Source organism: Haloprofundus marisrubri (assembly GCF_001469955.1).
Lineage (GTDB): Archaea > Halobacteriota > Halobacteria > Halobacteriales > Haloferacaceae > Haloprofundus > Haloprofundus marisrubri.
In genome coordinates, this window is record NZ_LOPU01000013.1 from 55,495 (window position 1) to 99,417 (window position 43,923).

General features: G+C 63.9%; 40 protein-coding genes (1 of these 40 only partly in view). 22 read left to right on the forward strand and 18 right to left on the reverse strand.

Annotated elements, in window-relative coordinates:
• On the forward strand, positions 1-877 hold the 3' portion of the coding sequence (locus AUR64_RS02755; protein WP_058580427.1) for an NAD-dependent epimerase/dehydratase family protein. The gene continues 41 nt to the left of window position 1, outside the view; the window shows 877 of its 918 coding nt (coding positions 42-918); its start codon lies off the left edge, out of view; it ends in the stop codon at positions 875-877.
• Between the two features lie 46 nt (positions 878-923).
• Here the strand turns inward: AUR64_RS02755 and AUR64_RS02760 are convergent, their stop codons facing one another.
• Entirely contained in the window at positions 924-2,285 is a 1,362-nt protein-coding gene (locus AUR64_RS02760) for a DUF389 domain-containing protein (RefSeq protein ID WP_058580428.1), read from the reverse strand.
• A gap of 132 nt (positions 2,286-2,417) precedes the next feature.
• Between AUR64_RS02760 and rocF the strand changes: the two genes are divergently transcribed.
• Positions 2,418-3,326, forward strand: a complete 909-nt coding sequence (gene rocF / locus AUR64_RS02765; RefSeq protein WP_058580465.1) for an arginase — start codon at positions 2,418-2,420, stop codon at positions 3,324-3,326.
• Positions 3,327-3,411: 85 nt separating this feature from the next.
• Positions 3,412-4,806, forward strand: coding sequence for a DUF389 domain-containing protein (locus AUR64_RS19915; RefSeq protein WP_082230560.1), 1,395 nt, complete (start codon positions 3,412-3,414; stop codon positions 4,804-4,806).
• On the opposite strand, the gene gyrA is transcribed toward AUR64_RS19915, so the two are convergent.
• Positions 4,692-7,211: a DNA gyrase subunit A gene (gene gyrA / locus AUR64_RS02770; RefSeq protein ID WP_058580429.1), complete on the reverse strand. Its 2,520-nt coding sequence runs from the start codon at positions 7,209-7,211 to the stop codon at positions 4,692-4,694. The two genes, AUR64_RS19915 and gyrA, sit on opposite strands and share 115 nt — an antisense overlap.
• 8 nt (positions 7,212-7,219) lie before the next feature.
• Positions 7,220-9,136, reverse strand: coding sequence for a DNA topoisomerase (ATP-hydrolyzing) subunit B (gene gyrB, locus AUR64_RS02775; RefSeq protein WP_058580430.1), 1,917 nt, complete (start codon positions 9,134-9,136; stop codon positions 7,220-7,222).
• Between the two features lie 456 nt (positions 9,137-9,592).
• On the opposite strand from gyrB, the gene AUR64_RS02780 reads away from it, so the two are divergent.
• Both AUR64_RS02780 and AUR64_RS02785 read left to right on the forward strand, forming a co-directional pair.
• A complete protein-coding gene (locus tag AUR64_RS02780) occupies positions 9,593-12,013 on the forward strand; it encodes a DNA topoisomerase VI subunit B (RefSeq protein WP_058580431.1) in 2,421 nt (806 codons plus the stop codon).
• Position 12,014: 1 nt separating this feature from the next.
• The gene (locus tag AUR64_RS02785) at positions 12,015-13,115 is read left to right on the forward strand and encodes a DNA topoisomerase IV subunit A (RefSeq protein WP_058580432.1); all 1,101 of its coding nucleotides are present in this window, start codon (positions 12,015-12,017) and stop codon (positions 13,113-13,115) included.
• A gap of 5 nt (positions 13,116-13,120) precedes the next feature.
• On the opposite strand, the gene AUR64_RS02790 is transcribed toward AUR64_RS02785, so the two are convergent.
• The 4 genes from AUR64_RS02790 to ligA all read right to left on the reverse strand — a co-directional run bounded on the left by AUR64_RS02790 (position 13,121) and on the right by ligA (position 17,354).
• The gene (locus AUR64_RS02790) at positions 13,121-13,954 is read right to left on the reverse strand and encodes a zinc ribbon domain-containing protein (protein ID WP_058580433.1); all 834 of its coding nucleotides are present in this window, start codon (positions 13,952-13,954) and stop codon (positions 13,121-13,123) included.
• A 50-nt stretch (positions 13,955-14,004) separates the two neighbouring features.
• Complete coding sequence (locus AUR64_RS02795; protein WP_058580434.1) at positions 14,005-14,844, reverse strand: alpha/beta fold hydrolase; 840 nt, start codon at positions 14,842-14,844, stop codon at positions 14,005-14,007.
• Positions 14,845-14,850: 6 nt separating this feature from the next.
• On the reverse strand, positions 14,851-15,552 hold the full coding sequence (locus AUR64_RS02800; RefSeq protein WP_058580435.1) for an MBL fold metallo-hydrolase: 702 nt from the start codon (positions 15,550-15,552) through the stop codon (positions 14,851-14,853).
• 113 nt (positions 15,553-15,665) lie between these two features.
• Complete coding sequence (gene ligA, locus AUR64_RS02805; RefSeq protein WP_058580466.1) at positions 15,666-17,354, reverse strand: ATP-dependent DNA ligase LigA; 1,689 nt, start codon at positions 17,352-17,354, stop codon at positions 15,666-15,668.
• 259 nt (positions 17,355-17,613) lie between these two features.
• Between ligA and AUR64_RS02810 the strand changes: the two genes are divergently transcribed.
• The 4 genes from AUR64_RS02810 to AUR64_RS02825 all read left to right on the forward strand — a co-directional run bounded on the left by AUR64_RS02810 (position 17,614) and on the right by AUR64_RS02825 (position 21,147).
• Positions 17,614-18,024 carry a DUF7344 domain-containing protein gene (locus tag AUR64_RS02810; protein ID WP_058580436.1) on the forward strand — a complete coding sequence of 137 codons (411 nt, stop codon included), beginning with the start codon at positions 17,614-17,616 and terminating at the stop codon, positions 18,022-18,024.
• A gap of 191 nt (positions 18,025-18,215) precedes the next feature.
• Entirely contained in the window at positions 18,216-18,968 is a 753-nt protein-coding gene (locus AUR64_RS02815; RefSeq protein ID WP_058580437.1) for an FxLYD domain-containing protein, read from the forward strand.
• A gap of 73 nt (positions 18,969-19,041) precedes the next feature.
• On the forward strand, positions 19,042-20,574 hold the full coding sequence (locus AUR64_RS02820) for a hypothetical protein (protein ID WP_058580438.1): 1,533 nt from the start codon (positions 19,042-19,044) through the stop codon (positions 20,572-20,574).
• Positions 20,575-20,652: 78 nt separating this feature from the next.
• The gene (locus AUR64_RS02825) at positions 20,653-21,147 is read left to right on the forward strand and encodes a redoxin domain-containing protein (protein WP_058580439.1); all 495 of its coding nucleotides are present in this window, start codon (positions 20,653-20,655) and stop codon (positions 21,145-21,147) included.
• A 95-nt stretch (positions 21,148-21,242) separates the two neighbouring features.
• Here AUR64_RS02825 and psmB read toward each other — a convergent pair whose 3' ends face one another.
• Together psmB and AUR64_RS20860 are read right to left on the reverse strand one after the other, a co-directional pair.
• A complete protein-coding gene (psmB, locus tag AUR64_RS02830; protein ID WP_058580440.1) occupies positions 21,243-21,968 on the reverse strand; it encodes an archaeal proteasome endopeptidase complex subunit beta in 726 nt (241 codons plus the stop codon).
• 133 nt (positions 21,969-22,101) lie between these two features.
• Positions 22,102-22,275: a hypothetical protein gene (locus AUR64_RS20860; protein ID WP_169794653.1), complete on the reverse strand. Its 174-nt coding sequence runs from the start codon at positions 22,273-22,275 to the stop codon at positions 22,102-22,104.
• A gap of 283 nt (positions 22,276-22,558) precedes the next feature.
• Here AUR64_RS20860 and AUR64_RS02835 point away from each other — a divergent pair, with 283 nt between their 5' ends.
• Positions 22,559-22,918, forward strand: coding sequence for a DUF555 domain-containing protein (locus AUR64_RS02835; protein ID WP_058580441.1), 360 nt, complete (start codon positions 22,559-22,561; stop codon positions 22,916-22,918).
• A 94-nt stretch (positions 22,919-23,012) separates the two neighbouring features.
• Complete coding sequence (locus AUR64_RS02840) at positions 23,013-23,552, forward strand: CBS domain-containing protein (protein ID WP_058580442.1); 540 nt, start codon at positions 23,013-23,015, stop codon at positions 23,550-23,552.
• A 186-nt stretch (positions 23,553-23,738) separates the two neighbouring features.
• Here the strand turns inward: AUR64_RS02840 and purM are convergent, their stop codons facing one another.
• Positions 23,739-24,707, reverse strand: a complete 969-nt coding sequence (gene purM / locus AUR64_RS02845; RefSeq protein WP_058580443.1) for a phosphoribosylformylglycinamidine cyclo-ligase — start codon at positions 24,705-24,707, stop codon at positions 23,739-23,741.
• A gap of 345 nt (positions 24,708-25,052) precedes the next feature.
• Between purM and AUR64_RS02850 the strand changes: the two genes are divergently transcribed.
• Entirely contained in the window at positions 25,053-25,301 is a 249-nt protein-coding gene (locus AUR64_RS02850; RefSeq protein WP_058580444.1) for a hypothetical protein, read from the forward strand.
• Between the two features lie 11 nt (positions 25,302-25,312).
• On the opposite strand, the gene AUR64_RS02855 is transcribed toward AUR64_RS02850, so the two are convergent.
• The 4 genes from AUR64_RS02855 to AUR64_RS02870 form a co-directional block, all read right to left on the reverse strand.
• Positions 25,313-26,890, reverse strand: coding sequence for an acetolactate synthase large subunit (locus tag AUR64_RS02855; protein ID WP_058580445.1), 1,578 nt, complete (start codon positions 26,888-26,890; stop codon positions 25,313-25,315).
• On the reverse strand, positions 26,887-28,287 hold the full coding sequence (locus AUR64_RS02860) for an NAD-dependent succinate-semialdehyde dehydrogenase (protein WP_058580446.1): 1,401 nt from the start codon (positions 28,285-28,287) through the stop codon (positions 26,887-26,889). Before AUR64_RS02860 ends, AUR64_RS02855 begins: the two co-directional genes overlap by 4 nt.
• Before the next feature lie 100 nt (positions 28,288-28,387).
• Positions 28,388-28,987 carry a Zn-dependent protease gene (locus AUR64_RS02865; RefSeq protein ID WP_058580447.1) on the reverse strand — a complete coding sequence of 200 codons (600 nt, stop codon included), beginning with the start codon at positions 28,985-28,987 and terminating at the stop codon, positions 28,388-28,390.
• Entirely contained in the window at positions 28,984-30,660 is a 1,677-nt protein-coding gene (locus AUR64_RS02870) for a TraB/GumN family protein (protein WP_058580448.1), read from the reverse strand. Before AUR64_RS02870 ends, AUR64_RS02865 begins: the two co-directional genes overlap by 4 nt.
• 222 nt (positions 30,661-30,882) lie before the next feature.
• Between AUR64_RS02870 and AUR64_RS02875 the strand changes: the two genes are divergently transcribed.
• The 3 genes from AUR64_RS02875 to AUR64_RS02885 all read left to right on the forward strand — a co-directional run bounded on the left by AUR64_RS02875 (position 30,883) and on the right by AUR64_RS02885 (position 33,483).
• The gene (locus AUR64_RS02875) at positions 30,883-32,235 is read left to right on the forward strand and encodes a glycerate kinase type-2 family protein (RefSeq protein WP_058580467.1); all 1,353 of its coding nucleotides are present in this window, start codon (positions 30,883-30,885) and stop codon (positions 32,233-32,235) included.
• Positions 32,236-32,288: 53 nt separating this feature from the next.
• Entirely contained in the window at positions 32,289-32,903 is a 615-nt protein-coding gene (locus AUR64_RS02880) for an ArsR/SmtB family transcription factor (protein WP_058580449.1), read from the forward strand.
• Positions 32,904-33,030: 127 nt separating this feature from the next.
• Positions 33,031-33,483 (forward strand): bifunctional nuclease family protein, encoded by a 453-nt coding sequence (locus AUR64_RS02885; protein WP_058580450.1) that lies wholly within the window; start codon positions 33,031-33,033, stop codon positions 33,481-33,483.
• Between the two features lie 316 nt (positions 33,484-33,799).
• On the opposite strand, the gene AUR64_RS02890 is transcribed toward AUR64_RS02885, so the two are convergent.
• Positions 33,800-34,255, reverse strand: a complete 456-nt coding sequence (locus AUR64_RS02890) for an acyl-CoA thioesterase (RefSeq protein WP_058580451.1) — start codon at positions 34,253-34,255, stop codon at positions 33,800-33,802.
• Between the two features lie 82 nt (positions 34,256-34,337).
• Positions 34,338-34,892, reverse strand: coding sequence for a sugar O-acetyltransferase (locus AUR64_RS02895; protein WP_058580452.1), 555 nt, complete (start codon positions 34,890-34,892; stop codon positions 34,338-34,340).
• A gap of 98 nt (positions 34,893-34,990) precedes the next feature.
• On the opposite strand from AUR64_RS02895, the gene AUR64_RS02900 reads away from it, so the two are divergent.
• From AUR64_RS02900 to AUR64_RS02930, 7 genes are all read left to right on the forward strand, one after another.
• Complete coding sequence (locus tag AUR64_RS02900; protein WP_155120488.1) at positions 34,991-35,461, forward strand: SHOCT domain-containing protein; 471 nt, start codon at positions 34,991-34,993, stop codon at positions 35,459-35,461.
• 48 nt (positions 35,462-35,509) lie between these two features.
• The gene (locus AUR64_RS02905; RefSeq protein ID WP_058580454.1) at positions 35,510-35,968 is read left to right on the forward strand and encodes a hypothetical protein; all 459 of its coding nucleotides are present in this window, start codon (positions 35,510-35,512) and stop codon (positions 35,966-35,968) included.
• 125 nt (positions 35,969-36,093) lie between these two features.
• On the forward strand, positions 36,094-36,495 hold the full coding sequence (locus tag AUR64_RS02910) for a hypothetical protein (RefSeq protein WP_058580455.1): 402 nt from the start codon (positions 36,094-36,096) through the stop codon (positions 36,493-36,495).
• 43 nt (positions 36,496-36,538) lie between these two features.
• Complete coding sequence (locus tag AUR64_RS02915; protein WP_058580456.1) at positions 36,539-36,817, forward strand: winged helix-turn-helix domain-containing protein; 279 nt, start codon at positions 36,539-36,541, stop codon at positions 36,815-36,817.
• Between the two features lie 175 nt (positions 36,818-36,992).
• On the forward strand, positions 36,993-40,160 hold the full coding sequence (gene ileS, locus AUR64_RS02920) for an isoleucine--tRNA ligase (protein WP_058580457.1): 3,168 nt from the start codon (positions 36,993-36,995) through the stop codon (positions 40,158-40,160).
• Between the two features lie 61 nt (positions 40,161-40,221).
• Entirely contained in the window at positions 40,222-40,890 is a 669-nt protein-coding gene (locus AUR64_RS02925) for a hypothetical protein (protein WP_058580458.1), read from the forward strand.
• Positions 40,891-40,952: 62 nt separating this feature from the next.
• Positions 40,953-41,477: an SHOCT domain-containing protein gene (locus AUR64_RS02930; protein WP_058580459.1), complete on the forward strand. Its 525-nt coding sequence runs from the start codon at positions 40,953-40,955 to the stop codon at positions 41,475-41,477.
• 12 nt (positions 41,478-41,489) lie between these two features.
• Here AUR64_RS02930 and AUR64_RS02935 read toward each other — a convergent pair whose 3' ends face one another.
• Positions 41,490-42,737, reverse strand: coding sequence for an FAD-dependent oxidoreductase (locus tag AUR64_RS02935; protein WP_058580460.1), 1,248 nt, complete (start codon positions 42,735-42,737; stop codon positions 41,490-41,492).
• A 109-nt stretch (positions 42,738-42,846) separates the two neighbouring features.
• The coding region (locus AUR64_RS02940; protein WP_058580461.1) for an anaerobic glycerol-3-phosphate dehydrogenase subunit C at positions 42,847-43,923 on the reverse strand (1,077 nt) is incomplete at its 5' end.

Sequence of the window (43,923 nt, forward strand, 5' to 3'; positions counted from 1 at the left end):
TATCGGGTCGAACCTCGCAAACCACCTCGCCGTCGACAACGAGGTGGTGGCGGTCGACGACCTGTATCTCGGAACGCCCGAAAACCTCTCCGAAGACGTGGAGTTCGTCGAGGGGAGCGTTCTCGACGACGACCTTCCGACGGACGTCGACGTGCTGTTTCACCTCGCGGCGCTCTCGTCGTACACGATGCACGAGGAGAACCCCCGACGCGGCGCGCGCGTCAACGTCGAGGGGTTCGTCAACACCGTCGACCAGGCGAGACAGAACGGCTGTGACACCGTCGTCTACGCTTCGACATCGTCCATCTACGGGAATCGAACCGACCCCTCACCCGAGAGTATGAGCGTCGAAGCACGAACGGGGTACGAGGCGTCGAAACTCGCCCGCGAGCGCTACGCGGAGTACTTCCACAACCACTACGAGATGTCCTTGGCGGGGATGCGCTTCTTCTCGGTGTATCAAGGCTTCGGCGGTGCGGAGGAACACAAAGGCCAGTACGCCAACACCGTCGCGCAGTTCGCGCACAAAATCGCCAACGGCGAGCGACCCGAACTGTTCGGCGACGGCTCACAGACCCGCGACTTCACCCACGTCGACGACATCGTTCGGGGACTGGAGTTGGCCGCCGACCACCAACTGCAAGGAATCTACAACCTCGGCACCGGCGAGAGCTACGACTTCAACGAGATGGTGGCGATGATAAACCAAGTGCTGGGAACCGACGTCGAACCGAAGTACATCGAGAACCCACTCGACATCTACGTCCACGACACGAAAGCCGACGTCTCGAAGATGCACGAAGAGACCGGGTGGGAACCGTCAGTCGATTTCGAAGACGGCGTTCGTCGCGTCTGCGCGCCGTATCTCGACGACTGAGCCGTCTTTCGCTACTGACGTGTGTGCGTCTCCGCGCAGAAAATAGCTATGCGACCGCGACTCTCGGTGCGAGAAGCGACTGACCCGCCTGACCGGAGTGCTGGCCTTCGAGGAACTCGACGGAGACGGAGACCTCGCGGCCGGTCTCCTGTTGGACCTGTTCACGAATCGTCTCCGCGAGGTCCGGATACGACGCGTCGGCCGGCCGCATCACTACGACACTCACCTCCGGTGTCTGTCCGAGATAGCGAGACATCCCCACCTCAGTCCGCATCGAGGTGAGTTCGAGGTCACTGTACTGGTCGTCTTCCATCACCTGTTCGACGGCGGTGTTCGCGTCGTTGTCGAACGCGATTTGGTCGACGAGGAGTCCACCCGCACCGACGAAGATGCCGCCGAGAAGCACCAACGCAACCGCGGCCCCGAAGTACTGTGAGCGGTCGCTCGTCTCCGAGGTGGTCTCACCGTTGTTGACCTGACGGGTGTTCTCGGTCCAGGAGTCGGGGCGGTAGCCCAGATACCAGAGCACGAGAAACGCCGAGACGTTGACCGCCACCGCGTTGGTGATGAGAAGCACGCCCGCGCCGAGGTAGACGCTCGGCAGTCCCCACGCGAGGCCGATGCCGATGGCTGCCGCCGCGGGAATGAGCGCGGCGGCAATCATCACGCCGACCAACGAGACAGGCAGCGCCGTTGCGAGGCCGAACGCACCGGCGGCCCCCGCACAGAACCCGACGAGAAGCGAGAGCAACCCCGGCGAGATTCGCTTGCTAATCTGGCTCACTGTCGACACGTCGAGTACGGAGGTGACGATTTGCCCCGACTGCAGCAGCAACCCGAGGACGAACGCGCCGAGAATCGCCGCGCCGAAGCCGAAGAACTGCTGGGCGAACCCGATACGAATCATGCGTCGGTCGTTCAGCGAGATGCCGACACCCGAGATGAGCGCCGACCCCACTTGCGGGGCGATGACCATCGCGCCGACGACGACGGCCGGCGAGTCCATGAGCAGGCCCGCCGCCGCGACGAAGGCGCTGAACATCGTCATCGAGTAGTACGTCAGGTTGCTGCGGTGCATGTCGAGCGCCTTCGCGCGAATCTCCTCGCGCGCCACCGCGTCGTCCTCCTCGACGCCGGCGACGAACCGTTCTTCGAGTTGGTGGTAGTTTCGGGTTTTCGCCGTCTCTGCGCTGGCGATGACGGTGTACTCCCTGTCGTCGACGCCGGCCTCGCGGAGTTCGTCGATGACGTAGCCGACCGCCTGTGTCGGCAGCGGGAACTCGACGAGGACGGTGTCTCTGCGCTCGGTGGCGTCTTTCGTGACCACGAAGTCGATGTTCTCAGTCTCCAGAACGTCGACGACGTTCTCCTTGTTTGACTCGTCGACGAGGAGCTTGATAAGCCGCATCTACCCCACAAACACGCCTCGTAGTCTTGAGCGTGGCGGACAGTTGCATCCGACGAAATCTCAATTTCGACTCACCGTCACATCCGCGAAGTGAACCGCAACCACTACCCGTTCAGTCACGAACGTTCAGGTATGACTCGCACGGTCCGAATCATCGGAGCACCGACCGACTACGGCGCGAACCGACGCGGCGTCGACATGGGGCCGTCGGCGATTCGCTACGCCGGACTCGCCGAGCAACTGGAGAACGCGGGCGTCGTTCCCGAAGACGCCGGCGACCTGCCGGTTCCGCGGGCCGAAGAACGCGACCCCGAGGCCAACCAACCGACAGAAGGCCACGCGAAGTTCCTCCGCGAGACCGAGGAAGTCTCGACGCGACTCGCCGACGACGTGGCTGACGCGCTCGCAGACGACGTGACGCCGCTGGTGCTCGGCGGCGACCACTCCGTCGCCATCGGTTCGCTCGTCGGCTCCGCGCGCGACGCCGACATCGGCGCTATCTGGTTCGACGCTCACGGTGATTTGAACACGCCGACGACGACGCCCAGCGGCAACGTCCACGGGATGCCGCTGGCGGCGGGTCTCGGCATCGCCGACTTCGGCGGCGTCGAGTGGGCCAACGCCCCCGGACTGCGCCCCGAGAACGTCGCTCTCGTCGGCCTCCGCAGCCTCGACGACGCCGAACGCGAACTCATCCGCTCGACGGACCTCACTGCGTTCACCATGTCCGACATCGACGAACGCGGTATCACGGACGTCGTCGACGACGCCCTCGCCGTGGCCACCGACGGCACCGACGGCGTCCACGTCAGCCTCGATTTGGACTGGCTCGACCCCAAGGAGGCACCCGGTGTCGGGACGCCCGTCCGCGGCGGCGTCAGCTACCGCGAGGCGCACTCGGCGCTGGAGACGGTCGCGCACTCGGAGTCGCTGCGCTCGCTCGAGGTGGTCGAAGTCAATCCCATCCTCGACGAACACAACGAGACCGCCGAGTTGGCGACGGAACTGGCGGCGAGTGCGCTCGGCAAGACGATTCTGTAGGCCGCATTTCGTCCTCGGCGCGGCCGTGTCGCGCCCTGTGCGAACAAGCTTGCTGCTTTTTCGCTCGCTCGCGGTTGCATCGTCTGTGCGTATCGTTCACCTGTTCGTCTCCGCGGACGAACGAACCCGAGTCGGTGAGACGCTCTCTGACCTTGACGTCGACTACGCGGTGACGAGCGACGACGCCGACGGCCACCGCGCGCTGTTTCAGTTTCCGATACCCTCCGACGGCGTCGGCGACGTACTCGGCCGCCTCCACGAATCGGGCGTCCCCGAGGAGACGTACACGGTCGTCGGCGACGCGGAAGCGGCGTTGACCCCGAACGTCGACGAACTGCAGAACCGCTACGCGCAAGATTTCACGCCGCTTTCGTTCTTCTCGCTCCGCGCGAAGGCGCGGTCGCTCAGCCGCGACCAGTACTCGTTCGTCTGGATGATTTTCCTCAGCGCCGTTATCGCCACGGCGGGGTTGCTCATCGACTCGCCCGCCGTCGTCGTCGGGTCGATGGTCATCGCGCCGTTCGTCGGCCCCATCCTCACGACCGGCGTCGGGGCGGTGACCGACGACTGGCGGATGGCCGTCGACGGCCTCCGACTCCAACTGTTGGGACTCGCTGTCAGCGTCGGCGGGTCGGCGGTTACGGCTTTCTTTCTCAAGTCGCTCTCGCTCGTTCCCGCGACGCTCGCGCCGGCGAGTATCGAACTCGTGACACTCCGACTCGCGCCGAGCGCCATCGCCGTTCTCGTCGGACTAGCCGCCGGTGCCGCTGCGACGTTCGGTATCACGACCGAGGGACCGCTGTCGCTCATCGGCGTGATGATTGCTGCCGCGCTCATCCCCGCGGCGGGTGTCGTGGGTATCGGTATCGCTTGGTTTACCCCAGTTCTCGCTCTCGGGACGTTTCTGCTCCTCGTCGTGACGGTACTGGCTATCAACGTTGCCATGTTCGTCATGTTGTGGGTGCTCGACTACTGGCCGAACCCCGGCGGACTAAGACGGTATCTCTCCGGCGACCGGCGGCGGACGCTCGTGGTCACGCTGGCGGCGATTGCGCTCGTCGTCTCCGTCGGTGTCGTCACCGTCGCTACCGGCCAGCAGGTGGCGTACCAACGGACGGTGAACCAGCAGGTCGAAGAGGTGCTGGGTCAGGAGCAGTACAGTGACCTACAGGCGACGAGCGTCACCGTCCAGTACGGCTATCCGGCCGGACTGTTCACCGACCGGGAGACGGTGACCGTCACCATCTCGCGCACTGCAGACCGGTCGTACCCGTTGCTCCCGAGCGAGATACAGCGAGAAATTCGGGCGACGACGGGACAGAACCCGGTCGTCCGCGTGCGGTTCGTCGACTACGACCAGACGGGTTACTCGTCGGCTTCGACGGCGTCCGTTTCGTCCGTCTCCTCCGCTTCCTCCGCTTCCTCTACTTCGACGTCGCCGACGCTCGCGGCAGGAATCACGTCGACGGCGGCGACGTAGTCGCCGTCGTCGAGGTCCATCACGATGACGCCCATCGTGTTACGGCCGTACTTCGAGATGTCGTCGACGCGGGTGCGCATAATCTGGCCGTCCTCGCTCATCACGAGCAGGTGGTCGCCGGAGGCGACGGCGTCGATGGCACAGACGGTCCCGTTTCGGTCGTTGGTCTTGATGTCGATGAGACCTTTCCCGTTTCTCGACTGTTTGCGGTAGTCGTCGAGGTCACTGCGCTTGCCGTAGCCGTTCTGTGTCACCGTCAGCAACCAGTCGTGCTGGTCCAAGTCGACGGCGGCGACGCCGGCGACGACGTCGTCGTCGGTGAGGTTGATACCGCGGACGCCGCGGGCGCTGCGACCCATCGCGCGGACTTCGTCCTCGTCGAAGCGGATGCTCATCCCGCCCTCGGTGGCGATGACCAAATCCCGCTGGCCGTCGGTCACTTCCACGTCGGTGAGTTCGTCGCCGTCTTCGAGTCGGATGGCTCGAATGCCCGTCGAGAGGATGTTCGCAAAGTCGTCGACGGCGGTCCGCTTTGCGTACCCCTGTTTGGTGACCATCGTGAGGAACTCGTCGTCGTCCATCTCGTCGGTGTTGACGACGGCGGTTATCTCCTCTTGGTCGTCTAAGTCCAACAGGTTGACCGCGGATTTCCCGCGGGCAGTCCGGCCCATCTCCGGTATCTGGTAGGTTTTCAGTTGGTACACCTGCCCGTGGGTGGTGAAGACCAACAGATAGTCGTGGGTGTTGGCGAAGAACACCGAGGAGACGCGGTCGTCTTCCTTGAGGTCGGTGCCGATGATACCCTTGCCGCCGCGGCCCTGCGCGCGGAAGTCGGCGGCGGGCATCCGCTTGATGTAGTCGTCCTCGGTGACGACGACGACCATATCCTCCTGCGGGATGAGGTCTTCGCGGGTGACCGTCCCGGTGTCCTCTATGAAACTCGTCCGGCGCTCGTCGCCGTACTCGTCTTTTACCTCCCTGAGTTCGTCTTTGATGACGCCGAGCAGTTCGGACTCGTTGTCGAGAATCTCGTTGAGACGCTCGATGGTCGCCTGCACGTCCTCGTACTCGTCTTCGATGGCTTCGGCCTCCATCGAGGTCAACGAACCGAGTTGCATCGAGACGATGTGGTCGACCTGTGCCGACGAGAAGTCGTACGCTTCCATCAGCGCCTCCTTCGCGTCGTCTCGGCTCTCGGAGTCACGGATGAGGTCGACTACGTCGTCGACGTTTTCGAGTGCGGTGAGTCGACCTTCGAGGATGTGCGCGCGGTCCTCGGCTTCTTCGAGGTCGTACTCGCTGCGACGACGCACGACTTCGCGGCGGTGGCTGACGTACTCCGCCAGCGTCTCCTTGAGGCTGAGAACGCGCGGTTCGCCGTCGACGAGTGCGAGGTTGATGACGCCGAACGTCGATTCGAGGTGGTGTTCGAGCAGTTGGTTCTTGACGACTTCGGGAATGGCGTCGCGCTTGAGTTCGACGACGACACGGATGCCGTCGCGGTCAGACTCGTCGCGCAGGTCGCGGACGCCCTCGATTTTGCCTTCGTTGACGTTGTCGGCGATACGCTCGACGAGTCGCGCCTTGTTCTCCTGAAACGGTAGTTCCGTGATGACGATGCGCTCGTCGTCTTCGACTTCGTACTCCGCGCGGACGCGGATGCGACCGCGACCCGTCTTGTACGCTTGGTGGACGGCGTTGCGCCCGACGATGTTCGCACCTGTCGGGAAGTCCGGCCCCTTGACGAACTGCATGAGGTCTTCGACCGTACAGTCGGGGTTGTCGATGAGGTGAATCGTCGCGTCGATGACTTCGCCGAGGTTGTGCGGCGGGATGTTCGTCGACATCCCGACGGCAATCCCGGAGGAACCGTTGACGAGCAGGTTGGGGAACGACGCGGGGAGCACGTCGGGTTCCTCAAGCCGGTCGTCGTAGTTCGCGCGGTAGTCGACGGTGTCTTTCTCGATGTCCGAGAGCAGTTCCTCGGCGATAGACGACATGCGCGCCTCCGTGTACCGCATCGCCGCCGGCGGGTCGCCGTCGACGGAACCGAAGTTCCCCTGACCGTCGACCAGCGGATAGCGCATGGAGAAATCCTGCGCCATGCGGGCGAGGGTGTCGTAGATGGCGGAGTCGCCGTGCGGGTGGTAGTCACCCATCGTCTCGCCGACGATGGAGGAACTCTTTCGGTGCGAGGAGCGCGCGGTGACGCCCGCCTCGTGCATCGCGTAGAGGATGCGTCGGTGGACGGGTTTGAGGCCGTCGCGGACGTCCGGGAGGGCGCGGCCCGCGATGACCGACATCGCGTAGTCGATGTACGACTGCTCCATCTCGTCTTCGATACGTGCGGTTTGGATGCGCGCGGCCTCTGCGTTCGCGTCCGGGTCCGGAAGTTCTGAACTCATATATTAGATTAGATGTCCACCCACTCGGCGTCGGTGGCGTGTTCTTTGATGAACTGTTTTCGCGGTTCGACGGCGTCGCCCATCAGCACGCTGAACATGCGGTCGGCTTGGGCGGCGTCCTCGATGGTTATCTGCTTGAGGATGCGGTTGTCGGGGTCCATCGTGGTCTCCCACAACTGCTCGGGGTTCATCTCGCCGAGACCCTTGAACCGCTGGATGCGCGTCGGGTTGCCGTTGCATTTCTCCTCGATGATGCGTTCTCGCTCCGCTTCCGTCATCGCGTCGTACGTCTCGCCGCGGTAGCGGACGCGGTACAGCGGCGGTTGCGCCGCGTAGACGTAGCCCGCTTCCAGAAGCGGCTTCATGTGGCGATACAGCAGGGTCAACAACAGGGTCCGGATGTGTGCGCCGTCGACGTCGGCGTCGGTCATCAGGATGATTTTGTGATAGCGAGCGTTCTCGATGTCGAACTCCTCGCCGATACCCGCGCCGATGGCCGTGATGAGCGCGCGGACCTCGTTGTTCTCCAGAATCCGGTCGAGACGGTGTTTCTCGACGTTGAGAATCTTCCCGCGCAGCGGGAGAATCGCCTGATTGTGCCGGTCGCGGCCCTGTTTGGCGCTGCCGCCTGCGGAGTCACCCTCGACGATGAACAGTTCCGACTCCGCTGGCTCGCGGGTCTGACAGTCGGCGAGTTTGCCGGGCAGTGCCGTCGACTCCAGTGCGCTCTTCCGGCGCGTCAGTTCTTCGGCCTTTTTCGCGGCTTTCCGGGCTTTGGCGGCCTCGGCAGCCTTCCGAATAATCGTCTGTGCGGTCGTCGGGTTCTCCTCGAAATACGTCGAGAGGTGTTTGTGCGTCGCACTCTCGACGATACCGCGGACTTCGGAGTTGCCGAGTTTGGTCTTCGTCTGTCCCTCGAACTGCGGGTCGGGGTGTTTGACCGAGATAACGGCGGTGAGTCCTTCGCGGACGTCCTCGCCGCGGAGGTTGTCGTCGAGGTCGTCGATGAGTCCCTCCTGATTCGCGTAGTCGTTGACGACGCGCGTCAGCGCCGTCTTGAACCCGGTGAGGTGGGTACCACCTTCGCGGGTGTTGATGTTGTTGGCGAAGGCGTGGACCGACCCTTGGAGTTCGTCGGTCGCCTGCATGGCGATTTCGACTTGGATGTTCTGGTCCTCGTCGGCGAAGTAGACGACGTCGTCGTGGAGGGCGGTTTTCGTCTCGTTGAGGTACTCGACGAACTCGCGGATGCCGCCGTCGTAGTAGAACGTCTCCGAATCCTCCGAGCGCTCGTCGGTGAGCGTGATTTCGACACCGGAGTTGAGGAAGGCGAGTTCACGAAGACGGGTGGCGAGCGTCGAGAAGTTAAACTCGGTCGTCTCGAAGATGTCCGAGTCCGGCCAGAACTGAATCGTCGTCCCGGTCTTCTCGTCGGATTCGAGGTCGCGGACGCGTTCGAACTTCTCGGGTTCGGGTTCGCCGTGGTCGAAGCGGTGGCGGAAGACGCCGCCGTCGCGCTTGATTTCGACTTCCAGCCAGTGCGAGAGCGCGTTGACGACGGAGACGCCGACGCCGTGCAGTCCACCGGAAACTTGGTAGGACTTGTTGTCGAACTTCCCGCCGGCGTGGAGGACGGTCATGATGACTTCGACTGCCGGCCGTTCGTACTGTTCGTGCGTGTCGACGGGGATTCCCCGACCGTTGTCGGAGACAGACACCGAGCCATCGTCGTGAATCGTCACCTCGATAGCATCACAGTAGCCCGCGAGGGCTTCGTCGATGGAGTTGTCGACGACTTCGTAGACGAGATGATGCAGTCCACGAACGTCTGTAGAACCGATGTACATCGCCGGACGTTTCCGGACGGCTTGCAGGCCCTCGAGGACCTGAATCTGCCCGGCGCCGTACTCGCTGTCTTGGGACATAGAATCTACCTCAGCTAAGATACCGCCCTCCTTAAAGCCCTCGCACGCGCGGGCGCGCGGACACAGAATAAACCACAGAGGCCGCGCCTCGCGACGGTCCGGTCCAGCGTTCGGGGCCGACAGGCGACCGCTCGACGTCGCCCGAAACCAACGGCGTTGGGTCGATTCTGGTGAGAGACGACGAATAGCTTCCGGCCGTCCAGCGTCCCGTTCCGACTGACGTGTCGGACTCGGGTTTGCCTCCTCTCTACAGGACTCCGAAAGGGTGTTTGACCATCGAACCCCTGGGGGAGGACCGCGGAGGACGGGACTCTTCGATTATCGGAGTACTCAGGAAAAAGAGATAGTTTAGGAAAGCAATCGTTCGGTATGTGAACGTGCCTCGTATGGCGGTTTTCACTTTCACCCTGGTCCCGAACAGGTTTTAACCGTCCCGTTGATAACTGGATTCACAGAATGACCTCGTTTCAGTCGACACTCGGCGAGGAGGAGGGAATCGCCGACGAGCTGGCGCAGAACCAGCGGTCGATTTCCATCGCCGAGTTCTTCGAGAAGAACAAACATATGCTCGGCTTCGACAGCGGGGCCAGAGGGCTGGTCACCGCCGTCAAGGAGGCCGTCGACAACGCCCTCGACGCCACCGAAGAAGCCGAAATCGCCCCCGACATCTACGTCGAAATCGCCGAGGCCGGCGACTACTATCGCCTCGTCGTCGAAGACAACGGACCGGGTATCACCAAAGAGCAGGTCCCGAAGGTGTTCGGGAAACTCCTCTACGGTTCTCGCTTTCACGCCCGCGAGCAGTCGCGCGGTCAGCAGGGTATCGGTATCTCCGCCGCCGTTCTCTACTCGCAACTGACCAGCGGTAAGCCCGCGAAAATCACCTCCAGAACGCAGGGCAGCGCCGAGGCACAGTACTTCGAACTCGTCGTCGACACCGACAAGAACGACCCCGAGATTCGCAAGTCGAAGGAGACGTCGTGGGACCGCCCGCACGGCACGCGCATCGAACTGGAGATGGAGGCGAACATGCGCGCCCGACAGCAACTTCACGACTACATCAAGCACACGGCGGTCGTCAACCCCCACGCCCGCTTCGAGTTGCGCGAACCGGGACTCGACGAACCCCTCAAGTTCGAGCGCGCAACCGACCAGTTGCCCGCCAAAACCGAGGAGATTCGCCCGCACCCCCACGGCGTCGAACTCGGGACGTTGCTCAAGATGCTCGGCGCGACGGACTCGTACTCTATCTCGGGGTTCCTCCAAGAGGAGTTCACCCGCGTCGGCCAGAAGACGGCGACGAAGGTGTTGAACAACTTCCGCGACAACCACTTCGGCCGTGAGATGTCGTGGCCCGCCGTCGCCGACGCCGACGAACTCGAAGCGACCATCGCCGACGCCGTCTCCGGGAAAGGCCCGGAGGCGACGACCCAGTTCGCGTCCGGCGTCGCCGACGTGCTGACTTCCCGCGAGCGAACCAGCCACTACGAACTCGTCGACATCGTTGCGAACGTCGCCGAAGGAGTACAGGAAGAGACGGGGAAAACGTTCGGCAAGACGGTTCGAGAGAACGCCGTCGAAGCCGCGTGGGCCGAACTGACCCACCACGAGGAGACCGACGAGGGAACCGAGTCGGCGCTGGTGTCGACGATACACGCCGCCGTCGACGAGGCGACGAGTACCCAGAAAGACGACGCGACGGTCCACGGCCTCGCCGAACGCCTCGCCCGCAAGTTCGCCGCACTCGAAGACGACAGACACCGCCTCTCGCGGAAAGCCCTCCGAGCGCTCGTCGACGACGCCGCCGACGCCACCGTCGAGTACGACGACGCGGCGTTCGGTGAGACGGCCCGCGAGAACGTCACCGACGTGCTCTGGGGGGCGATGCGGACGGTCCCCGACGACGCGCCGCCGGTGCGCGAAGTCGCCGACGACCGAGACGCCGCGAGCGACCTGCTCGAAGCGATGCGCGTCACCGACATCCTCGCGCCACCGACGGAGTGTCTCTCACCCATCACCGCCGAACTCGTCGAAGCGGGTCTCCGAAAGGAGTACGACGCCGACTTCTACGCGGCGGCGACCCGCGACGCCGAAGTCCACGGCGGCGACCCGTTCATCGTCGAAGCCGGCATCGCTTACGGCGGCGAACTCGCCGCCGAAGGGAGCGTCGACTTGCTTCGCTTCGCCAACCGCGTTCCACTGGTGTACCAGCGCGGCGCGTGTGCGACGACGGACGTGGTCAAAGGTATCGGCTGGCGTAACTACGGACTGGACCAACCCGGCGGCAGCGGGATGCCGAACGGCCCCGCGGTCATCATGGTCCACGTCGCCTCGACGAACGTTCCGTTCACGAGCGAGTCGAAGGACGCGCTGGCGAACATCCCGGCCATCGAAGACGAGATAGAACTCGCCATCCGCGAGGCGGCCCGCGAACTGAAATCGTATCTGAAAAAGCGCCGTTCGATGCAGCAGCGCCGCGAGAAACAGAACGTCCTCGGACAGATTCTCCCCGAGATGGCCGACAAAGTGTCGGAAGTCACCGGGAGAGACCGGCCGAACATCGACGGCGCGATGGCCCGCATCATGAACAACGTGAGCGTCGAACGCCGCGTCGAAGACGGCGAGGTGACGCTCAGCATCCGCAACTACTCGGACCGAAGCGAGCAGTTGGACATCACCGACATCGTCTCGGTCGAACCGGAGGGCCTCAACGGTGAGGCCAACGTTGTCGACTTGGACGGCGAGTGGTTCGTCCAGTGGAAACCTTCGGTTCCTTCGGGCGAGTCGGCGACGCTCTCGTATACGGTCGGCGCGGACGCAACGTTCGACATCGACGTCGACGGTGTCGAAAAAGAGCGACTGACGGTGAACGCGTAATATGAGTTCAGACACGGAACTACAAGACGAGAAAGCCCGCGAGCGTCTCATCGACCTCGCGGCGGAGTTTTACGACCAGTTCGCCGGCGGGCAGATTCCGGAGATGGAACTGCCTACCCGGACGAAAAGCAACATCGAGTACGACGAGGACAGCCACGTCTGGGTGTACGGCGACCGAACCAGCACCCGCAGTGCAAACAGCGTCCGCGGCGCGCGGAAACTGCTCAAGGCCATCTACACCATCGATTTCCTCGCCCAGCAGTTAGACGAGGGCCGCTCGTCGACGCTGCGTGAGTTGTACTACCTCTCGGAGTCGTGGGACTCGAAGGAAGCGGGGTTCAACGACCAAGACGAGTCAAACCAGTTGGTCGAAGACCTCGAAATCGTCTCGGAAGTCACCCGCGAGGACTTCCACATGCGCCCCGAAGAGTCGGGAGCGACGCTGATGGGACCGCTTCGCATCCGCGAGCAGACGCGACGAGGCGAACGCGAGATTCACTGTCAGGAGGACGTCGGCGAAGGTGGCTACCAGATTCCGAACAACCCCGACACCATCGAGTTCTTGGACCACGACATCGAGTTCGTCCTCTGCGTGGAGACCGGTGGGATGCGTGACCGACTCGTCGAGAACGGCTTCGACGAGGACCACGGCGCGATGGTCGTCCACCTGAAAGGCCAACCCGCCCGCGCGACCCGCCGTATCACCAAGCGTCTCCACGACGAACTCGATTTGCCGGTCGTCGTCTTCACTGACGGCGACCCGTGGTCGTACCGCATCTACGGCTCCGTGGCGTACGGCTCCATCAAATCCGCACACCTCTCGGAGTATCTGGCGACACCCGAAGCGAAGTTCGTAGGCATTCAACCGCAGGACATCGTCGACTACGACCTGCCGACGGACCCGCTGTCGGATTCGGACATCAACGCGCTCGAAAGCGAGTTGGAGGACCCGCGGTTCCAGACGGAGTACTGGACCGAGCAGATAAATCTCCAACTCGACATCGGCAAGAAGGCAGAGCAGCAGGCGCTCGCGTCTCGCGGTCTGGACTTCGTCACCGACACGTACCTCCCCGAGCGACTCGGCGAGATGGGCATTCTGTAGACGGGTTAGGCGAGTTCGCGGACGACTTGTCTGTCTTTGGCCGCCGACGTGTCGATATCTTCCTCGACGACACAGTGGTGACAGTAGCTGTTCGACCCCTGTTCGTGGGTTCTCAGCGGGACCCCAGCGAGGTACGTTTTATCGGCGAACGAGCGGGTCACACCGCCGCGGGCGCGTTTGCCGCAGACGACGCAGCGCTCGTCGTCGGCGGCGGATTCGGTGTCGACGTGGCGTTCGCGGCCGAACGTCGTCAGCGACTGCTCCCTGTTCAGTCGGTCCTGTATCGGTGGGAACACGAACACACCGGCGGCGAGAAGCAACAGCCCAAAGAAGAGGCTGCTGACGGTGCCACTGGACATCGCCATGACGCCCATCAGTACGAGGAGGATACCGACGGCGACGCCGCCCGCGGTTGCGAGGTCGACGCCGAACGTCGAGCGACTGCTCGACCGGCCGTCGACCCACCGTTCGGTGCCGTCGGCGCGGAGTTCCGCACGCGATGCGCCCGGTGAGTAGCGATACCACGCGTACGCGAGGTTGGCGAGGCCGGCGGTAAAGCCGGTGACGATGAATATCAGAACGTGCGCCGGTATCGACCCGAAGCCGCGCTTGATGACGACGACTCGGTCGCCGTAGTCTTGCTCTATCTCCCAGCCGTGGACGGTGTACTCGCGGACGCGCTGTCGGAACGGTGACAGCGTCGCGCCCGCGCTTGCGCCCGAAGCCGACTCGCTGGAGGACGAGACGGACGTGCCGCACTGCGAACAGAACGACGCCCCTGAGGTGAGACTCGCGCCGCAGTCCGCACAGAAGTTCGGCGTCGACGATTCGAGGACCATACTCGAAATCGACGCTCGTCCGACAAGTAACTTACGTGAGATGACCCGGCTCAGTCGAGTCGCGCCATCGCCTCGGTCTGTCCGCGGAGAAATCGTCTGACCGTCGCGTCGACGGTCGCTTGCCGCTCTTCGAACGCGCCGTGACCGACACCGCCGAGCAACGCGAGTCGACCCTCCGGGATTCCCGCAACCGTCTCACGGAGTATCTCCTCGGTGAAGAAGTGGTCGTGTGCGCCGCCGACGACGAGCGTCGGCGCGTCGATGTTGCCGAGTCGCCGCCGCGAATCGTGGTCCAGACAGGCGCGACAGGAGACTCCCACGTCCGACCCGACGAGCGGGTCCGGCACGAACCGGCCACCGACCAGTTGAAGCAGCGGCGGGTACAGCGTCGAGCGGTAGCCGCTGTACGTCACCGCGACGCTGTCGAGGAGGATTTCGCGCCACTCGTCGCGTTCGGCCCACGACGACCATCGGCCGAGTGTTTCGGCCCCCTCCTGTCCGACGTAGCACCCGCTGACACCGAGAACGAGACGGCGAGTCAACTGGGGGTAGTCCGCGGCGAACTGCTGGGCGACGAGGCCGCCCATCGAGAGACCGAGCACGGACGCGGAGCCGATATCGGCGACCACCTCGGCGTAGTCGGCGGCCATGTCGCGTGTCGTGTGGCCGGCGGGCATCCCACGGGGACGACTGACGACCCAGACGGTGTACTCGTCGGTGTAGCGCCGGTAGTAGTAGTTTGCGAGCAACTCGGCGACCACGCGGGACGGCTCTCGACCCGACAGTGGGTCACTCAGTCCCGGAAAGACGACCAGTCGCCGCGGACCGGTTCCGACCCGATGGTAGGGGTGCCGGCCGTCGAGGTACCCGTAGTCGATGCGGTTGCCCACGGGTGTTCACCGTTCGTCCAGTACGACCGGAACGCCGCGTGAGGCGACGTCGGCGGCGAACGCCCGGGAGTCCGTCTCCAACTCCTCGAACGTGTCGTAGTGGATGGGCAAGACGAGGTCGGGGTCGAGCGTCTCCGCGAGGTCCGCGGCCTCCTGTCGGTCCATCGTGAACGCGCCGCCGATAGGTGGCAGAAACAGCGACACCTCCAGCTGTTCGTGGCCCTCCAGCACGTCGGAGTCACCCGGCCAGAACACCGTCTTGCCACCGACCGCGAGCAAGTAGCCCACGCCGAACCCCTCCGGGTGATAGGGTTCGCCGTCGTCTCGAGTGTGGGGACCACCGGGTTCGTTGTACGCCGGCAGCGTCCATACGTCCGCGCCGTCGACCGAGAAGCGGTCCTCTTGGGCGAGCGTCACGACGTCGTACTCCAGTTGGTCCAGCGGCGTCACGTCGCGGTCGGTGTCGCCGGCCTCGATGCCGCCGTAGGCGACGACCGTCGCGTCGTCTTTGGCGACGCGTTCGATTGCCTCGGAGTCGTAGTGGTGGATGTGTGTGACGCAGACCAAATCGCCGTCTTTCGCGTCGTAGTCGTCCAAGACCCCATAACGACCGGGGTCGAGGTAGACGACGAACCCGTCGGGCGTCTCGATTCTGACCGTCGCGTAGCCGAACCAATCCACGGTGAGACCGTCGTGTCGAACCGTCATACCGTGTGAGTCGAAGCGCGCCGGGATAAATCACGCACGTCTTCGCAGTCGCTGTGAGTCCGTGATACACTCTTGCCGCCCGTCAGCACGCCGCAGTAGCGGCTTCGTTCGCGTTACTGGCGCTCGGCGAGTCGTTCGACTCGTGAGAGCGTGTCGGCGCTCTCGGGCGCTTTGTCCTCGCGGACCGAGAGAAACCGCGGGAACCGGAGCGCGTACCCCGACGAGTACGTCGGCGAGCGCTGAATCTCCTCGTAGCCGACCTCGAACACCGTCGACGGCCGAATTTCTACCTCACGACCCTCTTGGGCGACGATTTCGGGTTCGAGCCGCTCGGTCAGTGTAGCGAGTTCTTCGTCTGTGATACCCGTCGCCACCTTCCCGAGCGTCTCGAACGTCCCGTTCTCGTCGCGCGCCGAGAGCAGAAACGTCCCCAAGAACTGCGCGCGCCGGCCCTCGCCCCACTCCGCACCCGTGACGACGAGGTCCAACGTCTCCACGTCGGGTTTCCGTTTCAGCCAGTGCTTGCCGCGGTTGCCCGGCGAGTACGTCGAGTCGGGGTCTTTCAGCATGATGCCTTCGTGACCCGCCTCCAGCGCGTCGGCCTCGAAGACGGCTATCTCGTCGGGGTCGGCCGAACGAAGCAGCGTCGAGACGGCCGCCTCGTCGTCGACGACGGCGGAGAGTCGGTCGTGTCGTGTCGCCAGTGGCTCTTCGAGCAGGTCGTCACCGTCGGCGTGCAGACAGTCGAAGGCGTGCAGACGGAGCGTCACCTCCTCGCGCATCCGTGCCACGTCGTGTTTTCGCCGGAACCTACGCAGCACTTCCTGAAACGGAAGCGGGTCGCCCGCGTCGTCGACGGCGACGACTTCGCCGTCGAGAATCGCGGGTACGTCGACCGACTCCGCCACGAAATCGACGATTTCGGGCAGTGCGTCGGTCACGTCCTCCATGTTGCGCGAGTAGACGGAGATGTCCGTCGACTGCGAGGCCGGCTCGGCGTCGCCGTCGACTTTTCGGTGAATCTGGACCCGTGCGCCGTCGTACTTCGTCTCGACGGCCGCGTCGTCCCACTCGTCAAGGGCGTCGGTCACGGTGCCCGCTTGTGCGAGCATCGCCTGCACAGGTCGGCCGACTTCGAGACCGGTTGCATCGAGGCCTCCAACCCCTTCGTCGCGGGCGATTCCGGCCACCCGTCCGTAGTCGTTCGACACCTGCAACGCGCGTTCGACGTTCTCGGTGGGAACCTCGAACGCCTCCGCAATGGCGTCACGGACTGCGCCCTCACCGACGCCGATGCGCATCTCCGAGAGGACGATTCGGGCGAGATAACGCGCTTCTTCGGGCGAACACCGATTGAACAGACCGAACAGCGTGTCGACTTTGCGGTCTTGGCTTCCCGACCCCGCCGCCGCCGCGAGCGACCGGAGCGTCTCGTCGACCTCGGCGACGGTCAACTCGGTCGTCTCTCCGGACCCGAACGCGGCCAGTCCCTGCTGGCCGCCGAACTCGTAACTGGCGGCGACGGTTCCGATTTCCCCCGTTTCGGCCAGTTTTCTCTCCACGTCGTCGGCGGTCACGTTCGGGCCAGCAGCGCGAGAAATCGCGTCGTAGCAGAGACGCGGGCCGACATCGAGCGTCGCCGACTGCCACGCCGGAAACACGCGTCCCTGCACGAATCGCGCGACGACCGGTAGGTCGGGTCCGGCCATCTGAAACATCTCCGCCAACAGCGCGACGATTTCGAGGTCTGCCGCTTCCGCCTCGATGCTCGCTGCTCGGTCGGTGAACGCCGCGAACTCCATCGCACGGCCGTACTCACGTTCTCGGTTTAACTGTCCCGTCTCGGTGTCAAGACCCTCGGTTCGGTGCCGCTGGAGGACGTAGCCGACGTAACGACTCCGTCGAAACTTTCGGGTGGCACAGCGAAAGTGCGCACTGAACGCACCGCACCAACTCGTCGTGGCTTCGGTCCCGTTCGTACACGAACGGAGCATCTCCTACTTAAAAGCCATTGAGCCGCAGGTTGTAGCTATATCACTAAGCTTCTGGTCCTACTATGAAATGTCAGACGACGGCTTTAGAGATTCTGGTGACGGGAACACCAGCGAAAGTCCGGTCCCCGACTCGATAACACGCAATCAAACCGTCACCGAAGGACTCGATATCGTCTGTAGTCTGTTGGCCAGTCCCCGTCGTCGGTATCTGCTGTATTACCTGTTATCGCTCGACGACGCTGTCGGCGAACTCGACGCGGCCGTCAACGCGGTTCAGGCGTACGAAGCCGCTGGAAACCGTACGGACAACCCGCCACCGCGCGAGAGTCTCAAAATCGATTTACATCACAACCATCTCCCACGACTGGCCGAGACGAGAAACTGCGCATACGACCGCCGACGAGGCACGATTCGATTTACGCCTCACCCCACACTCGAAGAACTAGTCGAACACACCCGCTACAAGGAACTGAACTGAGACCACGTCTCTCTTCTGTGCGACCTGACCGAGTTGTCGTTGGGAGATCGTTTCGACCAAGCGGACGTAACCGACCCGATTACCGCATTCGACGCCCCCGAGGCCGCTGACTCGCTCTTACCAGCGAGACAAACATTCCTTCCGCGGAGAGAGTGGGAGTGTTCTTATGATGAAATCACTTTATCTAACGTATGCATCGGAGGCGGTTCCTGACGCTCGCGAGCGGTGCTCTCGCCGGGGTCGGGGGCTGTACGTCTCAGGATACGCGACCCGTCGACACGACGTCCGAACCGACGGAGGCGGACAACGGCGTCATCGACGAACTCGCGGGTAACGACAGCGGGTCCGAGAGTGACGACGAGAGTCCGGACATCGTCGTCAACTCTCACGAACTCGTCACTACAGACGACACGTACCGCCAGTCGGCGGCCGTGTTGGCACTGATGAAGAACGTGGGTCCCGTCGCCTCGGGCGGTATCCGGGTGACTGCACGCTTTTTCGACGAGGACGACAACCCCCTCGACGTCGCCACCGAGTATCTCATCGGCCTCAACCCCGGTGAGACGTGGAAAGCGTACATCCCGTACTACGACGACGGGGTAAACGTGGCCTCCCACGAACTCGAAGCGGCGTTTCAGGTCGAACCGTTGCCGCGCGTCCCCGAGGGAATCGAACTCCTCGACACCCAACTCGACGCCCAAGGCGTCGAAGCCGAACTCGACGGCAGCGTCCGCAACGTCGGCGAGGAGTCGTTCGACTATCTCAAAGCCGAAGCGAAGTTCTACGCCGACGAGACGACAGTGCTCACCTCCAACTACGCGAGTACGACCAACCTCGAAAGCGAGTCCGAGTGGCCTTTCACCGTCACCTACCTCCCCTACGCCGACGAGTGGGCCAGTCCAATCACCGACTACGAGTTACACGTCGTCGACAGTCCGTACTGACGCCGGAGCGACCCAGCGCCGACTTTCTAGCCGAGGCCGTCGCACTTTAGACGCTCCTCGCGCATGAGGCGGTATGGAGAAGACGTTCGCGGAACGCGTGTCGGAGGTACTCGACGTCGACGCCGAGGAGTTCCGCGCACAGGCCGCCGCCGACGGAGAAGTCGTCAAAGAGGAGTTGGAGGCAGGCACGTTCGACAACCACCAGTCTATCGTCGGCTTCGAGTACGAGTTCTACGCCGTCGCCGACGGCCGGTGGACGGATTCGACCGACGACACCAACGCGTTGATGCGCGTGCCGCGTCGCCTACTCGAACTCATCGGGTTCGAGAAGGAACTCGGCCTCCACAACGCCGAGATGTCGACGAGTCCCCAGCCGTTCGGTCCCTACGGCATCCGCGCCCAAGAGTCGGAGGTACAGGCTCGACTGGCGGCGGCGCTCGACTGTACGTCCGCCGAGGGGATGCGTCTGGTCAGCGACGCCATGTGGACGATTCCGCCTGCGGGCGAGACGGCCCGAAGCTATCTCTCTGACAGTGTCGTCGACGACGACGTACGCATCGCCACCAACATGAGCGACTCCGTCCGCTATCACGCGATGGCGAACACGGGCGCGGCCGCCGACACCTTCGCCGTCGACGCACCGAACGTCGACCTACAGGCGGATACGGTGATGCCCGAGAGCCTCATCACCTCCATCCAACCACATTACCAAGTCGCCCACGCCGACGACCTCCCAATCTACCACAACTACGCGCTCCGCATCGCCGGACCCCTGTTGGCGCTCGGTGTCAACTCGCCGTTTTTCCCGCCGGACCTCTACGAGGCGGGCGTCGACGCCGAGACGATTCTGCAAGACGCGTGGGACGAACACCGCATCGCCGTCTTCGAGTCGGTGCTCAACGAGGGCGAGGACCCGAAAGTCGCGTTCCCCGAAGACCTCGACTCGGTCGAACAGGCCGTCGACAGGGTCGTCGCCGACTCGACTATCGTCCCGATGCCCGTCGAACGTGGCGACCGGTTCGACGACTCCTTTGCGACGCTCAGAACCAAACACGGCACCTACTGGCGGTGGGTTCGACCGGTGTTCGACGGGCCGACCCGGTCGGCGGCGAACGCCCGAATCGAGTTCCGTCCGATTCCCGCCCAACCCACTGTCCGAGACTCTATCGCGTTCCAAGCGGCGTTCGCCGGTCTGATGGAGGCGCTGCCGCGCCGCGAACATCCCGTACTTTCGCTGGACTGGGAGCGGGCGCGCGAGAACTTCACGGCCGCGACGCGGATGGGCCTCGACAGCGGTCAGCGCTGGATTACCAACGACGGCCACGAGACGACGAACCCCGTCGAACTGTACGAGGACCTGCTGGCCCACGCCCGCCACGGCCTCGAAGTGTCCGGGTTCTCCGAGACGGAGGCCGAACGCTACATCGCGCCGCTTCGTTGGCGCGTCGAGGCGATGGAGACGCCGGCGACGTGGAAACGCCGCGAGGTCAGAACGCGACTCGACGACGGCGCGTCGCTGACGGAGGCCATCACGGGGATGCAGCGGGCGTACATCGACGCCCAAGAGGAGTCCCTTCTGGAAGGGACGTTCGCCGACTGGGCGTAGACTCCGGTCGAGTCTCCGAGTCAACCGACTTCGTCGCCGGCAGGGAAATCGTGATTAGCGGCCGCTCCAACTGTGGGTATGGTCGACATCGGAGACGACGCACCCGACTTCACCGTACCGAAAGCCGGCGGCGAGACGTACAACGACCTCGACGAGTTCACCTTCTCGGACGCTATCGCGGACGGTCCGACCGTTCTCGCGTTCTACCCCGCGGCGTTCACGAGCGGTTGTACCGAAGAGATGTGCGCGTTCAGGGATTCGATGGGGCTGTTCGACGACCTCGACGCACAGGTGTTCGGCGTGAGCGTCGACCTCCCGTTCGCCCAGAACATCTGGATTCGAGAGGAGAACCTGAACTTCCCGATGCTCTCCGACTGGCGACACGACGTTATCCGCGACTACGACGTGGTGCTCGACGACATGTACGGGATGATAGAAGTGGCCGAGCGGAGCGTGTTCGTCGTCGACACCGACGGCGTCGTGACGTACCGGTGGGTGAAAGACGGAGAGAATCCCGACTTCGACCACCTCGTTTCGGAGACACGGGAGGCAGTCGAGGACGCGACGAACTGAGGCGCGTCGCTCGTCGTCGGTGTGGTCACGAGTATCGAGAGGGAGAACGTCGTTTTCGAGTGCGCTTCGGACCGGGGCGACGAACGAGTCGTCGCTTACAGCAGCGCGTTGATGTCTTTGTGACGTTCGATGTCGACGCCGTCCTCGGTGACGACGGCGATGTTGATGCCGTTGCCGGAGGCGAGGTCGCGTTCGACGGCGCTCTTGATGGCGCGCGTGGCGACGTCTTTAGCCTCGTCGAGCGAGAGACTCTCGTCGTAGTCCTGTTCGAGTACACCGAGTGCGTACTGCGACCCGGAGCCGCTGACGGTGTACTCCTCTTCGGTGGTCCCGCCGGCGGGGTCGATGCTGTAGACGTGGGAACCGTCGGAGTCGACGCCGCCGAGGATGGGGCTGACGATGAGGAATCCGCCCGAGCGCAGGAAGTTACCGACGAGCGTCGACAGTGCGGTCATGCTCATCTCCTCGCCGCGGCGGGCCTCGTAGAGGCGCGTCTCCGCGCGGAGCGAACGGATGAGCGACTGAGCGGCCGACACCGACCCCGCGATGGTGAGCGCGCCCGTCGGGTGAATCTCTTCGACCTTCTGGACGTCTTTGCTCGCCACCATGTAGCCGGCGCTGGCGCGCATGTCGGTTGCGAGAACGACGCCGTCTTCGGTCTTGATGCCGACGGTGGTCGTCCCGGTTTTCATCTCGCCTTCGCGCGGTTCCGACGACTGCCCGTTGTTCGGGAACTCGCCGAGTTCCGGCCCGAACACACTCGAACGGCTACCGTCGAGGGGACTATCGCTCCCAGAGAAATCCGATGTCGGTGGACGCATTACCTCCATTTGCGCGGCCGCGCAGATAAATGCACCTCTTCACTCGCTCGTTGCCGCCGTCGTGGCGGTCGATTTGTGTGCATCGAAAAGCGCCGCCGCTGGCGGGACGAGTGCGAAAAACGTGCGAGTCGGTCTACTGTGCGGCGGCGTTCTCGTAGGCGGTGCCGACGGTTTCGACGAGACGGCCGACCGGAAGTTGGACGCCGAACTGCCGGACCGCGAGCGTCAGTGGGAGGAGCGCGATACCCAGTGCGAGCGTCAGGTGATACAGGGCGAACAGGCTGATACGGGACAGCGATTCGAACATTGCCTACTCCGGGGTCCACCGTGCCCTCATATAAGCTTTCCCGGTTCTCTCACCCACTGAACCCGACGCAGTCTTGCGATTAAAGCATATTTGTATTCTCTACAACCGTGCTGGATTTTTTGGCAACCTCGGCTGAATATGTGTGTGAGCAATCGCTGTCTCACGCATAACTTACAGAGATAATCCGCCGAGGTGCAGAGCGTCGTCGGAGTCGGCCAACGAGTTGAACAGTCGGTCAGACTCGAATCACAAGACACGAAACCCCCTACCTCTACCTACAGGTATGAGCAACTACCTCGTAGCGATGGAGGCGGCCTGGCTCGTACGTGACGTGAAGGATATCGACGACGCCATCGGCGTCGCCGTCAGCGAAGCCGGCAAACGTCTCAACCAGCAGAACAAGGAGTACGTCGAAGTCGAAGTCGGTGCCACGCCGTGTCCGGCCTGCGGCGAACCGTTCGACTCCGCGTTCATCGCGGCCAACACCGCACTCGTCGGCCTCCTCCTCGAAATCGACGTGTTCAACGCCGACGGCGAGAAGCACGCCGCCCGTATCGCAAAGAGCGAAGTCGGTGGCGCACTCCGCGACGTGCCGCTGTCGGTCATCGACATCGTCGAAACCGAAGAAGAAGAAGACGAGTAACCGGTCGGGTTCCTCGCTCTCCGAGGAGTCACCCAGCGCACAGCCCGAGACTGATAGCCGAAACCTTTTCAATAACCGCTGGTTATCCGCGGATATGGAACTACCGACGCCGCAGGACCTGCGAGAACGCAGGAACACGCTCGGGTTGACCCAGAGCGCGCTGGCGGACGCCGCCGGCGTCTCCCAACCGCTCATCGCCCGCATCGAGGGCGGCGACGTGGACCCTCGGCTGTCGACGCTTCGCCGCATCGTCGAAGCGCTCGACGAAGCAGAGGGCGACGTGGTCCGTGCTGTCGACATCATGAACGAGACGGTCATCAGCGTCGCTCCCGACGACTCCGTCCGCGAAGCCCTCGACGCCATGGAGGACGAAGCGTACTCACAGCTCCCAGTACTTCAAGCGGGGATTCCAGTCGGTTCTATCAGTCAGTCGGACGTGATTCACGGCGGCGACAACGTCAGCGAGAAACCAGTGAGCGAACTGATGAGCGAGTCGTTCCCCACCGTCGCCCGCGACGCCACCGTCGACGAAGTCCGGAATCTCCTCGACCACTACAAAGCCGTGATGGTGACCGAAGGCGGCGAGACGGTCGGCATCATCACCGAGGCCGACGTCGCTGCTCAGCTCTCGTAGCGTCTCTGCATTCTTCTTTCGACCCTGACGAGAGTTTTTGTACGAAAACGGAACCACCTCGCCGCGTGACCTGATAGTCGACGCAGCGCGGCCGAGGCGGGAGTACGGCGACCCCGCTGCGTTCTCGACTCTCGTTCGCCGTCTGTTCGCCAGTTCCGCTCTTAGCGCCGCGAGCGACAGCGGAGCTTACAGTTCCAGCCCGCGAATCGAGACGCCGTCACCGTCTTCGACGCGGCCGATGACGCGGCCGTCGGTCGCCTCAGCCAGTGCCTCGGCGTTCTCGGGGTCGAGCGCCGCGACGAACCCGGTGCCCATGTTGAACGTCCGGTGCATCTCCTCGTCGGAGACGTTACCCTCCGACTGGACGAACTCGAACACTGGCTGGGGTTCGAACGCGTCGTCGACGACGTAGCGGTTGTCGCCGAGGCGTTCGAGGTTCGTCCATCCGCCGCCGGTGACGTGGGCCGCGCCGCGAACGTCGTGTTCGCGCATCGGGTCGAGCAGGTCGGTGTACAAACGTGTGGGTTCCAACAGCGCCTCGCCGACCGTCTCGTAGCCGTCGCCGGGGAAGGCGTCGTCGTAGTCGTGGGTTCTCGTCGCTGCTTTCCGTGCGAGCGTCAAGCCGTTCGAGTGGATGCCCGACGAGCGAAATCCGACGAGCGCGTCGCCCGGTTCGGCGTGGCCCTCGAAGATGTCGTCTTTCGCCGCGAGACCCGCGCACGTGCCTGCGAGGTCGAGGCCGTTGATGACTTCGGGCATCACCGCCGTCTCGCCGCCGACGAGTTCGATGTTCGCTTCCTCGGCCCCGGCGGCGAGTCCCTCACCGACCTGCTGAGCGAACGTTTCGTCCGGTTCGTCGACGGCGAGGTAGTCGACGAACGCGACGGGTCGGACCCCCGCGGCGACGAGGTCGTTCGCGTTCATGGCGATGCAGTCGATACCGACCGTCGAGTAGTCGCCGAGTGCTTCGGCGACGAGCAGTTTCGTCCCGACGCCGTCGGTCGCCAGCGCCAGATATCGGTCGCCGATGTCCAGCAGACCGGCGTAGTCGCCTTCGCTGTCGCCGACCGCCGACACGAGCGCTGCCGTCGCCGCCTCGCTCGCCCCGATGTCGACGCCCGCCTCCGAGTACGTGAGTTCCTCGTCGTCTCCCATGCGCGAACCCCCGCGGTGACTCCTCAAAAGCCCACCGCTCGCGGGTCGTCGACAGTCGCAGACGGTACGCCGAGCGTAACAGAAACGCACAGGTACTCGATTCTGTGACAGGCCCTACCAACTTCGGCGGCTACCAGCGCCTACTCTCGTCGCTCGGCGGGTTGGCACCGCTTAACCACCGACCGACGAGCGGCGTCCGTTTTCGAGGCAAACCGCGAGACGTGACCCCGGAACGCGGCCATGATAGTCACTCACACGACCGGTAGGAACGGACAACTTTCGAGAACAGTTCACAACTATCTCGTGTTTATAAACCGTCTGGGGTAGTCGAATAGAACGCCGTCCATGGCAAGTGCGCCATCAATCGCCGACCGCCGTATCACCCGCCCCGCAGACGTCTCGCTCGGCCCCAAACTTCAGACCGTCCTCAGTTCGGCGATACGTTTCGTCGCCTTCTGGCTGGCGGTCGCACTGCCGTTCTGCCATCTCGCGCTGATTGTCGACGGGTTAGCCGGCAACCGCTCGCTGGTGCTCGTCGCTCTCCTCGGCGTGAACGTGCTCGCGCTCGTCGCGGGGCACAACTACAGGCGGTGACGCCCCCGGCGTCACCTCCGTAACGGAATCTCGACGAGCGACATCTCTCCGTCGTCGACGACGCTGTCGAGAACGTCTTCGAGGTCCGCCCACGACTCGGGTCGGTAGCCGTCGACACCGAAACTCTCGGCGAACGTCACGAAGTCCGGATTGGTGAGACCCGTGCCGAACGCTTCGCCGGTGTTCTCGCGCTGTTTCTCCGAGATGAGGCCGTAGTCGTCGTCGTTGAACACCAAGACGGTGAATCCGAGACCGAGTCGCGTCGCCGTCTCCAACTCCGCGGCGTTCATCAGAAAGCCCCCGTCGCCGGTGCCGACGACGACGTTCGAGTCGAGCGCCAAGTCGGCGGCGACGCCGCCGGGGACGCCGATGCCCATGCTGGCGAGGCCGTTCGAGATAATGCACGTGTTCGGTTCGAACGTCGGAAACTGCGTCGCAATCGCCATCTTGTGACTACCGACGTCGGAGATGAGCACGTCTTCGTCGGCCATCGCGTTCCGAAGATACGGCAACACGCCGGCGACCGAGAACGGGTCGGAATCGTCAGGCGTCTCCAACGCGTCCGCGAGCACCGTCTCGTGCACGTCCGCACACCACGTCCCCCACGTCTCGTCGACGGTCTCTTCGAGACGTTCCAGTGCCCGCGAGATGTCCGCGACGATTTCCACATCGGGGTTGTAGTGTTGATACACCTCTGCGGGTTCGTGGTCGAGGTGGACGACGTGGGTATCCGTGTTCGGGTTCCAGCGCTTCGGGTCGTGTTCGGCGATGTCGTAGCCGACGGCGACAACGCAGTCGGCGCGTTCTATCGCCGTCTCCGCCTCGTCGTCGGGTCCCGAATCGAGCGTCATCAGCGAGTGGGCACTGCGGTCCGACACCGCACCTTTGCCCATGTACGTCGAGACCACGGGCACGTCGGTCGCTTCGACGAACGACCGGAGTCGGTCGGCGGCGTTGGCACGCACTGCCCCGTTGCCGGCGAGGACGATGGGTTTCTCGGCGGTGGCGAGCAGGTCTGCCGCCCGCTCGACGGACTCGCGGTCCGGGTCGGGCCGTCTGACCTCGTTGCGGACCGCCAGCGGTTCGTAGTCGACGGCCTCGGCCGCGACGTCCTCGGGAAATTCGAGGTGTGTCGCGCCGGGTTTTTCGTACTCGGCGAGTTTGAACGCTTTTCGGACTGATTCGTTGATTATCTCGGTATCGTTCAGTTGCGTGTTCCACTTGACGACCGGTTCGAAGGTGTGGACGATGTCGAGTGCCTGATGACTCTCTTTGTGGAGGCGTTCGCGGCCGCCCTGTCCCGTGATGGCGACCAGCGGCGACTTGTCGAGGTGGGCGTCGGCGACGCCCGTGATGAGGTTCGTCGCGCCCGGGCCGAGCGTGGCAAGACAGACGCCGGCCTCGCCGGTCAGACGACCGTGGACGTCCGCCATGAACGCCGCGCCCTGTTCGTGTCGCACCGGGATGAACTGTATCGAGGATTCTCGAAGCGAGAACAGCACGTCTTCGAGTTCCTCGCCGGGGAGGCCGAAGATGTAGTCGACGCCTTCCGCCTCCAGACAGTCGACGAGGAGGTCAGAGGCCTTCATTCCGACAACGACCCCAGACCGGTGCTCGACTCGCCGTGTTGGACCCAGACCGTCTTGCGGTTGACGAACTCGTGGATGCCGTGTTCGGAGAGTTCGCGGCCGTACCCCGAATCCTTCACGCCGCCGAACGGAACCCGCGGGTCGGATTTCACGATTTCGTTGACGAAACAGCAGCCGGCGTCGAACGCTCTTGCGAACTGCTCGCCTCGTTGCGCGTCTTCGGTCCAGACGCTCGCACCGAGGCCGAACGGCGTGTCGTTCGCCCGTTCGATGGCCTCTTGCTCGCTCTCGACGCGCCACAACGACGCGACGGGGCCGAATATCTCGTCGTCGTCGGCGGGCGTCCCCTCGGGAATGTCGGCTAAGACGGTCGCCGGGTAGTACGCACCCTCTCTGTCCATCGGTCCGCCGCCGGCCAGTACCGTCGCGCCCGCGTCGGCGGTCTCTTCGACCTGTTCGTGGAGGCCGTCGACGAGACTTGCTTGGGCCTGTGGGCCGAGTTCGGTGCTCTCGTCCATCGGGTCGCCGACGGTGAGCGCCTCCATCTCCTCGACGAACCGCTCTTCGAACTCGTCGTACACCTCGTCCATCACGACGAACCGCTTGGCGGCGATGCAGGACTGGCCGTTGTTCTGGACGCGGCCGTAGACGGCGCTTTTCACCGCGCGTTCGACGTCGGCGTCGTCGAGAACGACGAAGGGGTCGCTCCCGCCGAGTTCGAGCACGGATTTCTTGAGGTTCTCACCGGCCGTCGCGGCGACGGCGCGCCCGGCGGGGCCGCTGCCGGTGAGCGTCACGCCGTGCAGACGCTCGTCTTCGATGATGCCCTCCACGAGGTCGGTGCCGATGAGAAGCGACTGGAACGCGCCGTCGGGAAAGCCGGCCTCCGAGAACACCTCCTCGATGGCTTTCGCACACCCCGGCACGTTCGAGGCGTGTTTCAGCAGGCCGACGTTGCCCGCGGCGAGGTTCGGCGCGGCGAAGCGAAACACCTGCCAGAACGGGAAGTTCCACGGCATCACTGCCAAAACCGGTCCCAGCGGTTCGTAGCTCACGAACGCGTGGGCGTCGGCCTCGGTCCCGATAACCTCGTCTTGGAGGTGTTCTTCGGCCGTCTCGGCGTAGTAGTCGCAGACCCACGCGCATTTTTCCACCTCCGCGCGCGCTTGGACGACGGGTTTGCCCATCTCCCGCGTCATCAGTTCGGCGTACTCGTTGGTGTTCTCTCGAAGCACCTCGCCCGCGCGCTTCAGAAGCGAACAACGGTGGGCGAAACTCGTCTCGCGCCACTCCGCAAACGTCTCCGTCGCCCGGTCGAGGGCGGCGTCGACGCTCCCCTCGTCGTCGTCCTCGTAGCTATCGAGTTGCTCGCCAGTCGCCGGATTGACGCTCTCCATAGCTTCGAAGACGGAAGCGAGTTGTTTAGTCGTTCGCCGGCAAGGGGATAGAGTCGTTCGCCGGTAAGGAAGTGGAGTCGCCCCTACAGGCTGACCCCGCTCACCCGAGGATGAGAAGCACGGTCACGCCCACCGTCGGCACGGTGAAGACGGCGTAGACGACTTTGCTCCACGCCAGCACCTTCCGGCCGTCGAGCGGGCCGAACGGAATCATGTTGAACGCGGCCAAGAAGAGGTTGATAATCACTCCGAGGTTGGCGACGCTGGCGAGGAAGCCGCCGACCGGAACGACGAGCGCCAGCGGAATGAACAGCAGCGCCAACACGACGTTGACCGCCGGTCCCGCGAGTGCGATGAGGCCGTGTTGTCGTTCGGTGAGCATCCCGCGGTGGTGGACCGCACCCGGCGCGGCGAAGATGAAGCCGAGAAACGCGCTGAGAAGCGCCAACACGAGCATGCTGTAGTCCGCGCGGAACTCTGCGACCTGTCCGTAGTGGACGGCGACGACTTTGTGGCCGAGTTCGTGCAGGAGGAAGCCGACACCCGCGGTCAAAAGGCTGACTGCGAGCGCCGAGACCGGACCCTCTTGGAGCAACGAAATCGGGTCTCCACCGGCGAAGAACACCGCGAACGCGACGCCGAGGACGACCCACGCGACGAGCAGGTCACGGACCTCGCGGCCGCTGAACGTGAGATTCACGTCAGCGCCCCCCAGATGAGTTCGGCGCTGTTGCGCGCGCCGTCGACCATCAGTCGGGTGACCGCCTCCGCGCCGCCGAGTTCCGCACCGAATAGCGGGAGGATGTACGTCACGAACAGCAAGCTAGCGATGATGCTGCCGATGTTCGTCATGGCGACGACCATGATGAGCCGAAACAGCGGCACGTCGAACATCTGGCCCATCAGTTCGCCCAGCGGCGTCTCCTCGTCCGTCAGGAGTTCGTTCAGCCGACCGATGTCGGCGACGTTCACGGCGGTGTGGCGCAGTTCCATGTAGCCGGTGAACCATCCGGGTGCGAGAAGCGGGTTGACCGAGGTCATCCACGCGACGAGACCGCCGACGGTCGCAGACGACCAGCGCGCGCCGGCGAGTTTGGCGAGGCCGGCGGCGAAGATGCCGTTGACGAGGAACCACGCGCCGAACAGCCGAAGCAGGAAGCCGTCTCTGACGCCCGCCATCGCCAAGAGGAGGAAGAACGCGACGAAACCGACGGAGACGAGCGTCCCGATAATCTTCGCCCACGGGATGCCGCGCTTCTCCGCGACGCCGGTCAGCGACTCCATCGGCGGCAGCGTCTCCGGATTCCGCAGGTAGTTCTCGATGCCCTGTTTGTGGCCCGCACCGACGACGGCGATGACGTCCTTGCCTTGGTTTCGGAGGGAAACGATGTTGTGCGCGAGGTAGGCGTCACGCTCGTCGATGAGCGCTTCCGCGCCGCCGGGGCTGAACTCCCGGAACTCCTCCATCATCACGCTCACCACGTCGGTGTCGGTGAGTTCCGCCATGTCGAGTTCGTCGATATCCTCGCCGCGGTCCATCCCCGTCGCGGCCATCAGAACGCCGCCGAGCAGGCCGACGACGACGCCGCCGGTCATGCCGAGTGCGAGACTCCCTCCCACTTGTGTCATGAACCCGGAGAACGTCGACTGGACGAACGGGTCCGTCAGGCCGAGCGTCGCGCCGCCGAGCAGCGCCAGCGCGAGGCCGCCGGCGAGACCCGCGACGATGCTGTCGCCGTCGTCGACGACGAGGGAGGCGAGCCACGAGATGGCGATGCCGGAGCCGACGCCCAGAAGCGCCGACCCGAGCGCGCGGACGAACACCGCCTCGGTAAGGCCGAGAAAGCCGCCGAGAACGGCGATAATCGGGCCGGCGACGAAGCCGACGAGCAAGCCCAGCATGAGGCCGACGATGCGGGCGTCGGTGACGCCGAAGACGAGGCCGCCCGCCATCCGGAGCTTCTCGATAAAGCCCATCCGCGCCCAGAAGCGCTGGATGGTGGTCTGGATGTCGCGGTCGACGAGCGCCACGTCGATGCCGTGTTCCTGCGCCGTCTCGACGGCCGCGAGCATATCCGCGCCGGGTTTCACGTCGAACTTGTCGCCCATCTGTGCCTGCACGTACGAGAGCATCCAGTAGGCGATGAACTGAAAGACCGTGTTCCCCTGCAGCAGTTCGCTGGGGTCGAGGTCGTCGGGCGTCTCGCCCTGCATCTGCCGATAGCGTCCCTCGTCGAGTTCGACGGCGACCACGTCGGGTCGCTCGGCCTCGATGGTCTCTTCGACCTCGCGGACGCTGTCGGCGGAGACGTGCGCGGTGCCGACGACGCGCACGTGTCCCGTCTCGGGGGCGGACTCCGCTCTGTTACTCATCGACCTCCGCTACAAGTTCACCCCTGTTATCAGTGTCGGAGTCGTGAACCAATCTCTCGGCGGATTCGACAAGAGAGGTAACCTCTCGTCATCGAGGCAGCGGTGATTCGCATCGGCTACGCTGCAGTACTCCGCGGCCTCCACACCGCGACCGTCGGCGTCGCCCACACCGTGGTCGTCCGCGTCATCCACGCTTTTGTCGCCTCCGCACGACGTGGGGGTATGACAATCGTCCGCAACGCCGCCGAACTCGGCGGGACGGATGCCCGCGAGACGGCGCTGGCCTGTCTGGAGGCCGGTATCGCCGCGGCGAACCCCGAACGCGTCGTCGCCGACGCGGTGACGCTCGACGACCAGATGCTACACATCGCCGACGACCAGTACGACCTCACCGACTACGACGACGTGCTCGTTCTCGGCGGCGGGAAGGCGGGCGTCGGCGTCGCTCGTGCGCTCGAAGGCGTACTGGACGACCGCATCACCGACGGCGTCGTCGTCGTTCCCGACGCCGCCGACCTCTCCCGTGTCTCCGTCGTCGTCGGTGACCACCCCGTTCCAAGCGAACGCGGCGTCGAAGGCACGAGACGACTGCTCGAACTCGCGGAGGCGGCCGACGAACGGACGCTCGTCCTCGCCGTCGTCACCGGCGGGGGGAGTGCGCTGCTCGCCGCGCCTGCCGGCGACGTGAGCCTCGGAGATTTGCGAGAAACCACTGACGCGCTGCTCGACAGCGGCGCGGAGATAGCGGAGATGAACGCCGTCCGCAAGCATCTCTCGGCTATCAAAGGCGGCCGTCTCGCCCGAACTGCCGCACCCGCGACGGTGGTCGGCCTCGTGCTGAGCGACGTCGTCGGCGACGATTTGAGCGTCATCGCCAGCGGTCCGACCGCTCCCGACGAGACGAGTTATGCCGACGCCCTTGACGTACTGGAGCGATACGGTATCGACGCACCCGAATCTGTTCGAATGCGACTCGAACGTGGCGCGGCGGGCGAACTCGACGAGACGCCTCGGAACACGGACCCCGTCTTCGACCGGGTCCGAAACGTGCTGCTCGGGAGCAACTTCGGTTCGCTCGACGCGGCCAGAAACGAAGCCGAATCGTGGGGCTACGACACCTGTATCCTCTCGTCACGAGTTCGAGGCGAGTCACGGGAAGCCGCGAAGACGCACGCCGCAGTCGCCGAAGAAGCAATTTTCACCGGAAACCCGGTGTCCCCCCCGGCAGTGGTACTCTCAGGCGGTGAGACGACGGTGACGGTGCGGGGCGACGGCACCGGCGGACCGAATCAGGAGTTCGCGCTCTCGGCGGCCATCGAGTTCGCAACGGCGTGGCGAACTGAGACCGAAGTCGTTCTCGCCTGCGCCGACACCGACGGCCGCGACGGCGGTACCGACGTCGCCGGCGCTGTCGTCGACGCCGACACCGTCGACGACGTGGCCACCGCTCGGACGGCCCTCGCCGACAACGACGCCTTCGACTATCTCGACGCCCGTGGCGCTATTGTCGACACCGGACCCACGGGAACCAACGTCAACGATTTGCGGGTGTTGGTCGTCGAACAACCCGAATAGCGTCGTTCGGTTGACGAAAACGGTTTTGTTCGCCGGTGGGATACTCTCCCGACATGGCGAGACTGTTGCCCTCCACGCCCGACACTTCCGCCGCTGACGAGGCGGAACCGCGGGTCATCGGCGTCGACAGTGAGGACGCCGACGACCTGCTGTCGGCGCTCTCCTCCGACACCGCCCGAAAACTGCTGTCGATGCTCCACGACGACCCCGACACGCCGTCGGGCCTCGCTTCGCGCGTCGACTCCTCGCTGCAGAACGTCCAGTACCACCTCAAGAAACTCGAACGCGCGGGGTTGGTCGACGTCGTCGACACCGTCTACTCCGAGAAAGGCCGTGAGATGAACGTCTACGCGCCCGCAGACCGCCCGCTCGTCGTTTTCGCCGGCCGCGAGTCCGAGAGCGCCGGGTTGAAAGCTGCGCTCAAACGCTTGCTGGCGAGCGTGGGTATCCTCGCCGCCGTCAGCGTCGTGGTCCAAATCGCCGCGACTGGACAACTTCCGTTCGTCGCGCAGTCGGGTGCCGGCGACGGCGGGAGCGCCGAACTTGCCACGTCCGCCGTCGAGACGACGGCCTCTACTGCCCCCGCGTTCCCCCCGGGTCTGGCCTTTTTCCTCGGTGGCCTCGTCGTTCTCGCGTTCGGTTTCGCGCTCTGGTACGCCCGCCGCTGACACCGGACGCGACAGACGTTCGTCTTTTCGTGAGAGTGTCGAATGAGTTTCTCTCTCCATACCCTGTCTGTTCGCGCGAGTTGCGGGTCGCAGGTAGCTATTTACCTTCGACGACGAACGTGTGAGCATGGAGCATACTGCCGAAGTGGAGGGCATTGGCGTCGGCGTCGGCTCCGACGGGACGAACGTCCCCGCCGTCGTTCTCCGCGCCCGCGAGGAAGTCCTCCCGATATTCGTCACCGCCGACCAAGCACAGACCATCCGTCTCGGCCTCGCCGGCGAACCGTTCGAGCGCCCGTTGACCCACGACCTTCTCGTCGATATGGTGACCGAGTTCGGCGGCGCTATCGACGGCGTCCGCATCGACGACCTTTCGGACGGAACGTTCTACGCGAAACTCGACGCCGAACGCTACGAGGACGGCGAACCGGTGAGCTACGTCTTCGACGCCCGCCCGAGCGACGCTATCGCTCTCGCCGTCCGCGTCGACTGCCCGATTCTCGTCTCCGACGAGATTCTCGACTCCGCCGGTCGTCCGCCGTCCGCTATCGACCTCTCGCCGGACGACGACGAGTTCTAGCGCACCTTTTTACTGCGGGGGTGCGCTTCGCCCACCTCCGCTTGCAAAAACCTGCACAAAAAAGCCGCTCGTTCGGCTGTTCGGCCTCGCTCGCGGGACACGCCGCTTCGTTCACCCCACACGAACTCACGAGCTTCACTCACCGCAAAGGGGTTGAGAGCGGCAATGCACTACCAACGTCGCTAACGGATTCTGCTACGTGAGATAGCGAACCTCAATGTCCAGCAACCGAAATATTCCACCCACGAACATCACAGCTAACGCTGTCCACAGACACTGTAGAAATGACATACCCCACGAAGGGAGTATTCAGAGATTACCGCCCGTTCGACAGTTCCGCTTCCGCCGACAGCGCCTGTTCGCGCAGTCGTTCGCCCTCCTCGCTTCCGACGGTTAACGCCGGCACCGACGACGGCTTGTGGTCTTCGTCGATGGCGACGTAGACGAACAGCGATTCCGTCGTCAGTTCCGTCTCGCCCGTCTGCGGGTTCTCGCGGAACGCCTTGATGCGGACGCGGATACTCGTCTCGCCGGCTTTGTAGACGTACGCCTGAATCAGCGCGGTGTCGCCGCGCGGGATGGGTTGGACGAAGTTCACCTGCTCCATCCGGGCGGTCACGCAGGTCTGGCCGGCGAAACGCATCGCCGCCAGCGCCCCGTCGGTGTCCATCCATTTCAGCACGTTGCCCCCGTGGGCCATGTCGTAGTTGTTGGTGTCGTTCGGCTGGATGAGGTGACGGTTTTCGATGTACGTCTCCATCAGGTCGGTCATGGCTCCCGTTTCGAGCGACGACCCGATGAACGTGGCGACGAATCGTTCGTGACAGTTGCCTCGCTCAGCGTTCTCAGAACCCTCAGAGTTCCTTCAGCACTCGCGCGGGGTTGCCGCCGACGACGACGTCGTCGGGCACGTCGTTCGTGACCACCGCGCCGGAGGCGACGACGGCGCGGTCACCGACCGAAACTCCGGGATTGAGTACCGCCTGCCCGCCTATCCACACGTCGTCGCCGACGGTGACCGGGTCGCCGAACTCGACGCCCTCGCGCCGCGTCTCGGCGTCGAGCGGATGCGTCGCCGTGTAGATGTGGACGCCCGGTCCCAGCAGGCAGTGCGACCCGAAGCGTATCTCGCAGACGTCGAGCATCACACAGCCGAAGTTGGCGAAGAAGTCGTCGCCGACGTGGATGTGCGACCCGTAGTCGCAGCGAAACGGCGGTTCGACGAACGCGTTCTCGCCGACGGTGCCGAACAGTTCCGACAGTAGCGCGGCGCGCGTCTCGGGTTCGGTCTCGTCGGTGTCGTTGTACCAGCGAGTGAGCGCCCTCGCGCGTTCTCGCTCCTCGACGAGTTGCGGTTCGAACGGGTCGTAGGCGTCGCCACGGAGCATCTTCTCTTTCTCTGTGGTCACGGTCGGTTCGTCAGTTGATGGATGGTCGGAAGTACGTTCGGGTCGCCGCAGGCGGGCGATACGGCGGTGTTTATCTCCTCAGCGGACAATCATCTCGTATGGCTCCTCTCCCACGTGAAACGATGGAGAGCCCGCTCGCGCTCACGCTCGTCGTCGGTCTCGTCGCACTCGGTATCGCCGGACTCGTCGTCAACGGCGGGTTCTGGTTCCTGCTCGCGTACGTCTTCCTGTGGTCGGCGACGCTGCTGTTCATCGCCGACCCCGACCAGTTCGTCGAGCGCATCGAGGCGTGGCTCGACTTGGAGTTCGATGCCGACGCGAGTCGGCGCGAACCTGCCGAGACGACGGCGTTCGACGCGGACCTCGCTTCCGACGCCGACCCGCTACTGACGCTCCGCGAACGCTACGCGGCGGGCGAACTCGACGACGACGAGTTCGAGCGGATGCTCGACGTGCTACTGTCGACGGAGACGCCCGTCGACGCCCGTGAACACCACGAACACCTCGAATATCGCGAGTACGACGGGCGGCGCGAGCGCGACACAGTCACCGAACGAACCGCGAACTGAGGCGACTTCGTCGCGGTACTTTTCTCTCTCGCCCGCGACGCTCGAACTATGACACTCGACGTTGCCACGCCCGACCCGCCGAAACTGTCCGCCGTCGACCCCGCCGAGTACGACGACGCCGAGGTCATCGCCGACGACGATTACCGCCGCGACGAACTCGGCGAGTTCCTCCAGTCGGGCGCGTGGGCCGAAGCGTTCGAACAGTGGACGAAAACGACCGAAGTGAGCGAGTCCGAGTGGGCCGTCGTCACCGACCTCGACCTCGTCTCGCGGTTCGACTTCTTCTGGGACGACTTCGCCGACCGGGTCGGCTACCACGCGCCGGGTCTCCCCGAAGACTGGAAAGAACGGGAGATTCACCCGGACCTCGACAGCTGGTCGCACGTCTCCTCTATCAACGCCGGACTCACCGAGTTGGGCCAAATCGTCTGCGACGTGCTGAAAGAGGAGTACGTCGACTGGGAAGCCGACTTCGAAGCCCCCGACGACCTGCCGGATTTCGGCTGAGAGCGCCACGGACTCCGCGGTAATCGACACTCGTCGCCGGATTCATCGTCTCCGCGCGTGACGTACCGCGCAGGTGACCCGTCATCTACTCCAAACACCATCTCGTCATCTCGCTGGCGCTCGGTATGCTGTTCGCGTTCGTCGCCGAAACGGCGCTTCCGACCTGGTTCGTCCTCGTCTACTCGGCGATTATCGGCGTCGGCATCGACTTCGACCACTTTCTCGTCGCTCGCGTCAACACCGGCAGTTGGCACGCCGCCCGCGACTGTCTCCGGAACCCGACGCGCGTCTTCGCCGGGCAGGACGAGATATTCGAAGACGGTGAGGTCGGAACCCTCAGAAGGCTACTCAGTCACGTCGTCATCGTCGGCCTCCTGATTCCGGTGCTCGCAGTCGTCAGCCTTCCGCTCGCGTTGCTGACCGCCGTCGTCCTCTACGGCCACCTCTTATCTGATTTGATATGGGACGTGTATCTCGAAATAAAGAACGGCAGTCCGGAAGTGCCGAACGTCGTTCGGCGCAGCTGACAGTACGATACTATTACTTGATGACACTCCTTAGGAGTAGTCGATGGAGGGTATCCTTTGGTACGTGCTCACCGGCACGAGAGGTGGCACGAATCGCGTACGAATCCTCCGGGCACTCGAAGAACAGCCGTGGAACGCCAATCGCCTCGCCGAGCGGTTGGACCTCGACTACAAGACGGTTCGGTATCATCTCGACGTGCTGGTGAAAAACGAAATCGTCGACTACGACGACGAGGGGTACGGGTCGATGTACTCGCCGTCGTCGAATCTACATCAGTATCAGGAGACGGTGAACTCGATATTCGCCCACGCCGAGGGCTGACGACACCCGAGAGCCGACGACACCTGACGGCCGGCGACGCCGACGGCCGAGTCGCTGCTGCGGGCGTTTTTTACGCACTGTCTCCGGAGCGACGGCGCTGACGCACTGTTTCTCGGGACGTGACGCCGACGCACGGGACCACCGTTTTGATATACGCCGGGCGACAGCACCCTGTATGGAAGACGTCGCAGACCAGTACGCCCCCGAGGACGTAGAGTCTTCCGCGCAGGCGCACTGGGACGACACGGACGCCTACGAGGCGACGAAGGAGGCGCACGCCGACGACCCCTCGTACTTCTTCGTCGACGGGCCGCCGTACACCTCGGGGCAGATGCACCTCGGAACGGCGTGGAACAAGACCCTGAAAGACGCCATCATCCGCCGAAAGCGGATGGAGGGCCACCACGTCACCGACCGGCCGGGCTACGACATGCACGGCCTGCCCATCGAGGTGAAAGTCGAACAGGAACTCGGCTTCGACTCCAAGCGCGACATCGAGGAGTACGGGATGGAGGCGTTCATCGAGGAGTGCAAGGAGTTCGCCGAGCGAAATCGGGAGAACATGGACGACGACTTCCAGTCCATCGGGGTCTGGATGGACTGGGACAACCCCTACAAGACGCTCTCGCCGGAGTACATGGAGGCCGGTTGGTGGGCGTTCAAGCAGGTCCACGAGAACGGCCTGCTCAGTCAGGGCAAGCGCTCTATCAACCAGTGCCCGCGCTGTGAGACGGCCATCGCCGACAACGAGGTCGAGTACCACGAAATCGAGTCGCCCAGCATCTACGTCAAGTTCCCACTGAAAGGCAAGGAAGGAAATCTCGTCATCTGGACGACGACGCCGTGGACCATCCCCGCGAACACGTTCGTCGCCGTCGACAGCGAGATGACCTACCTCGGCGTTCGTGCCGAGAGAGACGGCGAGAGTGAACTCCTCTACCTCGCCGAACCGGTCGTCGAAGAGGCCCTGAAGAAGGGTCGCTACGAGGACTACGAAGTCGTCGACGAGGTCAGTGGCGAGGAGATGGTGGGTTGGGAGTACGACCACCCGCTCGCCGACGAAGTTCCGGACCACGCCGACTTCGAGGGCGCAGGGCAGGTCTACACCGCCGAGTACGTCGAAGCCGACCGTACTGGCTTGGTTCACTCCGCGCCCGGCCACGGTCAAGAGGACTTCGAGCGCGGCCAAGAACTCGGTCTCGACGTGTTCTCGCCGGTCCACGGAAACGGTGATTTCGCCGAAGCCGCGGGCAAGTACGAAGGGACGTTTGTCCGCGATGCCAACGACGACATCATCGCGGACCTCGACGAGAAGGGTCTTCTCTTTGCCTCCGGCACGCACCGCCACCGTTACGGTCAGTGTTGGCGCTGTGACACGGACATCATCTTCCTCGCCACCGACCAGTGGTTCATCACCATCACCGACGTGAAAGACGAACTCCTCGACAACATCGAGGATTCGGAGTGGCACCCGCAGTGGGCACGCGACAGTCGCTTCCGCAACTTCGTCGAAGACGCCCCCGACTGGAACATCTCGCGACAACGCTACTGGGGCATCCCGCTGCCCATCTGGGTGCCGGAGGGGAACGCGACGCCGGACCCGGAGGACCTCATCGTCGTCGGCACGCGCGAGGAACTCGCAGAGCGCGTCGACCAAGAAGTAAACCCCGAGGAAGTCGACCTCCACCGACCCTCGGTGGACCCGCTGACCATCACCGAAGACGGGACGACGTACGAACGCGTCCCCGACGTGTTCGACGTGTGGATAGACTCCTCGGTCGCCTCGTGGGGGACGCTCGACTTCCCCGGCAACGAGGGCGACTACGACGAACTGTGGCCCGCCGACTTCATCGTCGAGGCGCACGACCAGACCCGCGGGTGGTTCTGGTCGCAGCTCGGCATGGGCACCGCCGCCGTCGGCGAAGTCCCGTACAAAGAGGTGTTGATGCACGGGTTCGCCAACGACAAGGACGGCCGAAAGATGTCGAAATCCGTCGGCAACATCGTCACGCCCGAGGAGGCCATCGAACGTGCGGGTCGCGACCCGCTTCGCGCGTATCTCCTGAGCCACGACCAGCAGGGCGTCGACCTCTCGTTCGAGTGGGAGGGTCTCGGCGAGATGCAGTCGACGCTCAACATTCTCTGGAACGTGTTCCGCTTCCCGCTTCCCTACATGCGTCTCGACGGCTACGACCCCGCCGAGGCGAATCTGGACGACGGCGAACTCACCGTCGTCGACGAGTGGGTTCTCTCGCGCTTGCAGTCGGTCAAATCGAACGTCGACGAGGCGTGGTCGGAGTTCCGCGTCCACGACGCGCTGAACGAGGTGCTGGAGTTCGTCGTCGGCGACGTCTCCCGATTCTACGTGAAGGCCATCCGTGAGCGGATGTGGGAAGAGGAGGACTCCGACTCCAAGCGCGGCGCGTACGCGACGCTCTCGACGGTGCTTCTCGAAACCGTGCGTCTCATCGCGCCGTTCACGCCGTATCTCGCAGAACAGATGTACCAGCATCTCGACGGCAGCGAGACGACGGTCCACATGCTCTCGGCGCCCGAAGTCGACCGAGCGTACCACCAGCCGAAACTGGAGGCCGACATGGAGGTGCTCCGAACCGTCGAGGAAGCGGCCGCAAACGCTCGTCAGCAGGGCGGCCGCAAACTCCGCTGGCCCGTCCAGCGCATCGTCGTCGAAACGACAGACGACGAGGTGGCCGAGTCGGTTCGCTCGCTCGAATCGCTGCTCCTCGAACGGGTCAACAGCCAGTCGCTCGAAGTCGTCGACGGCTTCGACGAACTCGTCGAACGCGCGGACCCCCAGATGAGCGTCATCGGTCCCGCCTTCGGCGGTGAGGCCCAGCAAATCATGGGTGCAGTGCAGGGTACCTCCCGCGACGAACTCACGCAGGACGGTGGCCTCTCCGTCGACGTCGACGGCGAGACGTACGAACTCGACGAGGAGATGGTCGAGTTCCACGCAGAGCCACCAGAGTACCTCTCGGGTGCCGAGTTCGACGGCGGCACCGTCTACGTCGACACCCAGCTAACGGACGAAATCGAATCCGAGGGCTACGCCCGCGACGTCGTCCGCCGGGTGCAGGAGATGCGCAAGCAACTCGACCTCGACGTCGAAGAGCGCATCCGCGCACACGTCGACGTCGCCGACGACCGCGTCGCCGCGTTCGTCGACGAGAACCGCGAGTTCATCGCAGAAGAGACCCGCACGAGCGAGTTCGTCGACGAGGACGAGTCGTTCGACCTCCGCGAGGAGTGGGACGTCGAAGGCGTCGACGTCACCATCGGCATCGCCCGCGTCGCCGAGCAGTCGGCCGCACAGAACGACTGAGCGGACTCACGCGTTTCATTCGAGCGGTACTATTTTGTGTCGAGTCACCCGATTTACAGGTATGCACCGACGTACGTCGGCGTTTTTCGTTATCACCTTCGCCTTCCAAGTCGGGTTTCTCACCCGTGACGTGGCCACTGAGGGGCTGGTGTACACCGTCGGTCTGTGCTGGCTCGGGCTGGCCTGTCTGACCGCGGTGTTCTCGGGACTTGGCGTCGACGTGGACCGTGGCCCGGTCTCGCTGTCGTGGAACGGGTTCGCCGGACTCTCGTACCTGTTCGTCGGCATCGCCGTGGGGTGGCTCGGTACGCTGAACGGCGTTCAGGAGTCGTTCGGATTGTTCGAGTTCGGTTGGGCTGTCGTCGGGACGTTTCTTGGCTGGTGTGGCCTCCAGATGCTTCGCGGTCATGACCGGTATCGGCTGCTCGCCCCCAGTGAGACGACGCGTGACCGGGTCGAGTCCGTCGGTCACTCTTCTCGACCGCTTGCGGTCGTCCGGGACGAACTGATGCGCGCAATCGGAACCTTCGGACTCCTGTTTCTCCCGACGCTGTTCGTCGCCAGCGTGTCGCCTGCGCTGAGCGTAACGAACTACTTCGTCTACGCTCCGGCGCTCGTGATGGCGCTGTCGCTGGCGGCGTTGCTTTCGTGGTTTCGCATCCGAACCGAGACCGGCCCCCACGTCAGTCAGTTACTCGACGCGATATTCAGCCGGGAGATGACTCGATAACACGCCGCTTCGTGAATCGACGGACCCAGAACTGTTTTACAACCTACCTGTTATTTTGTTGTATGGTTGGCCCCTCGACGGAACAGTCGACTGTTCGGAAGGCACACCGACTCGTCGAACACTACACGCCCGACAGTACGTTCGGCCGCCTCCTCCTCGCGTCGGCAACGGGCGCTTTCACTGGCAGCGCGCTGTTGTTTTCGCTGTTCGGGTTCGGTTCGCTTGGATTCGGGTGGTTCTTCGTCGGACTGCTCGCACTTGGCCTCTCTATCGTGGCTGGGTTGCTGACCGTTCTCGTCCTCTGGCCGGTGTATCTCTCCCTTATCGGGAACCTCGATTCACCACAGTCGTACGGGAACGCGAAGCCGAAGTCGACGCGAATATACAGTACCGACAGCGTCGACCGCACCGACCGCGCTGATTCCCCCGACAGCTCCAACCCCTCGGAGATTCTGAAACGTAAGTACGCCGCCGGTGAACTCTCCGACGAGGAGTTCGAGCGCCGACTGGACACGCTGTTGAATGCGGACGAGACGACTCGCCGCGCCCGAAAATCGAACACCTCGAAGCACGTGCTTCGAGAGTAGAACTGAGACCAGTCAGTCCGCCGTCAGCACGTCCTCGTCGGTCGGCGAACGTGCGTCGTACTCGGTGACGAAGCTGTCTACCTCCCGTTCGTCGTCGACGCCCGGTAGTCTCTCCTCGGCGGTACGACACGGTTCGTCGACGTCGAGTGCTTCACAGACGTGGTCGGTCGTCGCCTCGGCCATCATCCGATAGGTCGTCAGTTTCCCGCCGACGATGCTGGCGAAGTTCTCGACGCCCTCTCGCTCGTGGTCGAGCAGGAAGAACCCGCGCGAGATACCACGGGCGTCGCCTTCGCCGCCGTCCATCGTCTCGCGTTCGGCCTCGTCGGGTGCGTACAGCGGCCGGACACCCCACCACGTGCGGAGAATCTCGCTCGTCGCGGCGTCGGGGAGCATTTTCGCGCACTCCTCGACCATCTTCTGTATCTCCCAGTGTTCCTCGTCGAACTCATCGGGGTCGTCGACTTCGATACTCGTCGTTCCCAACACCGCCTGCGTCTCGTGGGGGACGACGATGTCGCCGTCGGCGGGCGGGCGACAGCGGTTGAGAACGGGACCGAGACCCGGATAGTCGACCGAAACCATCACGCCCTTGGTTGGCCGCATCGCCACCTCGACGCCTGCGAGGTCGGCGCACTGGCCGGCCCACGTCCCCGCGGCGTTGACGACGTACTCTGCTTCGACCGTGTCGTCTACGTCGCCGCCGAGCGTCGCGCCGGTCGCCTGCCCGTCTTCGACGTGAACGTCGGTCACGGGTGCGTGGACGAGTATCTCGGCGCCGTGGTCGGCAGCGCTTTTCGCGTTGGCGGCGACCAGACGCGACGGGTAGATGACGCCGTCGGGGACTTTCATCACCCGTTCGGCGTCGGGGGCGAGTCCCGGTACTTCCGCTTGTGCGGTTTCAGTGTCGAGTACTTCGGCGTCGATGCCGATTCGCTCGCAGGCCGCCAGTTTCTCCTCGAAGAACTCTGGGTCGTCTTCGGGGAGTTGGACGAAGAAGCCGCCCGTGTCGCGGACGCAGTGGCCCGCGATGTCTCTGAGGATTTCGTTCTCTCTGATGCACTCTTCCGCACCGAGTTCGTCGTCCGGTGCGTACCGCGCGCCGCTGTGCAGCAAGCCGTGCGACCGGCCGGAGGTCCCGCTGGCGAGGCCACCGCGTTCGGCGACGACGACATCGACACCGCGCATCGCCAAGTCGCGTGCGATTCCGACACCCGTTGCTCCACCGCCGATGACGAGGACTTCAGTCTGGATAGTCATAGTCGTCGGGCGATTCGCTCGCCCAATGTTCCCATCCGGCGGTTAGGACCCGACGAGCAAAAGCCCTACGCGAGTCGTCGCCGTCGGGCGAAAAATCGTGTTAGTCACCTCAGACGAGAGCTTCTTCGAGAACTTGGAGTGGGTGTCGAATCTCGTAGCCGGTGCCGTGTTCCATCTGCATCGAACACGTCGGACATTCGGTCATCCCCACGTTCCCCGAAGCGTGGTGCATATGCTCGAACATCTCCTCGCCTATCTTCATCGATTTGTCGTATTTCTCCTCTTTCCAGCCGTAGGTGCCCGAGATGCCCGAACACGACGACCCCACGTCTTCGATGTCGATACCATCTAACTCCCGGAACAACTCCACGGCCTGTCTGTCGAGACCCTGATTGCGCGCGTGACACGGTGCGTGGTACGCATACGACTGCTCAGACACCGACGACTCCGACAGCGCACCTTCCAAATCCTCGTGGATTCGCAGGTACTCCATCGCCTCGAACGTGTGTGCCGACACGTCTTCTATGCCCTCCAAATCGAACAGTTCGGGGTACTCTTGCTTGAGCGACATCGAACACGACGTACAGGAAGCGATGACGTCGTAGCCGTCGGCAATCAATCCCGAGAAGTTCCCGACGTTGATACCTGCTGCGCGCTTGGCGTCGTCCAACATTCCGTTGGCGAACATCGGCGTGCCCGAACAGCGCTGGACGGGCACAACGACTTCGTACCCAAAGGACTCGAAAACGCGGACCATCGCCTTACCAACTTCCGGCGTGTTGTAGTTCGAGTAACAGCCGTGGAAGTACGCCACGCGCTTGTCTTCGTCTCGGACCTGCGGGCCGTCGCGTTCGTCCCACCACTCTCTGAACGTCTGGGTAGCGAACTCGGGGAACTCGCGTTCGGAGGTGATACCCATCACTTTCTCGTTGAACAGTTTCGTGACGCCGAGTCCCATCACGAAGTTCGTGAGTCGGGGGACTTTGCTGCCGAGTTCGGCCATCGTTCGATAATTGGACAAGATGCGATTGCGAATGTATTCCCGCGAGAGTTTGTCCATCTGCTCGTCGACGTACTCGCCGCGAGCGGTGTTGTGCATCTGGCTCAACGGCACAGAGGACGGACAGGCGTTGTCGCAGCGCATGCAGTTCGAGCAGTCCATGATGGACGAGTCGATGTCCTCGTC

Coding starts and splice junctions, on each gene's coding strand:
- AUR64_RS02910 (WP_058580455.1), top strand. CDS start 36,094: ATGCTGTTCGCGTTCGTCGCCGAAACGGCGCTTCCGACCTGGTTCGTC.
- gyrB (WP_058580430.1), bottom strand. CDS start 9,136: ATGTCCCAAGACAGCGAGTACGGCGCCGGGCAGATTCAGGTCCTCGAG.
- AUR64_RS02840 (WP_058580442.1), top strand. CDS start 23,013: ATGGAACTACCGACGCCGCAGGACCTGCGAGAACGCAGGAACACGCTC.
- AUR64_RS02930 (WP_058580459.1), top strand. CDS start 40,953: ATGGTTGGCCCCTCGACGGAACAGTCGACTGTTCGGAAGGCACACCGA.
- rocF (WP_058580465.1), top strand. CDS start 2,418: ATGACTCGCACGGTCCGAATCATCGGAGCACCGACCGACTACGGCGCG.
- AUR64_RS02860 (WP_058580446.1), bottom strand. CDS start 28,287: ATGGAGAGCGTCAATCCGGCGACTGGCGAGCAACTCGATAGCTACGAG.
- AUR64_RS02900 (WP_155120488.1), top strand. CDS start 34,991: ATGGCTCCTCTCCCACGTGAAACGATGGAGAGCCCGCTCGCGCTCACG.
- ileS (WP_058580457.1), top strand. CDS start 36,993: ATGGAAGACGTCGCAGACCAGTACGCCCCCGAGGACGTAGAGTCTTCC.
- AUR64_RS02855 (WP_058580445.1), bottom strand. CDS start 26,890: ATGAAGGCCTCTGACCTCCTCGTCGACTGTCTGGAGGCGGAAGGCGTC.
- AUR64_RS02875 (WP_058580467.1), top strand. CDS start 30,883: ATGACAATCGTCCGCAACGCCGCCGAACTCGGCGGGACGGATGCCCGC.
- AUR64_RS02925 (WP_058580458.1), top strand. CDS start 40,222: ATGCACCGACGTACGTCGGCGTTTTTCGTTATCACCTTCGCCTTCCAA.
- AUR64_RS02885 (WP_058580450.1), top strand. CDS start 33,031: ATGGAGCATACTGCCGAAGTGGAGGGCATTGGCGTCGGCGTCGGCTCC.
- gyrA (WP_058580429.1), bottom strand. CDS start 7,211: ATGAGTTCAGAACTTCCGGACCCGGACGCGAACGCAGAGGCCGCGCGC.
- psmB (WP_058580440.1), bottom strand. CDS start 21,968: ATGCGTCCACCGACATCGGATTTCTCTGGGAGCGATAGTCCCCTCGAC.
- AUR64_RS02905 (WP_058580454.1), top strand. CDS start 35,510: ATGACACTCGACGTTGCCACGCCCGACCCGCCGAAACTGTCCGCCGTC.
- AUR64_RS02780 (WP_058580431.1), top strand. CDS start 9,593: ATGACCTCGTTTCAGTCGACACTCGGCGAGGAGGAGGGAATCGCCGAC.
- AUR64_RS02810 (WP_058580436.1), top strand. CDS start 17,614: ATGTCAGACGACGGCTTTAGAGATTCTGGTGACGGGAACACCAGCGAA.
- AUR64_RS02870 (WP_058580448.1), bottom strand. CDS start 30,660: ATGAGTAACAGAGCGGAGTCCGCCCCCGAGACGGGACACGTGCGCGTC.
- AUR64_RS02915 (WP_058580456.1), top strand. CDS start 36,539: ATGGAGGGTATCCTTTGGTACGTGCTCACCGGCACGAGAGGTGGCACG.
- AUR64_RS20860 (WP_169794653.1), bottom strand. CDS start 22,275: ATGTTCGAATCGCTGTCCCGTATCAGCCTGTTCGCCCTGTATCACCTG.
- AUR64_RS02890 (WP_058580451.1), bottom strand. CDS start 34,255: ATGACCGACCTGATGGAGACGTACATCGAAAACCGTCACCTCATCCAG.
- AUR64_RS02880 (WP_058580449.1), top strand. CDS start 32,289: ATGGCGAGACTGTTGCCCTCCACGCCCGACACTTCCGCCGCTGACGAG.
- AUR64_RS02760 (WP_058580428.1), bottom strand. CDS start 2,285: ATGCGGCTTATCAAGCTCCTCGTCGACGAGTCAAACAAGGAGAACGTC.
- AUR64_RS02790 (WP_058580433.1), bottom strand. CDS start 13,954: ATGGTCCTCGAATCGTCGACGCCGAACTTCTGTGCGGACTGCGGCGCG.
- AUR64_RS02800 (WP_058580435.1), bottom strand. CDS start 15,552: ATGACGGTTCGACACGACGGTCTCACCGTGGATTGGTTCGGCTACGCG.
- AUR64_RS02820 (WP_058580438.1), top strand. CDS start 19,042: ATGGAGAAGACGTTCGCGGAACGCGTGTCGGAGGTACTCGACGTCGAC.
- AUR64_RS02835 (WP_058580441.1), top strand. CDS start 22,559: ATGAGCAACTACCTCGTAGCGATGGAGGCGGCCTGGCTCGTACGTGAC.
- AUR64_RS02850 (WP_058580444.1), top strand. CDS start 25,053: ATGGCAAGTGCGCCATCAATCGCCGACCGCCGTATCACCCGCCCCGCA.
- AUR64_RS02815 (WP_058580437.1), top strand. CDS start 18,216: ATGCATCGGAGGCGGTTCCTGACGCTCGCGAGCGGTGCTCTCGCCGGG.
- AUR64_RS02935 (WP_058580460.1), bottom strand. CDS start 42,737: ATGACTATCCAGACTGAAGTCCTCGTCATCGGCGGTGGAGCAACGGGT.
- AUR64_RS02825 (WP_058580439.1), top strand. CDS start 20,653: ATGGTCGACATCGGAGACGACGCACCCGACTTCACCGTACCGAAAGCC.
- AUR64_RS02785 (WP_058580432.1), top strand. CDS start 12,015: ATGAGTTCAGACACGGAACTACAAGACGAGAAAGCCCGCGAGCGTCTC.
- purM (WP_058580443.1), bottom strand. CDS start 24,707: ATGGGAGACGACGAGGAACTCACGTACTCGGAGGCGGGCGTCGACATC.
- ligA (WP_058580466.1), bottom strand. CDS start 17,354: ATGGAGTTCGCGGCGTTCACCGACCGAGCAGCGAGCATCGAGGCGGAA.